Genomic DNA, 57671 nt, shown 5'->3' with positions numbered 1-57671 from the left:
GCACGGCGTGTTCGATGGTGTCCACCCGGTCGAAACCGGCGAGTCGGCGGGTGACGTAGGCGCAGGCGTACTCCTCCCCCTGCGACACCCAGGCCGCCGAACCGCCGGCTCCGCCCATCGCCACCTCGTCGCCGGACAGTTGGAAACCGAGGGACCAGGTCACCTCGTGGCCCAGGAACAGGTCCGTTCCCCGGGCCTGCGGGCTGAGGAGTTCCCGGTGCACCCGCTCCCCCAGCAACCCGGCTACCGGGCCGCCGGGGTCGACAAGTCCGGCGTAGAACTTCCCGATCGCGGACGCCGTGGTGTGCAGGCCGATCGCCGGGAACTCGGCGCGGCGCCAGGCGGGGCCGTTCAGCACCTCGACGTCGACTGCCCCGGTCGGCCGGGTCATCGCCCGGTGTTCCAGGGAGCCGGGCTCCCCGGCCGTCGCCGTGGGCCACCGGGCATCGCCGTACTCGAGGTCCGCGACCCGGGGCAGGTCCTGGGCGGGCACGCCGAAATGGGCGTCGAGACCCAGCGGCCGGGCGATGCGGTCGCGGAACACCTGGCCGAGGGAGGCGGCTCCGGTTCCCCGGAGGACGCCGTCGAGGAGGTGACCGTAGGTCAGGGCGTGTTCGGCGTGGGCGGTTCCGGGGGCGAACTCGGGTTCCGCCCGGGCGAGGGCGGCGCGGAGCTGGTCGTCGGCGAGCAGGGGGAGGTGGGCGGCGGTCTCGGGGAAGGCGGGCAGGCCGCCCTGGTGGGCGAGCAGGTGGCGGAGTGTCGTCCGTTCCTTGCCGGCCTGGCCGTACTCGGGCCACACGTCGGCGACCGGGTCGTCCAGGTCGAGGGCGCCGTCGGCGACGGCGGTCAGGGTGGCGAGGGCGGCGAGGGGTTTGCCGACGGAGTAGGTGTGGACGAGGGTGTCGGCGGTCCACGGGTGGGTGCGGTGCTGGTCCCGCCAGCCTCCCCAGATCTCGACGACGGGCCGTCCCCGGTGCAGGACGGCGACGGCGGCGCCGGTCTCGCGTCCGGTGTGGAGCAGGTCGAGGAAGGCGTCGCGGACGGCGGCGAAGGCGGGGGTGGTGTGGCCGCCGTGGGGCACGGTCATCGGTTCTCCTGGTGGGGGGTGGTGGTGTGCGCTCACCCGGCGGGGTGGGGTGCTCGGGCTCGCGGTGTGACCGGCGGCGTCGGGTTCCCGGTGGTCCGACCGTCCTCGCTACCAGGAGGTGGCGGTGGCGGCTCCGCTGTCCCACCACACCCGGCGGGCGCGCTCGTCGAGTTCGGCGAGTTCGTCTCCGGTGAGCAGCCCGAGGCCGTCCCTCCGGTAGCGGACGCGACCGCCGATGGTGGTCTCGACGACGTCGGCGCCGGTGGCGGCGAAGGCGAGGACGTCACGGGCGGTGGACAGGGGGCCGTCGGTGGCCAGCGGGCGCAGCCCGGGGCGGCGGGCGTCGAGCAGGACGAGGTCGGCGCGGCGGCCCGGTTCGATGGCGCCCCGCGTGTCGGGGGTGTCGAGGACGTCGGCGCCGCCGAGGGTGGCGAGTTCGATCAGCTGGGCGCCGTCGACGGCCTCCGGTCCCCATCGGGCGCGGGTGAGCAGCGCGGTGGCGCGGAGTTCGGCGAGGAGGTCCTCGGAGCCGGCCCAGGCGGAGCCGTCGGTGCCGAGGGCGAGGCGCGCGCCGGCGGCGAGGAGGGCGGGCAGGGGTGGGGTGCCGTCGCCGAGCAGGGCCTCGGAGGAGGGGGTCAGCACGACGGGGACGCGGTGGTCGGCGAGCAGGTCGATGTCGGCGGGTTCGACGGCGGTGCAGTGCACCGCGTAGAGGTGGTCGAGGAGTCCGAGTGCCTGGTAGTAGCGGATCGGGGAGCGGCCGGTGCGGGCCCGCGTCGTCTCGTGGCGGAGCGTGGTCTCGCTGACGTGGGTGTGGACCCGGATGCCGAGGTCGCCGGCGTGGGTGACGAGTTCCCGCAGGTATTCGGGGGTGTGGTCGGGGTCGTTCTCGTTGACGCCGGCGAGCATCGCCGAGCACCCGGTGTCCTGGACCTGGCGGAGGGTGTCACGCCAGGCGGTGCCGCCGGGTTCGGGGTGCAGGGCGACGGTGGCGGGGATCCCGAGGTCGGCGGCGACCTCGGCGGCGACGACGGGGTCGAGGTACTCGTGGAGGCAGAGGGCGGTGGTGCCGGAGCTGATCGCCTCGGTGATGGCCAGTTTCGCGCTGAGCCGCAGGGTTTCCCGGTCGGCGGTCAGCGCGGCGTAGAGGCCGTCGGCGAGGGGGTGGCCGTCCTGGTGGTCGATGGTGGTGGCGGCCAGGGCGGTGCGCAGCAGTGCCGGGGTGGGGTGGAGGTGGCCGTTGACGAGCCCGGGGAGCAGGACGTGGCCGGTGGCGTCGACGTGCTCGGCGGCGGGGTGGGAGGCCGGGGGCCACGTGTCGGGGGCGGAGCCGCCCCCGACGACGGCTCCGGTGGTGGGTCGGACGAAGGCGATGGTGTCGCCGTCGATGCCCACGTCCCCGACGAAGGGGTGGGCGTCGCGGGGTCCGGTCACGACCAGTGCCCCGTGGTAGATGCGGTCGACCATCCGCCTGCCCCTCCGGTGTGTCCCGCCCGGGTCTCCCGACGGCCGGGCCGGCGGAAGTATCGCGGCCGGTCCGGCCGGGGGGCAACCGGGTTTCGTGGTGTTCCGGAATGGTCACCGGGGTCCGGGTGTGGGTATCCGCTCCGGGCGTGGCCGGGTGGGGTGCTGCCGCCCGGCCAGGCCGGAGGGGGGCGAGGGGCCGCTCAGTGCTGGGGTGGGGTGGTGGGGACGTCGCGGAGGTCGGGTCCGGTGTAGTCGGCGAGCAGCGGGCGCGGGATCGGCCCCTTGATCCGGGTGCCCGACCGCCGTTCCTCCCAGGCGTGGGCGAGGATGCCGACCGAGCGGGACAGCACGAACAGGCCACGGCCGAGTTCGGGGGCGAAGCCGAGTTCCGAGTAGATCAGGGCGGTGGCGCCGTCGATGTTCATCGGCACGGGTCGGCGGCGGCCGGTGGCGAGGGCGTCCTCGAGGGCCAGGCCGATGGCCAGGTGGTCGCCGGGGACGACGCCGGCGTCCGCCGCCTCGGTGAGCAGGCCGAGCAGCGGGTCACGGCGCGGGTCCCTGGGGTGGAAGCGGTGGCCGAAGCCGGGGACGTGGCGGCCGCCCTCGCGGTGTTCGGTGACGGCCCTGGCGGCGACGGCGTCGGGGGTCTCACCGGCGGCGACCTCGGTGTGGAGTCGGGCGAGGAGGTCCATGCACTGCTGGCCGGCGCCGCCGTGGACGTCGCCGAGGAGGTTGACGCCGGTGGCGACGGCGTTGTTGAGGCCGACCCCGCAGGTGGCGGCCATCCGCGCCGCGGCGATGGAGGGGGCCTGGGGGCCGTGGTCGACGGCGGAGACCAGGGCGGCCTCCAACAGCCGGCCCTGGCCGGGGGTGGGCAGGTCGCCGCGCAGCATCAGCCAGATGGTGTCGGCGAAGCCCGCACGGCCGATGAGCTGTTCGACGGGGTAGCCGCGCAGGGCGATCTCGCCGGGGTGGATGCGGGCGATGTCGGTGGCCCACCAGCCGGTGACCTTCTCGGTCGGGATCGTCGCCGCCTCCCCGGTGGCGCTCGCCGTGTCGGCTGGCCGGGTGTTCTCGTCGTGCTGGGTCATACCGCCCCTTCCTCGCGCAGTGCGCGGATCTCCTCGTCGGTGTAGCCGAGTTCCCGCAGCAGCGGGGTGGTGTGTTCGCCGAGCACCGGGGGTGGGGCGCTGGGGGTGCTGGCGTGGCCGTCGACGCGGACGCCGTTACCGAGCACGCGCACCGTCCGGTCCGGGTCGGCCGGGTGGGGCAGGTCGTGGAGGAAGCCGCGTTCGGCGATCTGGTCGAGTTCGAGGGCCTGGCGGACGTCGAGGACGCGGGCCGCGGGGACGCCGGCCTCGGCGAGGGCGTTCTCCCAGTGCTCGGCGGGGTGGGAGGCGAGCGCGGCCTCGAGTGCGTCGCGCAGCGCCAGCCGGTGGGTCTTGCGGTCCTCGCGGCGGGCGAAGCGGGGGTCGGTGGCCAGGTCGGGGCGGCCGACGACCCGGCACACGGCCTCGAACTGCTCCTGCTTGTTGGCGGCGATGTTGAGGGCGCCGTGGCCGGTGCGGAAGGTGCCGGAGGGGGCGGCGGTGGCGTTCTCGTTGCCCATGGGCACGGGATCGCGGCCGGCGATGAGGTGGTTGGAGGCGGCCCAGCCCAGGGCGGTGATCGCGCTCTCCAGCATCGAGACGTCGAGGCAGGAGCCGACCCCGGTGCGGGCCACCCGGACGAGGGCGGCGGCGACGGCCATGGCGGCGGCCAGACCGCCGAGGGTGTCGCCCACGGGGTAGCCGGCGCGCAGCGGGGCGGTGTCCTCGGTTCCGGTGACCGCCATCATCCCGGACAGGCCCTGGATGATCTGGTCGTAGGCGGGCCGGTCGCGCAGGGGGCCGCTCTGCCCGAAGCCGGAGATGGCGCAGTAGACGAGGCGCGGGTTGATCTCCTGGAGGCGTTCCCAGGGGAAGCCGAGGCGGGCGAGGACTCCGGGGCGGAAGTTCTCCACGAGGACGTCGGCCTGGGCCACCAGGCGGGTGAAGACCTCCCGGCCGGCCTCGGACTTGAGGTTGACGGTGACCGAGCGTTTGCCGCCGTTCTGGGCGAGGAAGGACGCGCCGAGCAGGTCCCGGTTCAGGTCGGGGTCGGCGCCCAGCTGTCGGGCGAGGTCGCCGCTGCCGGGCACCTCGACCTTGATGACGTCCGCGCCGAACAGGCCGAGCTGGTAGCTGGCGTAGGGCCCGGCCAGGACGTTGCTGAGATCCAGCACCCGGACGCCGCTGAGCAGACCCTCGCCGTCGGTCGCCGCCGTGGGCATTCCTGACCTCCCTCGTCGTCGCGCCGTCCCCGACGCACCAGGTGAACCGTAGAGCGGTCTCACCGTACCACTCAGCGGTACACCTCCAGCAGACCACGGCCGGAGCTGGTCAGCGGTCGGCGCGGGTGGCGGCGGGAGGGCGCGCCGCTCCCGGGCCCGGGATGGGCGGGGCCGGCACGAGGAGGTCGGGACGCCGGCGCGGGACGTCGCACCGGGCACCTGCCGAAGGGACGTCCCGGGGGCGGCCCGACCCCGGAACGCGAACGTCGCGGTGCCCCCGGGGTTCCCGGGGACACCGCGACGACGGCACCACGTGGCCGACCGGAGGCCGGCACCAGGTCAGATGTCCTGCCGCACCCTCCGGCGGATCTTGTTGACCACCATGAACAGCACGGCCAGCGCCAGGATCACGTACAGCGTCACCGCGATGCCGCTGTCGAAGAGGATGCCCACGTCCCCCTCGCTGACGGCCAGTGCCCGGCGCAGCTCGGTCTCGGCCAGCGGCCCGAGGATCACCGCGATGAGCACCGGCGCCAGCGGTAGCCCGTACCGGCGCATCATGAACCCGAGCAGGCCGATGAGCAGCAACAACACCAGGTCGGCTGTCGAGGAGCTGGTGGCGTAGACCCCGAGGCCGCAGAACACCGAGATCCCGGCGTAGAGGTAGTGCTTGGGGATCATCAGCAGCTTCGCCCACAACGGCGCGAAGGGCAGGTTGAGGATCAGCAGCACCACCATGCCGATGAAGAGGCTGGCCAGCAGCGTCCAGACCAGTTCGGCGTTGCGCTCGAACAGCAGCGGACCGGGCTGCATGCCGTACTGCTGGAACGCGGCCAGCATGATCGCCGCCGTGGCCGAGGTCGGCAGGCCCAGGGCGAGCAGGGCGCCCATCGCGCTGCCCGCGGTCGCGTTGCCGGCCGCCTCCGGTGCGGCGACGCCCTGGATGGCGCCCTTGCCGAACATCGGGTTCTTCCGGCGGCGGTCCAACCGGCGTTCGGTGCCGTAGGCCATGAACGTCGGGATCTCCGACCCGCCGACGGGGATGACCCCGAACGGGACGCCGAAGCCGGCGCCGCGCAGCCACGCCGGCCACGCCTTGCGGACGTCGGACCTGCTCAGCCAGGGCCGCCCGGTGAACGGGGTGGTGGTGCGCCCCTTGTCCCGGTGGATGCGGGAGGCCACGAAGAGCACCTCGCCGAGCGCCAGCAGGCCGACGGTGATGACCACGATGGCCACGCCGTCGAACAGCTGGGGCATGCCGAGGGTGAACCGGGACGCGCCCGAGGGGCCGTCGATGCCGACCATCGCCAGGGCCAGACCGATGACCAGGGCCGCCAGGCCCTTGATCACCGATTCGGCCACCACCGTCGCGGTGGCGACGAAGGCGAACACCGCCAGCGCGAAGTACTCGGCCGGACCGAACAGGCTGGCCAGCTCGGCCAGGTGGGGGGCGAAGAACACCACCAGGGTGGTGGCGATCATGCCGCCGGTGAACGCGCCGATCGCCGAGGTGGCCAGGGCCTGCGGTGCCCGCCCGGCCTTGGCCATCCGGTGGCCCTCGAAGGTGGTGGCGATCGCCGAGCTGTTGCCCGGGGTGTTGAGCAGGATGCCGGTGGTGGAGTCACCGAACAGACCGCCGTAGTAGACACCGGCGAACATGATGAACGCGCCGATGGGGTCGAGGCTGAAGGTGACGGGCAGCAGCAGGGCCACCGCCATCGCCGAGCCGAGACCGGGCAGGACACCGACGGCGGTGCCGAGCACCGCGCCCACCACGACCCACAGCAGGTTGATCGGGCTGACCGCGCCGGCGAAACCCTCGAAGAGGTTATTCAAGGCTTCCATCAGAACACCCCACCCAGGATTCCGGCGGGCAGGTTGAGCCCGAGGCCGGCCGAGAAGGCCAGCTGGATCACGGAGGAGACCACCAGCGCCACGCTGGCGTCGAACAGCGGGCGCTTGCCGTGCAGGGCGTAGGTGACGCCCCAGAACAGCAGTGCTCCCGAGATCAGCCAGCCCACCGGCACCAGCAGGACGGTGAAGGCCACGAAGGAGGCGACCACGATGCCGACCGTCCGCCAGTCGGTGTGGGTGCGGTACCGCTCGACGGCCGGTCGCTCACCGGCGCCACCAGCGGACGCCGGGGTCTCCTCGCCGGATGCCTCGGCCCCTTCCCCGGCGCCCTCCTCCTCGGCGGCGCCGTCGGTCTCCTCGGCGGCGGTTTCCTCCTGGGGGACGGAGGGGTGGCGGATGACCTGCACGGCCAGCAGGACCGCGAGCAGGTAGGTCAGCACCGTGACGATGGTCGGGAAGAACTGCGGTCCCGGTGAGCTGACGTTGGGCGGCACCTCCATGGTGAGGGTGCCGTAGGTGAGGAAGATCGCCAGCCCCAGCAGGAAGGCGGCGACGACGAGCCCACTCCGCCCGGTCCAGAACGATCTGTGTTCCGTCCCGGCACCCGAGGAGGACTCCACGGTGCTGCTCACAGTCCCAGCTCCTCAATGACCTGTCGAATACGTGCGATGTCCTGGTCGAGGAACTCCTCGAACTCCTCGCCGACCATGAAGGTGTCCGCCCAGCGGTTGCGGTCCAGGGCGTCGGCCCACTCCTCGGTCTCGACCATCTCGGTGATGATGGCCTCCATTTCGGCCCTGGCCTCGTCGGTCAGTCCGGGCGGGGCCATCACGCCGCGCCAGTTGGGCAGCTCGACGTCCACGCCCTGCTCGATGAAGGTGGGGATCTCGATGCCTTCGACCGGCTCGGCGGCCGAGACCCCGAGCGCGCGCAGGCGACCGGCCTCGATCTGGTCGGAGAAGTCGTTGTAGCCGCTGACCCCCACGGCGACGGTGTGGGACAGCAGCGCGGTCATCACCTCGCCGCCACCGGCATAGGAGATGTAGTTGAGCGAGCCCGGGTCGACGCCGCCCTCCTGGGCGAGCAGGCCGGCGAGCAGGTGGTCGGTGCCGCCGAGGGAACCGCCGCCGATCGCGGTGCCGTGCGGGTTGCTCCGCCAGTCCGCCAGGAAGTCGTCCAGGGTCTGGTAGGGCGAGTCGGCGGGGACGACGACCACGACGTAGTCGTCGGCGAGCCGGGCGATGGGGGTGACGTCGTCCAGGCCGTGCTCGGAGCCGTTGACCTCGACGGCGCCGAGCATGACGGTGCCGGTGACCATCAGCGTGGTCTCGTCGCCGCCGCGGCCCACGGTCTGGCTCAGGCCGATGGTGCCGCCGGCTCCGGGGACGTTGACGACCTGGGCGTTGTTGACGATTCCCGAGGACCGCAGGGCCTGCTGGGACTCGCGGGCGGCGAGGTCCCAGCCGCCGCCGGGGGCGGCGGGGGCCATCAGGGTCAGCTTGTTTCTGGCGCTGGCACCGGCCGCGCTGTTCCCGGCGTCTATCCCGGCCAGCACGACGAGCGCGGCAACGACAACACCGTAGATGCCGGTGACAAGCGGTCGCTTGGGCCGCATGTCGAACTCCTTCCTGATGCCTGAACCGAGTCGCACCGGCCGTCGCCGACCCCGGCGAAACGGGGGACGACACAGGCCCGAGTAGGTCCGCCTGGCGATTCGGTCGTGCCACCATAAGGGCTGCCCTATGAGTTGGGCTACAGTCCCGGCATCTTCGCAGGAGCAACGCGTCCTACCTGGGCCGCTGACCTGCGGCTGTGGACATGGGATGCTTTCGCGCATCACGGGCGAAGCAGAGGGAAACGGTCAAACCGAACCGCTCTGCGGATCAGCTCCTAGTTGAAGAGGTGGACTGAATGCCGATTGTCGTGGGATACCGGGACAACCCCGAGGGCCGCGCGGCCATCAGCCGCGCCGTCGAGGAGGCGACCCTGCGCGGGCAGTCACTGGTGGTGCTGCACACCGAGCACGAGGAGAGCGGGGAGGACCACGGCGCGACCGACGCCGAGGTCGTCGCGCTGCGCGCGCGGTTGGACGAGACCGGGCTGGAGTACGAGGTGCGCACCGAGGGCAGGGACAGGGACGTCGCCGGCGCCCTCATCGACCTCGCCGTCGAGCGGGACGCCGCGCTCGTGGTGATCGGCATCCGCAAGCGCAGCCTGGTGGGCAAGTTCCTGCTGGGCAGCACCGCGCAGCGGGTGCTGCTGGACGCGCCCATGCCCGTGCTGGCGGTCAAGAGCGACGAGCGGGACTGAACCCCCATCGCCTCCCGGGTGGCCCCGTCACGTGACGGGACCACCCGGGCCGGGCTCGTCGGGGAGGGCCACCGGGCCGCGGCGCGCGGCGGCGCGCCGGTGTCTGGCATTCCATGGGGACGCGGGGCGGCCACCCGCGCCCTGGCCGTCCGCGACCTCGCCACCAGCGGCGACCGGCCCGGCACGCCGGCCGGCGGGTCGAGGACCTCCAGCGAGCGGCTGAGTGGACCACTGGCTCGATCCAGCCATCCGGTTGAACCGCACAGCGGACTACTTGTTCCGCTCTGAGGTCGCATGAGAACCTGGGTGGCGTCCTTCCCCGCCCGGCCCACGAGGAGAGCCGCCATGACCGAGACCGGCGCCCCACCCGGCGTCACCGAGTCCTCCGGCACGACCCGAAGCACCTCGGACGAGGAGGGCGGCGGCGGCCGCATCCGCAGCGTCGCCCGCGCGGTCGAGGTGCTGGCCAGGTTCGACGAGGACACGCTGAGCTGGACGGTGAGCGACCTCGCCCGGGCCACCGGCCTGCCCAAGACCACTCTGGTCCGCATGGTCGACACCCTGGAGCAGACCGGGATGCTGTGGCTGCGCCCGGACGGCCAGATCACCGTCGGCGCCGGCCTCCTCCGCTGGGCACGACTGGCCCGGGCCGCCTGGGAACTCCCCGAACCGGTCATGCAGGCCATGCGCCGGCTCGCCGACGAGTGCGGCGAGACCACCAGCTTCTACGTCCGGCAGGGACCGCACCGGATGTGCGTGGCCCAGCAGGAGGGCCCGCAGACCCTGCGGCAGGTGGTCCGCATCGGCGACCGCCTCCCGCTGTGGGCGGGAGCCTCCAGCAAGGTGCTGCTCACCGGGGCGCCGGACGAGGTCGTCGAGGCCGCCGCCGTCAACTCGCCCTACGGACCCGGCTACATCGCGCAACTGCGCGAACAGGTCGAACAGACCCGGGCCAACGGCTACGCCGTCACCCACGGCGAACGGGAGAACGGCGTCTCCGGCATCGCCGCGCCCATCCTCGGCGGCGAGGGCCACCTCATCGCCGCCCTCGCGCTCGGCGGCCCCACCACCCGGTTCACCCCGGAACGGGTCTCCCGACTCGTCACGGCGGTGACCGCCGCCGCCCACTGGATCTCCGGGCTCCGACTCGCCGCGACCTTCCCACCCCCGGAGGACGGCTGACCCGCCCCCGCCCGTCCCTGACGGCGCCCCCCGCCGAACCACCCGCTCGTCGAAAGGCACTCCATGAGCCTGCTGCCCGTCACCGCCCCCGCCGAGGCACCCACCCCCACCATCCCGGAGGTGGACGCCGACCTGCTCGCCGCGCTCGCCGAGGTACCGGCGGCCAACCTCGGCGACGCGATGGGGCGCTTCAACGTCCTCGACTCGCGGATCCAGGCCATCTGGCCGGGCGCGAGGCTGGCGGGCCGGGCCAGGACGGTGTGGACGCGGGCCGGCGACAACCTCTTCGTGCACCAGGCCATCGAACGCGCCGAACCCGGTGACGTCCTCGTCGTCAACGGTTTCGCCGACGAGTCCCGCGCGCTGATCGGCGAACTGATCGGGGTAAAGGCCAAGGCCCGGGGCATCGCCGGTTTCGTCCTCGACGGGGCCGCCCGCGACGCCGCCGACCTCGCGGCCCTGGGCATGCCCGTCTTCGCCAGGGCCCTCACCCCGGCCGGCCCCTACAAGGACGGCCCCGGCGTCCTGGACACCACCATCGCCGTCGGCGGGATCGCGGTCACGCCGGGCGACATCATCGTCGGTGACTCCGACGGGGTCGTCGTCGTCCCGCTCAGCGAGGCCGCCGGGGTACTCGACGGCGCGAGGGCCCTCCAGGAACGGGAGGCCGTCAAACGCGCCGCCAACCGCCAGGTGCCCGCCGGGGACCCGAGGTGACCGGCCCGTCGACCCCGGTCGTCTACGTCCCCCGGCCGGTGCACCCCGACGCGCTGGAACTCCTCGCCGGGCACGGCCGGGTCGTCCCCGGCTACGGAGACGGAGCGGTGCCCTTCGAGCAGGTCGCCGACACCGTCGAAGCCGTCCTGCTCCGCACCGCCGAGCTCCGCGCGCCCAGCATCGACCGGGCACCCCGCCTGCGGGTCATCTCTCGGCACGGCGTGGGGGTGGACACCGTGGACGTCGCGGCCGCCACCGCCCGGGGCATCCCGGTGTGCGTGACCCCGGCCGCGAACACCCTGGCCGTCGCCGAACACGCGGTGGCCCTGCTGCTCTCGGCGAGCCGGCTGGTGGCCCTGGCCGACCGGGGCGTCCGCCGGGGAGACCACGACCTGCGGCGCTCCCTCGTCGGGACCCAGCTCACCGGCAAGCGGTTGGGTCTGATCGGGTTCGGCCGCATCGGCGCCGAGGTGGCCCGCATCGCCCGGGCCGGGTTCCGGATGGAGATCGTCGCCCACGACCCCTTCCTCCCCGACGAGGAGGTGCGGGCCCGGGGCGGGTCACCGGTGGGCTTGGACGAGCTGCTGTCCACCTCCTCGGCGGTGAGCCTGCACCTGCCCAGGACCGACCGGACCGCCGGGCTGCTCGGTGCCCGGGAGCTGGGCCTGCTGCGCGCGGACGCGGTGCTGGTCAACACCGCCAGGGGCGGCATCGTCGACGAGGCCGCCCTCGTCGACGCGCTGCGGTCGGGGCGGCTGGCCGGCGCGGGCCTCGACGTCGTGGACACCGAACCGCTGCCGGCGGGGCACCCGTTGACCGAACTGGACAACGTCGTGCTCACCCCGCACGTCGGCGGCCAGACCAGGGAGTCGATGCGGCAGGTGGCGATGGACGCCGCGCGGGCCGTGGTGGACGTGTTCGAGGGCCGTCAACCCGCCCACGCCGTCAACCCCGAGGTGTTCTCCGCGTAGTCCCCGACCGCCGCCGCTCCCGCCCGGGGTGGCGGTGGCGGGACCGGCCGGGGTGGGCCGGCGGGCGCCGGGTCGCGCGCGACACGACCCGGCGTCCGCCCTCCGACGGCGTTCCTCCAGGTCAGGTCCCGGTGCGGGGCGCGTGCAGGCTGGCCGTCGCGGGCCCGAGCCGGTCCGAGGCGGACTGGCCCTGGTGCCAGTGCGGGTAGATCAGCCAGGGAGCGCTGACCTCGTCCAACGTCGCCCGTTCCTCGGCGGTGATGGTGAGGTCGGCGGCCGCGAGGTTGTCCACCAGCTGCTCGTCGCGGCGGGCACCGACGATCACCGAGGTGACCCCGGGCCGGCCCAGCAGCCAGGCCAACGCGACCTGGGCGGCGGACACGCCGTGCCCGTCGGCGATCTCCACCAGGGTCTCGACCGTGTCGTAGAGCTTGTCGACGTCCCGCACCGGCGGTTCGCTCCACTCGGTGAGGTGCCGGGAGCCCTCCGGCGCCGGCTGGTTCCGCCGGTACTTGCCGGAGAGCAGGCCGCCGGCGAGGGGGCTCCACACGAGGATGCCCAGGCCCTGGTCCAGCGACAGCGGCACCAGCTCGTACTCGGCGTCGCGGGACTCCAGCGAGTAGTAGATCTGCTGTGCGACGAACCGCTGGTAGCCGTGCTGGTCGGCGGTGGCCAGCGCCTTCATCAGCTGCCAGCCCGAGTAGTTCGAGGCAGCCAGGTAGCGGACCTTCCCGGACCGGACGAGGGTGTCGAGGGCCTCCAACGTCTCCTCCAGCGGGGTCTCCCCGTCCCACTCGTGCACGTGGTAGACGTCGATGTGGTCGGTGCGCAGCCGCCGCAGGCTGGCCTCGACCTGCCGCAGGATGTGGTAGCGGGACAGGCCGCCGTCGTTGGGGCCGTCGCCGGTGACCAGGCGGACCTTGGTGGACAGCAGCAGCCGGTCCCGGCGGCCCTCCACCACCTCGCCGACGATCTCCTCGGACAACCCGTCGGAGTAGATGTCGGCGGTGTCGAAGAGGTTGATGCCGGCGTCGAGGCAGAGGTCGACCTGCCGCCGGGCCCCCGCCACGTCGGTGTCGCCGAGCGAGCTGAACCCGCCGCGTCCTCCGAAGGTCATGGTGCCCATCGTCAGCGTCGACACCCGAAGGCCGGACCGACCAAGTTGCCGGTACTCCATGCCGCAGCCCCTCTCACTGCTCGCGTCCGTCGTCTGGGGGTGGTTGCCCGGTCCCCGGTGGGCGTGCGCCCCGGGCCCCGAGTTGATCTCCACCCTGGGGGAGGCGGGAGTGGAGGGCAACAGGAAAAATCGGCGAGCCGGGGACGGACGTCCACCGGGGTGTGCTGACGGCGGGGTCGTGGCGGGCCGGTCCTCGGGCTGGCTCACCTCCGCCGCGCCCCACGAGGTCGGACGACACCGACCTGCGAGGAGAGCTCCTGGGGGCCGCGGTCCGATCCTGCTCGGTCGCACCTCGACGGCCCCGTGCTGCTCACCCGACCGCTCGGGCACTCCGCCAAGCCGCTGACCGCGCGGCACACCGGCACGCCGGGACGCCGGGACGTCCACCCCGGCACGACCAGCCCGGACCAGCGGGGGCGCTGGGGCCGGCGACGAGCCGAGGTCCCGGCCGACTGCCCGTCGAGGACGGACGGCGCGAGTTCGCCCGCCCCCGAGCACCGCCCGCGACGGTTCCGCCGGGCGCGCCGCTGGCGAGGCCGGGCGCGGTCGGCACGAGCCTCGCTCGGACAGCGCGCCGGGCGGCGAGCCTTGACCTCAACCAAGGTTCACGACGCAGGGTCGCTCCGTCCACAACGGGAGGAGAACAACGTGGCCACCGGCAGCGACCGCATCCTGACCGCCCTGGTCAGGGACTACGAGCACGCCTTCAACACGAACGACGCCAGGTTCATGAACGACCTGTTCGCCGACGACCCCGTCTTCGTGACCTTCGGCGGCACCCTCGTCGACGGCAAGGAGGAGCTCTACCGCGCCCAGGCCGCCGTCCTCGCCCCGGGTGGCGTCCTCGAACACACCAGCGTGAGCTACACGGTCGAGCGCATCACCCGCCTCGACACTGGCGTGGCGGTCATCCACGCCCGCCAGCGGACGCGGCACTCCGGCACCACCGACGAGCGGGCGGGCAAGCACCCCATGGAGTCGGTCCTCATGCTCGTCGCCCAGCTCGACGACCGTGGATGGCGGATCAGGATCGGGCAGAACACCCCCGTGACCTGACAGCGGAGTCCACGCCGCCGCGCGGACCGCCCACCGGGCGCCGGGTCGAGGTCGGGCTCGTGATCACCGGGGCAGGAGCGGCGGGGACGGGCGGGAATGGGGCTGGTCGCGGCCCGTCGGCCGAGTGTCGGGTCCTCCGGGCCGCGTGGGGAGGCGCGCACCCCCGGAACACGGCGGAGGGCGCCGGCTCCGTCCCGCGACGGACCCGACGCCCTCCGACCACCGAGGACCGGCGACGGACCTCGGGTGGGAGTGGAACTCAGTCCTCGATCAGCAGCTCTTGCCCACCGAAGACCAGCCGCCAGTCCACCGAGTGGAACTCGTCGGAGTCGACGACCTCCCGCTCGGCCACCCAGTCGATCAGCAGCTGGCGGATCTCCGCCAGCTCGTCATAGACCACGGGGGCCTCGGTGACGTGCGGGAAGTTCCCGCCGCCGGACTGGCGGTAGTTGTTCAGCGCCAGCACGAACTCCTGGTCGTCGGCCACCGCGACCCCGTCATAGGCGAGGTCGACCACCCGCTGCCCCACCGGCTGCCCCAGGTCGAGGTCGTAGGTGAGGGCGGCGTCCAGTCCACCGACGATGTCGTACAGGTAGTCGGGGGTGCCGTAGGGCGCGGTGGCGGTGGGGGCGTTGGTCACGTCGTCGGCGGCGTGCGGGCCGGGGCCGTCCACCGACTGGTAGTACTCGGCCGACTTCTCCAGGAAGTCACGCAGCTGCGAACCGGTGAGCACGATCCCCAGCAGGGTGTTGTCGAACCCGTACAGGGAGGCGACATCGCGGACGGTGACCTCACCCTCGGGGATCACCGCGTCCCGGTTGAACGGGGCGGCGGCGGCCAGCACCGGCAGGTCGGCGTGCTCGGTGCCAGCCAACGCCCCCGCCACCGTCTCGGCCTGCACCTGGTTGATCAGGTCGACGGCCGCGCTGTCCTCGTACCGGGAGGTCGCCGCGGACATGGCGCGGGCGTTGTGACCCACCGTGCTGTTCACGTAGGCGCGGGCCGCCTCGTGCTGCTCGGCGACGAGGTCGACGATCGCCGGGTCCTCCGGCACCGTCGCCGAGTCGAGTACGTGGGAACCCAGGCCGGTCACTGTCCACCGGCCCCGCTCCATCCGCAGGTCGATGTCCATCACGGACAGGCGCTGCCCCCACTGCTTGGGCTGGGTGATCAGCACCTCCTGGCCGGTCTCCTCGTTGGTGACGAACCGTTCGGGCACCTCCTGGTGGGAGTGCCCGGCCAGGATCGCGTCGATCCCGGGCACCTGCTCGGCCAGCATGCCGCTGGCGTTCTCGGGGAACGGCAGGGCGTCACCGTAGGAGGACGAGGGGTCGATCCCCGAGTGGGACAACGCGATGACGACGTCCGCGCCGGCCGCCCGCATCTCGGGCACGTAGGTGCGGGCCCGTTCCACGATCCCGTCGAACTCGAGGTGCCCCTCGACGTGGGCCCGGTCCCAGATCGCCGAGCCCGGGGTGGTCAGCCCGAGGAAGCCCACGCGGATCGCCCGTCCCCGGTCGGGGCGGACCGTCTCGATCGTGTAAGGCCGGTAGGCCGGTTCTCCCGTCCCCGCGTCCAGCACGTTCGCACCGAGCAGCGGGAAGTCGGCCTGCTCCTCGAAGACGTCCAACACGTCCAGGCCGTAGTTGAACTCGTGGTTGCCGAGGGCGCTGGCGTCGTAGTCCAGGGCGTTCATCGCCGCCGCCATCGGATGCGTCTCCCCCGACTCGGTGATCGGGTCGACGACGGCGTGGTAGTAGGCCAGCGGGGTGCCCTGGATGGTGTCCCCCGCGTCGACCAACATCGTGCGGTGCGCGCCCCGGTCCTCCCGGACCTGGTTGACCAGCGTGGACACCTTCGCCAGGCCCACGTGGTCGCCCGAGGAGTCCGCGTACTCGGCGTCGGCGAAGTAGTCCCAGTTGAGCACGTTGCCGTGCAGGTCGGAGGTGCCCATCACGGTGAGCGTGAACTCGGGAACGCCCCGCCCGCGCACGTCGGCGCCGGCCGGCCCGGCCAGGGCGGGCAGCGCGACGGCCGCGCCGGCGAGGGCGACACCGAGTCTGGTGGCGGTTCGTCCCCGCCCCGGCAGCCGGCCGGAGCCGGTCGTTGGTCTGCTGTGCACCAGGTCCTCCGTAGAAGCATCGGTCGTCCGCCGCCCCACCGGCCCGGCTTGTCCGTCTCGTCGGGAGCGGGCGGCGTCGACCAGCACCCTACGTAAGAGGTGTCGTGGTCACACCGCATCGTCGGCGAAGTCTCGTGGTCCACCCGGTGACGGGCACCGGGCGTGCCCGGCCCGACACGGGACGGCCCGGCCCCGGGGGTCCGTGCGGGTCACGCGGCACGGAGACCACCGCACCCCGCCCAGGTCCCCGCGCCTCACGGGGCGTCGACCGGATGTCGCGCGGCGGCACGTCGAGCGGGCGCCAGGCCCACCGCGAGGCCCGCCGCGATGAGGCCCATGCCCAGCCACGCCCCCGCCGAGGGCAGCGGCGCCCCGAACGCGAACCCGCACAGCGCGGTGCTCGGCGCGGCGATCCCCGCCGTGAGCCCGGCGACGCCGGCCCCGACCCGTCGGACGCAGGTGAACCAGAGCACGAACGCCACGGCCGTGCCGAGCAGGCCGAGGTACCCCACCGCGAGGAGCACGGCGGGGTCGGCGAACCCGGCCGGGTCCGGGCGTTCGACGACGACCGAGAGCACCAGGAAGGAGGCGGCGGCGACACCGCAGGTCGCCGCCGAGTAGCTCCAAGCGCCCAGGCGTCCCACGACACGGGCCCCGAACAGCGTGAACGCGGCCTCGCACACGGGGAGGGACGCGGCGAGCAGGACCCCGGGGATGTCGGCGCGACTCCACCCGGCGACCGCGACGGCGCCCACGCTGACCACGACCGCGCCGGCCACCAACCGCGCCGGGGGTCGCCCACCCCTGGCCAGCGGACCGGCCACGGCGAGCACGATCGGCACGCAGGCGACGGCGGCACCGAACACACCCGGTTCGGTGTGCCGGGTGCCCAGCACCACCGCCAGGTTGAACAGGACCAGCCCGGACAGGGCTCCCGCCACCACCCACACCAGTTCGCGGCCCCGGGGCGGTACGAGCCGGACCCGCAGGCAACGGGCGACCGCCACGATCCCGAGGGCCGCGACGGCGTACCGGGCGGACTGCACCGCGAACGACGGCAGGTGGTGTGTCGCGCCGATGACAGCGACGGTGCTGCCCAGCAACACCATGCCGCCCAGCCCCGGCAGCACACCACGCCACGACGGGCCCCGCGGAACGTCCTCATTCGTCATGCGCCCAGCCTGGGCGTCAGTCGGACCGTTCCACAGTGCCACGAACGGCTCGGTAGATTGGTCCAATGACGGGTGGCTCGGACTTCCTCCAGCTCGACGGAAGCCGGGTCCGCCGGGGCGAACGCACCACCTGGCTCGCCGCCAGGCTGCGGGCCGCGATCGCCGACGGCACGCTGCCGTTGGGGGCCCGGTTACCGGCGACCAGGGTGCTCGCCGTCGAGCTGGGATTCTCCCGGGGCACCGTGTCCGAGGCATACCGCCGGCTGGCCGACGAGGGTCTGATCGAGGCCCGCGCCGGGGCGGGCAGCACGGTGGCCGCCCGGCCCGGTGGTCCACCGCCGGCCGCCGCTGGCCGTGCCGGTTCGTCCCGTGCCATCACCACGCCCACCGGGTCCCCCGTCGAAACGGGCGGCGGCCCCGGCAAGCCCTCCGTCATCGACCTGGCCGCCGGACTCCCCGACCTCGCCTCGTTCCCCCGCGCCGCCTGGCTCCGCGCCGAACGGTCGGTGCTCGCCACCGCCTCGGCCCGGCAGCTCGGCTACGGCCCCCCGCAGGGGGTGCCGGAACTGCGGGAACAGCTGGCCGCGTGGCTGGGCCGGTCGCGGGGCGTGGTCGCCGCCCCGGACCGCATCGTGGTCACCTCGGGTGTGTCCGGGGCGCTCAGCCTGCTGGCCCAGGTCCTGCGGGATCGCGGTGTGGACGCGGTCGCGCTGGAGGACCCGGGCGCGGAGGGCAACCGGACGGTGTTGGGGCAGTGGCTGCCCAGGCTGCCACCCGTCGCGGTCGACGAGCACGGGCTGGACACCGCCGCCCTGGCCCGGTCGGGGGCGGGCGCGGTGCTGGTGACCCCCGCCCACCAGTACCCGACGGGGGTGGTGCTCTCCCCGGCACGCCGGCGTTCCCTGCTGGCGTGGGCGGCCTCGCGGGACGGGCTGGTGATCGAGGACGACTACGACGCCGAGTACCGCTACGACCGGGCCCCGGTCCGCGCGGTCCAGCCGCTGTCCCCCCAGACCGTCGCCTACACGGCGAGCGTGTCCAAGACCCTGGCGCCGGGTCTGCGGCTGGGGTGGCTCGTGCCCCCCGACCACCTGCGCGAACCGCTGGTCAGGCTCCGCTGGGCCAGCGACCTGGGTTCGCCGGTCCTCCCCCAGCTGACCCTGGCGCGGCTGCTCGCCGAGGGGGTCCTCGAACGGCACCTGCGGGCGATGCGGGCCCGGCACCGGGCGCGCCGTGACGCGGTGGTCGCGGCGCTGCGCCGGTGGTTGCCGGACTGCCCGGTGCTCGGGGTCGCGGCGGGGCTGCACGTGCTGGTCCTGCTCCCGACCGGCCAGGACGACGCGGAGATCGCCGGCCGCGCCCGGGCGCACGGCGTCCTGGTGCGGCCGTTGAGCCGGCACCGGGTCGCGCCGGGGCGGCCGGGGCTGGTGGTCAACTACGCGGGTCACCACCCGGAACGTTTGGACGCCGCGGTCGGGGTGCTGGCCCGGGTGATCGACCGGAGCCGGCGGCGCCCGGCGGGCCCGAGGATCGCCGTGCGCCGCCCTCCCCCGCCCTGAGCAGCGAGGACACCGCAGGCCGCCCGCGCCCGGAACAACGGGAGCGGCGGTCCCGCCCGAGTTCGCGCTGTCAAGTTCCAGCTGGGTGCGACGGCCTCGGGTCACTCGCACCGGTCACGGTGGTGTCGCGGGGGCTGCTCGGCCATCAGGGTGTCCTGCCCTGCTCCCTACCTCCGGCGCGCGGACCCGTCCGTTCGGGACTGCCGCACGGCGGTGCGGAGCTCCGCCGCCAGATAACCCCGCACCTGCCGTACGCCGCCCTTCGGGTCCGCAACCCGGTCGCGGACCGGGCGGCAGCCGAGTTCGGCCAGGGTTCGCGCGAACCGCTTCGGGTCGACATCACCCAGGGCTGCCACGAGTTCGGCGGTCGGGACGAACTCCCGCCCTCCCTCACCGAGCTCGTCGCCCAGGTGGGCTACCACTGAGGCGAGCGGCTCGGGCAGTCCTTCCGGAGTCCACTCGCCCACCCGGGCGGGTTTCCTGGCTTCCGGGACCGCCGCCTCGGCGCACGCGGCGGACAGCGGGGGATCGGGGTCGTGGCCGGCCGCGTACCCCGTGAGTCGGCCCGCGTGACCGCGAAGTTGCCTTCCCCGCGCGCAGATCGTTCGCCAGTCCTCGTTGGGCAGGTAGTAGGTCCGCACCGTCAGGGCCAGCACCTCGCCGCCCTGGCTGACCTCGCCGTCCGGTCGGAGGATGCCCACGCCCTTGTGCGCTGCGAGCAGTCGACTGCTGTCGTAGCCCCGGGTGTTCATCTGCTCGCCCAGAACCATGTTGGAGTCCCGCCAGTCCATGACTCGCAGTGCGAACCGGGAGCCGAGGACGGCGCGTAGTCCCGAGGGGATGGTCCTGGAGTCGGGCCGCTGCGTGGCCAGGATGAGCACGATCCCAGCTGCGGGTCCTTTCTTGGCCAGCCAGGTGAGCAGTTCTCCCACGTATTCCCCGGTGGTCAGCTTCCTGCCCTCCACCGTGATCGACGTCCGGTTCTCCAGAGGCACCTGTACCTCGTCGACCACCAGCACCGTGACCGGCATGTTCAGTGCGTCATCGCGGGAGATCGCCGGGGTGAGCTTGGATTCCGGGCAGGTCGTGTCGTCGAGTGTCCGCATCCGCCGGTAGCGGCCCTGGACCTCGCTGATCAGTTCGATGAGCCAGCCGAGCAACGCGAAGACGTCGTCGGTGTCGTCACCGGCGAGGAACCGGTGCGCGACCTGGCCGGCCGCGTCCCAGTCCTTCCCCGCCTTGAAGTCGGCGACGTAGAGGCGGGCGTGCGGATCGAGGACCGCGCCGGCGACGGCGAGCCGGGCGGCGAAGGTCTTGCCCTGGCGCGGGATCGCTCCGATCAGCAGGGACGTCCACACCAACGGTAGATCCACGCGGCTGCCCTGGGGGTCCCGGCCGAAGGGCACCGGTCGCCACACGTCCCACTGTTCCGCGTCGACCAGGGGCGTGCGGGTCGGTGGTGTGGAGTAGGGGTCCCGGTCGGCCACCCACAGCGCCACGCGCCCGGCATGCCCTCCGCGCCCTCGGACGCGGTTCACGATCAGCTGGACCTCGTCGACCGCGAGCGCCGAGGCCAGTGCCTCCCGGTTCTTCACCACGTCGGCGGCTTTGCGGGTCGCGGGTAGGTCCACGGTGATGGTCCAGCCCTCACCGGCTCGGGTCGCTCGTTCGACCAGGCGAAGGGTCTCGTCATTGCCGAGCAGTTTGGCGTCGCGGAACGCGTCCACCAGCACCTGCGGGTCCAAGCTCCACCGCAGGATCCGGGGGCCGGCCAGAACCGTCCTCCTACCGGGCAGTCCCCCGCCACGCCGACCCAACGCCGCCAGTGCGACGGCCCCGACGGCGCCCACGCACCACGGCCCGGACGGCCCGTGGACCGCGTGGAGGACGGCGAGCGCCAACCCAGCCCCGGCGATGACGCCGAGGGTCACCTTCCACCGGAAGAAACTCAGGGCGCGGATCTCGGTGAACTTGTCGGCGAACTTCCCGGCGTCCCGTGCCGCGTCGGCGTAGTCCCGCACCCGCACCCACCGGCGCCACGACCGGTAGGCGGTGACCAGGCCGCGCAGTACCGCGCCGAGGAAACGGGCCGGGGACCGGAGGATCTCGGCGGTCCCGTCGCGCAGGAGTCGCCGTGCCCGCGTGGTTGGCCTCAGCGGGAGTGGGACCACCGCTGATCGCGACCACCACTTGGTCAGTCGTGCTCCAAGTCCCTCGGGCGTCATCCGCTGGCTCATGATCCGTTCCGTCCCCGCCTTTCTCCACTCGGGATCACCAGGAGAGCCCTGGTCAGGGTGTGGGCGGTGATCAGGGCGGGGAGTAGCAGCGTGGCGAGCTGGCCCCAGGGGTTGGCGACGTGGGTGAGCAGGAGCCACTGCGCGGTGGTGATGAGGACGGCGTTGGTCAGCACTCGGCTCGTGACCGACACGACACGGGTCTCGGTCCGGTTCGCGGCGGTGCGCCGTCCCCGGCGAGCTCCCGCCCGCCACACCAGGACGAGGACGAGGAGGACGAGCGCGCCGCCGAGGACGACGGAGGAAGGGGCGCCGTTGGGGGTCATCGTCGTTCTCCCTGGCTGTCGTCGGGGTCCTGCGTCGACCACGCCCGGTGCAGGTGGCGGATGTCGTCCTCGGTGAGCCCGCCCCACACCCCGACCACGTCGGGGCCGGCGGAGCGGAGTTCGAGTTCCAGGCACGGGTCAGCGACGGGGCAGCCCGCGCACAGGTGGGCCGCGTGGTCCCGTTCGGTGAGACCGTGCGGTGGCTCCGCGGGGCTGCCCTGGGCACAGGCGCCGTCGCGGCGGACGAGCTCGGCGAGCAGGTTGGTGGGGACCCGGCGCAACCGGGTCAGCCGGCGGGAGGTCGCCGCGAGGTCCGGTGTGGGCTCGGTGCTCATCGGGCACCACCACCCGTCCGGCGAGTGGACAGCAGGCCGCGGAGCTCGGCGGTGGTGACGGCCGGGTGGGTGCGGCGCAGCAGGACGCGGATCACGCCAGGTCGCACCGCCCGGCGGACGGTTCTTTCCGGGACTCCGAGAATCCAGGCGGCCTGGCGCGGGGAATGGAATTCGGGACGTGCGAAGTCAGGGCGGGATGGGGGCATGGCGGTGGTCCCTTCACAACAGAATTGTCGATTTCAGCAGCATGTTGCTGAAATCAGCGCACCAATGGACGGGGTGAGCGACGCGGGGCCATGAACCGCGATCAGGTCCCGCGACTAATGCGCTCAGCGGCTACTGTCTGCGCCGAGGCGGAGCGCGGAGGTATGCGTGTCGGACGACTGGGCAGCGGTCGCCAGAGTCATCAACGAGCGGGTGAACCAACTCGGGTGGCGACAGCGGGAACTCGCGGAACGGTCGCAGGTCTCGCAGGCGATCGTGCGGGAGATCCAGCACCACACCGTGGAACGCCGGCGGAGCGCGCGCACGCTCGAAGCCCTCTCCACCACCCTGGGACTGCACCCGCAGCACCTCCAGGCCGTGTTGGAGGGCAGCACTCCCCCCGAGCCAGGCGAGGCGGTACCGATGCCCGCCGAGGAGGACCGGCTCGCGGCCCGACTGGCCGCCGTGGAGGAACGACTCGTCGACATCACCGAACGGCTGGACGCCATCAGCGCGGACCTCGCCGACGTCGCTCACCACGTCCGTGCCCGGCAGTGAGGCGAGGACCAGTCCGGTGTGGTGCGTGGCGTCGCGCATACCCAGAATTCAAGGCCCACCAGCGCGGGCATCCCATGAACCGGAACTGCGGAACCACTGCGGAAACACCGCACATGACCTGTTCCCGATGACTCCCGAGAACTCGGCGGAGAATTCATGAACCCGGTGACCGGTTGGACGGGGAGGACGGCCTGTGCGCTTCAATCAGCCCTGCGCCTGAGTCAGGAATCCTTCGCCGCACGGCTGGGAGTCGCACCCCGCACCGTCGCCGGATGGCACCAGAAACCGAACCTGCGGCCGAAATCGGAAATGCAACAACTGCTGGACACCGCACTGGAGCAGGCGACGCCAGCCGAGCGCGAACGTTTCCGAACCCTTACCGCGCCCGAGCCCGCTGCCCCGCCCGCGCGCCCGGTCAGCGCGCGGGCCGAACGGCGACTCGGCGATGACCCGCACATCGCGGCGGCCCTGGAGTGGATCGACCACCACGCGGCCTGGCCCGCCGGCACCGCCCGCCACGCCGTCACCGGAGCCCTCGCGGACCTGGACGCGCAGGAGTTACGGGATCGCGGGAGCAGGCGCGGCCGGATCACCCAGGCGGACATGGCCGACGCGCTCGCCCGCTACTACGACCCGCGACCCGGCTACGGCCGCTACGCCGCGCGGGTGGGGGCGACCACCGCTCACACGAGCGTGCTCACCAGCGCCGACTGGCTCGACCTCGCCTGCCCCCTCACCGCCCGCCATGACCAGCTCCGCGCCACCGGGGGAAGACCCGACCCCACCCCCGTCCTCACCGAACAGACCATCGACCCCGCCGTGCGCAGGCTCGCCGAGGTCATCGCCATGGACACCCGCCTCACCAACAACCCGCTGTACCGCCTGCTCAGCATCGACGTGGAACCCGGCCGGATCGGCGGCGACGTGGGAATCACGCACTTCGTCGAGTACGCGCTCACGATGGACCTGCTGGAGGGCGAGCTGACCGACGCTCTCACCGCGGGCACCCCGATCCAGCCCGGTTCGCTTCCCCTGCGGGAGCACTACCTCCCCGATTCCGCCGCTGTCCTCGCCGTCGGCGACCGGCTGTGCGCGGGAGGCGCGCTCGCGCTGCTGGCCATCGCGAGACCAGCGGACATCCTCCGAGGCGAGGCCGACTACCTCCTCCTCGTTCAGGAACGGTCCGGCAACGTCCTCAACGCCGCGCGCCGTCTCGCGGTCATCCCCAAGGGCTTCCACGAACCGTTGACCGACGTGCGCTCGGACGCCCGGGTCGGTGCCACCCTCCTCCGTGAGTTGGAGGAGGAGCTGTTCGGCCGCGAGGACATCGACAACACCATCACCGAGGTCCGCAGCGCCGATCCGATGCACCCGAGTCGGTTGTCCGAGCCGATGCGGTGGCTGACCGAGCGGCCGGGGCGGTTGCGGGTGGAGTGCACCGGGTTCGGGTTGAACCTGGTGTCGGGAAACTACGAGTTCGCCAGCCTGATCGTGATCGAGGACGAGGAGTTCTGGCCCCGATTCGGAGGCCAGGTCGAAGCCAACTGGGAGTCATCCAGCCTGCGCAGGTACTCCACTCTGGACGAGGACCTGGTGACCGAACTCGTCACCGACACGGCATGGAGCAACGAGGGGCTGTTCGCTATGCTCCAGGGCCTTCGCCGGCTCGCCGACCTGGACGGACAGCGCGTCACACTGCCAATCATCGGATGGGAGATCGCTCAGTGAACCGCACGTGGTCCACCGGGAACGCCGCCGAGGACGGTTCCGCCAACCGGGGGTGGCTGGTCGGGCACTTCATCGACCCCGCGCAGGGCGTCCGGCACGACGCCGACGTCGAGGTGAAGTGGGCCTCGCACCCTGCCGGTGACGCACGCCCGGAGTGGACCAAGGACGATGCCCGCACCACGCTGGTGATCCTCATCGAGGGGCGGTTCCGGGTGGACCTCACCGAGGGCAGCGCCGTCCTCGACCGGCAGGGCGACTACGTCATGTGGGGCGCCGGTGTCGACCACTCCTGGGAAGCGCTCGCCGACTCGGTGGTGATGACCGTGCGATGGCCCTCCGCCACCTGACACCTCGTCAGGACAGGGACCAGGCGAGCTCGGGAACGTCGACGCGGTCGCCGCCGATCTCGCCCAGGCGCCGCAGCCCCTGGGTGAAGGCGAACAGGCCCTCGTTGCTCCACGACTCGTCCTGGGCGAGTTCGGCCAGGATCTCCCGGTCGCGTGCGGAGTACTGGAGCAGCCCGGCTGCCTCCCAGTTGGCCCGCACATCCCCGCCGAAGCGGTGCCAGAACTCCTCGTCCTCGATCACGATCAGGCTGGCGAACTCGTAGTTTCCCGACACCAGGTTCAACCCGAACCCGGTGCACTCCACCCGCAACCGCCCCGGCCGCTCGATCAGCCACCGCATCGGCTCGGACAACCGACTCGGGTGCATCGGATCGGCGGCGCGTTGCGGGCTGACAGTGACGTCCACGTCCGCCCGGCCGAACAGCTCCTCCTCCAACTCGCGGAGCAGGGTCGCGCCGATGCGGGCGTCCGCTCGGTAGTCGGTCAGCGGGGCGTGGAAGCCCTTGGGGATCACCGAGAGCCGGCCTGCCGCGTTGACGACCTGGGCCGATCGCCGTTGCACCAGGAGGACGTAGTCGCCGGTGTCCCGGTAGGCGTCGGCCGGGCGATGGCGCACAGCGCGAGCGGCCCACCCGCGCACAACCGTCCCGCCACGTCCAGCACGGAGGCCATGTCCGGCAGTAACGCGCTGCGCAGCGGGAGGTTCGTCGGGGCGAGGTCCGCGCCGCTGGCCAGGGCGCGGGTGAGCTCGCCTTCCAGCAGGTCCATGGTCAGCGCGTACTCGGTGAAGGGCAGCAGCTCCACCTGGCCCGCGAGACGGGACGTGCTGACGTCGGCGTCGGTGAGCCGGTAGATCGGCAGGTCCGTCATCCGAACCCCGGTCGCGGTGGCTTCCGCCAGCCGCCGGACGGCGGCGTGCTCATCCAGCGGCCTCGCCCCGCCCCGGCGGGCGGTCGCCAGCCGCACCCGGTCGCGATCGGGTGAGAACGGACATGACAGGTCCAGCCACTCAGGACGGGACACCACGCTCGTCCCGAGCCTCGCCCCGTCCACGCGCACGCCGTACAGGCCAGCGGTGTCCTCGGCGGACGTCGGGTAGTACCGGGCCAGCGCCCCCGCGATCACCGACCGGTCGGGTGTGGGAACCGAACGAGCCGGGACAGCATGGGACCGGTCCTGACCTGCACCGACCGCGCTGTCCCTACTCGTTCCGGGACACCACCCGGCACGCTCGTCCAGCCAGTCACACGCCGAGTCGAGGGACCCCGGTTCCTCCGTCGGGGCGGACGGGTCGACCGTGGCCGTCGTGGCGGGCGGCCCAGCCGGTTCGGCCCGCCACCGCCCGGCCTGCCTCTGGAAACCCGCGCGCTCGGTCGCCCGCTGTTCGCTCGCGTGGCGCAGGGCGGCCGCTCGGAACTGGAGGAACGCCTCCAGGAGGAGGCCGTCAGCCCTCACCGCGCGGTCCGCCGCCCGCCACACCCGCTCGTCCGCCCCGACCCGGCCCTTCTCCAGGTGCGCGATCGTGGTGCGGTCGCAGAACACCTGCCGCGCGACCTCGGCCTGGGTCAGGCCTGCGAGCTTGCGGGCGGTCGACAGCTTCTCGCCGAGTTCTCGCCGCAGGGCCTGGATTTCTTCGGCTTCTCGCGCCATGACCTTCCGCCTCCTGGTGCAGAGCACGACACCGGGCACTCAGGGTAGCCGGGCGAACGCGCGGGGAAGACTGCCCGCCGCCTCGGTTCCCACAGGGCGTCCTGGTTGCTGGCGAGCGAACGGCCCCGGTGCGGTCGTTCGCACCGAGGCCGTCGCTGGCAGAGATACGCCCGAGACGATGCGTTCGTGAGGCGGAACGCGGACCAAACTCGTCTCAGGCGCCAAGACCTGCCATCGCATCACCCCGCTCTCGCACGCCAGTTGCTCGACCCGGTCAGCCCACCGGCATCCCGGGAGTCCACAGCGCCCCCGCCCGACGCGTTGCCAGCCTCGGCGCGTGCGGGCTGTCCGGCGCGGGCAGGGACAGCAATTCGGCCACGACGGCGAGAAAACCGCCCTCCACGCTCCACACCACGTCGGACGGCACCGGCTCCAGGGAGGCGCGCATGCGCGCGGCCAGGCAGTCGTCCGGGCCGCTGATGTGGAGGTAGTCGGTGTGCGTTCCGCGTCGCCGTTCCCCGAACAGGGTCCGGGGAACGTAGTGATCCCCCGGCGCCAACCGGAACGCGAATCCTTGTCGCATCAAGGTGTTCAGCGCGGCGTCAACCTGTGCTGTCATGCCCGTCCCCGATCCCCATGCCGGCGGCGACGAACCCGGAGTCGCCCCCCTCGGTACCGAACCCCCACCACGTCCCGAACCCGCTGGTTCCGAGTGACGAGCCACCCCGCGATCAGCAGTTCGGCGAGAACCGCTCCACGAAGCACAGCCCACACGGCTTCGTAGCCCGACATCCGCCACCTCCGCACCAGTAAGTGGATGCCGGCGGCCGGTCCCCCGAGGAGGAAGCTCCGCCCGTGCGCGGACGAGGACCGACCACCAGCCGACCCACGTCCAGGCCTCCTACGTGCTCTGGAAGTGGGTCCCACGACGCGAGTTCGCGTCACCAGCACTGAACAACGTGAGGACGGATGTGAGCACGTGAGTGAGTAGCGGAATCACAAATGACTCCCGCCCCGGCGAACGCTTGGCACCACGCATGACCACCAGCCTGCTGCGCTGAGCGCGACTTCCCTCAGGGCGGGCATACGGAGCCCTGCTCTGACACTGTTCCTGCCGTCGTCCTCGCTGCTCACGTGGAGAGTTGGCGCATGGAGACATCGCCCGGATCCGATGCGACTGGATGATCTTGGGCGTTCGCTGGTCGTGACTCTCGCCGCTCCCGAGTACTCGGAGGGGACTTCCTACCCTGATCCTTGGCCTCGACGAAACCCGGCCCGCGAGGATGCGAGGGGAGCGGGACCCGTGACATCCTCCGCATTCGTTCCGGCACACCCCACGGTCCGGTCTGGCAGCCCGAAGGTGCCGCGGTGACAGCTTCGAGCCGCGAATCGGAGATCCTCCGTGGGAGAACACCCCACTCCGGCAGTCACCCGGCGGCGGGGCAGTGCTTCGACACGCCCCCGCGAACCCGGGTGGCCGGGCGACGCCACCCTTCCCCGACTGACGCTCACAAGGCCGATTCGGGCCCGGGACCGTCGGCGGTCGCCCTCCGCTCTTGTGCGGGTACCCAACGCGACCTTTACTTGCCCTACGCCGACGGCCGACGTGCTCCCGCTCCGCGCGGGGCGGGAGCACCACCAGCGGCCGCACCGAGAGCGAGGAGGACGGATGCCGACCGTGCGCCGAACCTTGGCCGCCATCACGGGAACCCTCATGCTGGGCACCTTCGGGGTACTGCCCACCGCGACGGCGGCGCCACCGCCGTCCACGGCGGACACCGCCCGGGACGCGCCTCGGCAGGAGCCGGCCGAGCGGTGCAGCACGCGTCCCCAGGACAACCCGGTCGACGCGTTCACCGACTACGAGGAGCTGCTGGTCGAACTCGACCGGATCGAGGCGGAGAGCCGGGGACGCGTCCAGGTCGACCAGATCGGCACCTCCAACCGTGGTCGTCTCATCCAGGCCGCGCGGGTCGGTGACGGTGACACGGTGGTGCTGCTGACCAGCGAGATCCACGGGAACGAGAAGACGGGCACCGACGCGATCCTGTGGCTGTTGGACCACCTGGGCCGGTCCAACTCCCGCTTCGCCCAGGAGGTCCGCTCGGAGCTCACGGTGGTCGCCGTGCCGAAGATGAACCCGGACGCGGCGGAGCTGAACCGGCGGGGCAACGACATGACCTGGGACGAGGTCGTGGACCTGCACCCGCAGCTGGCCGGGGCCGAGCCGGCGTGGAACTACATCACCAACGTCCGGCAGGGCCACGACTACGGGCCGCGTCCCGGGTTCGACATCAACCGGGACTACAACCCGGACCTGTCCTACGTGCCCGACGCCGCCGACCTCCCCGGGAACTCGGCGCGGCCCGGCTGGTTCCTGAGCCCGGAGACGCAGGCGGTGCGGGACCTCTACGTGGACCTCACGGAGGAGTTCGGCACGGTCGACACCTACGTGGACATCCACCACCAGGGCCCCTGCTACGTCATGCCGGGCACCGACGACTACGTGACGTTGAGCCTGTCGGGCAAGTTCGTCGCTGACCCGAACACCGAGGAGGGCGCCCGGTACGCCGAGTACGCCGACCGGTACGACCTCGACTACGCCAAGCAGCTGAACGTGGCCGCCTACGACGCGTTGCGGGACGCCTCGGCGCACCGGCCGGAGTTCGCCCACGTCTCCCTCTACCCCCAGGACGTGGACCTGCCTGGTACGGGTCTGGGTTCGTTCGCCCTCAACGGCAGCGGATCGGTGTTGTTCGAGGTGCGGGGGCAGAGCCAGGACCTCGGCGAGCGGCACCGCGTGATGCTCACGCAGGCGGTGTACGTCGGGGTGGAGGGCATCCTGCGGGGCGTGGCCAGCGGCCAGGTGCGGGATCTGGACCCGGCCGACTACGACGCGATCCCGCCCCGGGGTCCGGTGGTGACCACGGACCAGTCGCGCACGCTGGCGGACCCGCTGCTCGACGTGTTGGAGCGGTGATCGGGACGCGACGGGTGGGTTGACCGCTCGCGAGGGGAGCCCCTGACCGCTGGGTCGGGGGCTCCCGGTCGTCGTGGCGTACGGGCGACGCCGCCGGCCCCTCGGGTCGGTGTCGGGGGTGCCCTGGCTCGCTGGGTGCGGCGGGTCAGGAGGTGGGATCGGGGTTCTGGTGGTGTTCGCCGGTGACGGGGTCCTGCCGCAGGCCGAGCCGGAGGTGTTCGATGTGGTAGACGGCCTCGTCGAGGAGCATGGCGACGTGGCTGTCGTAGAGGCTGTAGACGATGCTGCGGCCGTGGCGTGTGCCGGTGACGAGCCCGAGGTTGCGCAGTAGCCGGAGTTGGTGGGAGACCGCCGAGGTCTCCATGCCGACGGCCTCGGCGAGTTCGGCCACCGGGCAGGGGCTCTCCCGCAGCCGGGTGAGGATGAGCAGCCGGCTCGGGGTGGCCAGCGCCTGGAGGGTGGTGGCCACCGTCGCCGCGTCCTCGGGGGTGAGCCGGGCGGGCGGGGGGTGGTCGGGTCGGCGGTGGCCCATGACGAGATCCTAGAGCACCACATACTTGAAGAACTGTTCATATGTTCTAGTGTTGGTGATGGATGTCGGGAGGCCGTGATGGGGATGTCGTCGTTGTTCGCGAACCGGGACTACCGCCACCTGTTCGGCGCGCAGGTGACCGCGCTGCTCGGGACGGGGCTGGCCACGGTGGCGCTGGCCCTGTTGGCCTACGACCTCGCCGGCCCGCGCGCCGGCGCCGTCCTGGGCACGGCGCTGGCGATCAAGATGGTCGCCTATGTGACGGTGTCCTCGCTCGCCGGCGCCTACGCCGACCGGGTTCCTCGGCGCGCGATGCTGGTGGGGCTGGACCTGGTGCGGGCGGCGGTGGTGGTGGCGTTGCCGTTCGTCACCGAGGTCTGGCACGTGTACGTGCTGATCGCGGTGTTGCAGTCGGCGTCGGCGGCGTTCACGCCGACGTTCCAGTCGGCGTTGCCGGACATCCTGCCCGACGAGGGCGACTACACGCGGGCCTTGTCGGCCTCGCAGCTGGCGTCGAGCCTGGAGACGCTGCTGAGCCCGGTGGTGGCCGCGCTCGTGTTGACCGTCGTGGACTTCCCGTGGTTGTTCGCGGGCACCGCCGCCGGGTTCCTGGCCTCGGCGGCCCTGGTGGTCTCGGCGCGGGTTCCCCGGGCGCGGCCGAGTGGTCGGGTGCGGTTCGTCGAGCGGCTGGGGGCGGGGACGCGGATCTTCCTGGCGACGCCCCGACTGCGGGGGGTGTTGGGCCTGGATCTGGCGGTGGCCGGGGCGGGCGCGGTGGTCATGGTGAACACGGTCAACTACGCGCGGGACGAGTTGGGCCGGTCGGAGACGGAGGTGGCGGTTCTCCTGGCCGCCAACGGGGTGGGGACGATCCTGGTGGCGTTGGCGCTGCCCCGGGTGTTGGAGCGGGTCGCGGAGCGCGGGGTGATGCTGGCGGGCGCGGGGACGCTGTGCGCGGGTGTGGTCGGGGCTGTCGGTTTGTCGCTGGTGGACTCCGGTGCCTGGCGGTGGCCGGTGGCCCTGGGGGTGTGGGCGGTGCTCGGCGCGGGGGCTGGGCTGGTGTTGACGCCGGTGGGGCGGGTGTTGCGGCGGTCGTCGGGGCCCGGGGACCGGCCGGCGCTGTTCGCGGCGCAGTTCTCGCTGTCGCACGCCTGTTGGCTGCTGAGCTACCCGGTGGCGGGCTGGGTGGTCACCGCCGCCGGGTTCACCACGGGGTGGGTGCTGCTCGCCGCGCTCGCGGTCGCCGGAGCGGTGACCGCCGTGGTGGTGTGGCCGGAGGAACGACCGTCGGCCGTTCCGCCGGCGCCGATGCGGCGGAACGGTGGCGCGCGTCTCGGCGCCCCCGGGCGGTCGGGCGAGGACGCGGCCGGCTCCCCCACCGGGCGGTGAGGGACCCGGGCGCTGGAGGACGCCGTGCGGTCCCAGCTCCGCGTGCACGGCACGCCCCCGGCGCCCTAGCCCTGAAGGCCCACGACGAGCAGGCCGGCGAGGTTGATGAGGTTGTGCAGCACGATCGCCGGCAGGAGGCTGCCGGTCCGCTCCCGCACCCAGACGAAGAAGATCCCGGCGACCAGGGTGCTGAGCACGTATCCGAGTTGGACGGTGAGGCCGTCGACCGGGTCCACGACGAGGCCGTGCCCGAGGGCGAACAGCAGGCTGGTGATGAGCATGGCCCAGGTGGCGCTGATGCCGGCGATCCGGCGGCGGGCGGGCAACGCCTGGAGCACCAGGGAGAACAGGATCCCCCGGAAGAGGAACTCCTCCCACAGGCCGGGCATGACGGCGCTGTTGACGAAGGCCTCGGCGGTGGGTTCCGCGGACGGACCCATCCCGCCGACGGCGTACTGCACCACCAGGGCGCCGAGCGCGCCCCCCGCGACCAGGGTCCACGACCCGGGTTTGGGCCGGGTCAGGCCCACCCCCTCCGGGGTGAGGCGGGGCCAGGCCAGGAGGAGACCGGCGGCGAAGGCCAGGGCCAGCAGTTGGCCCTGCCAATTGCGGTCGAGGGACTCGAAGGGGCCGACGCGGGGCAGTGTCGTGAGGACGAGCACCGCGCCGTGCGCGCCGGCGACCGCCAGCAGGAGCCGTGCCGGGCTCGCGGGGTCCCGGTGGTCCTCGGGGCGGTCGGCCACCGGGGCGGGGGCACCGGCGGGGACGACGGCCGCCCGCCGGAGGGTGAGCCAGACGCCGGGGCCGCAGAGCAGGGCCACGACGAGCAGGTGCAGTGCCCAGGTGAGCAGGGCGGCGGTCAGGGTGGTCAACGGGGGTCCTCGGTTCGGTGGGGCGCCGGGGCGGGCGCGGTCGCGCGACGGAAGGTCTCGGCGAGTTCGGTGGCGTAGTGGGCCGGGTCGATGTCGGGTTCGCGGGCGAGGACGGCGGGGACGGCTTCGAGCGCGGCGAGCAGGGTGGCGGCCATCAGCGTCGGGGTGAAGGCCCCGTACTCGCCGGCGGCCTGGCCGTCGGCCAGTAGCCGCTCGAGGTCGGCGCGGCCCTGGTCGGGCCCGGCGTCGGCGGGTGCCATGCCGGCGGCCCGCAGCTCGGCGAGCGCGGTGAGGTCGCGGAGGTGGCCGGCGGCGTAGTGGACGTTGTGGGTGATCAGCGCGGCCAGGGCCTCGGGGTAGGAGGCAGGGTTGGGCGTGGCGTCGCGGAGGCCGCGCCGCAGGTCGTCCACGACGCTGCTGGCCGCCTCGCGCATGAGGTCCGCGCGGTCGGCGAAGTGGTAGGAGATCAGCGAGGGGCTGATCGAGGCCCGGCGGGCGATGCGCGCGTAGGAGGCGCGGCCGTACCCGACCTCGCTGATGGTGTCGACGGCGGCGCGCACGATCTGTTCGCGGCGGGCCCGTTCGATGAACGACCTGCCCTGTTCGCTCGTCCCGTTTTTTGAATGCGCCACCAGTTTATTGTTCACCTGTTCAGGGCGTGGGGTCAAGGCACGTCGCCCGCCCACGGCCACCGGTCCCCGCCTCGCCCTCGGCCGGCGGCCCGACGTCCCCCGGGCCGGGGAGCACGCCGGGCCGGGTCACCTTCCTGACAGCGCCCAGGTCCGGTTGCTGACCGTCGACGCCCTGTTCCCGGGTCGTTCGGCGCGCGAAGCTTGTCCCTGTCACCGAGAGCGGAGACGGCCCCACCGGAAGAGGACGGGACCGCCGCGACGGGCCGGAACGCGAACCGGCGAGGTGACGGACCACCACGACGCGAAGGGAGGAGGGCGACATGCCAGCGGATCTGTCATTCACGTTCGCGAACGACGATTTCTACGAGCCGCTTGCCGAGGCCCCGCCCGGCACCCGCTACACGCCCACTCGGATGCCCCCCGGCTGGGACCGTGCCGACCAGGACGTGTGGACCCACTGGAGTCCGCCGCAGGCGCCGCCCCCGCCCGACCACGGTTGGAAGGTGCACGTCTCCAGCACCCCGGGCAACGCCCGGGCCGTCCTGGACGTCGTCGCTGCCGCCTGCGTGGACCTGGGTATCCCCTTCAAACACCTGGCCGGCCGCACCTACTTCCTGCTCCTGCACGGCAAGCACGCCTCCCGGCCGCAGAGCGGCAAGTTCTGCGCCCTCTACCCGGCCGACCCCCGCCAGGCCCACGAGGTCCTGCGTCGCCTGGAACACGACCTCGCCGGGGTGCCCGGCCCCTACGTGCTCACCGACCGCAGGTTCGGCTCCTCCCGGTGCGTCTCCTACCGCTACGGCGCCTTCCGCTCCCGCTACCGGCTGGAGGCCGACGGCACCCGCACCCCGGTGATGGCCGCCGCCGACGGGGACGAGATCCCCGACGACCGCCGCCCCGAGTTCCACCTCCCCGCCGGCGTCGCGGACCCCTTCGTCGAGGCCGAACCCGACCTGTCCGACGGTCCGGTCGCCTTCCACGGCTACACCTTCGACGCCGTGCTCCAGCACAGCAACGCCGGCGGCGCCTACCGGGCCACCGACGCCACCGGCCGGCAGGTCTTCCTCAAGGAGGCCCGGTCCCACGTCGCCCACTCCGGCCGCGACGTCGACGCCCACGCCCGGCTCACCGCCGAGTACCTGGTGCTGCGGGCCCTGCACGCCGGGGCACCCGGACTGGCACCGGAACCCGTGGAACGGTTCGACCACTGGGAGCACGCCTACCTGGCGACCGAACTGGTCCCCGGCCGGCCCCTGAGCAGGTGGCTGATGGCGAACAACCCCGCCATCCGCGTCGACCAGCCCGCCGAGGCCTTCACCGACTACTACCGCAGGTGCGGGTTGATCCTGGACCAGTTGCGCGACCAGCTCGACCGCCTCCACGAACTCGGCTACGTGTTCGTCGACGTCAGCCCGCGCAACGTGCTGGTCGACGACGAGGACCGCGTCCGGCTGGTCGACTTCGAGTCGACGCAGCGCCGGGACGCCACCATCCAGCCCCTGGCCACCCCCGGATTCGTCCCGCCGGAAGCCCTGAGCCCCGACGGCCGGGCCACGCTCGACCCGGTGCGCTACGACGACTACGGGTTGGCCGCGATCGCGCGGATGATGCTGGTCCCGACCATCCAGGTCGCCGAACGCAGCCCCTCGGCCGTGGACCACGTGACGGCCGCGCTGGAGGAACGCGCCCCGCTGCCGGCGACCCTCTGGGCGCGGGCGGACCGGTTCCGGGGCGTGCCCGCTCCGGGGCCGGCGCTGCCCTCCCCCGAGGCGGTGGCCGCCGAGCCCCACGAGTGGCTGAGCTGGCTACGGGACCACACCGCCAGCGCACTGCTCGCCCTCGCCGAACCCGACCACCCGCGCCGGGTCTTCCCGACCATCCCCGACGGGCACCGGAGCAACACCCGGTGCGTGGCCTACGGCAGCGCCGGCGTCCTGCACGCCCTGCGGATGGCCGGACACCCGCCGGCGCCGGCGCTGGTCACCCGACTTCGCGACGAGTCGCTGGCCGGGTGGCGCGACATCCCCCCTGGCCTGTTGTTCGGCAGCGCCGGCATCGCCTGGGTGCTCGCCCAGGAGGGCGAGTGGGATGCCGCCGAACGCCTCCTCCGCCACGCCGGCCGGCACCCGCTGGTGACCCGCTCGGCCACCCTGGGCGGCGGATCCGCCGGCCTGGCACTGGCCGAACTGTCCCTGTACTGCCGCACGGGCGAGGAGTCGGCCCTGGACCGCGCCCGAGCCCTGCTGGAGACGCTGCCCACCGGCGAGGGCCTGACGCCCCTACTGGGCGGCGACGACCGCTCCGGACTGGCCCAGGGCCGGCCCGGCGTGGCGTTGGCCCTGTACTACCTGGGTCGGCTGACCGGGGACGACGCGCCCCTGGAACGCGGGCTCGACCTGCTCCGCGCCGAACTCGTCCACGCCCAGCCGTGGGAGACCGGGGCGCTCGGGTTCCGGGTCTCGGCCAGGGACCGGCGCACCATGCCCTACCTGTACGCGGGCAGCGCCGGCTACGTCCACGTGCTCGCCCGGTACCTCGCCTGGCGGCCGGACCCGCACCTGGCGGACGTGCTCGACCGGTGCGTGCGGGGCCTGCGCGTGCGGTTCACCATCGGCGGCGGGCTGTTCACCGGCCAGGCGGGGATGGGCTTCGTGCTCGGTGAGACGGCACGACTGCTGGGGGCCCCGGCGTCCACCGAGGACGCCGTTGCCTCCGGGCGGGCCCTGTTCCACCACGCCGTCCCCCACGCCACGGGCGTGCGGTGGCCCGGCCTGCACGGCAACCGGTTGAGCGCCGAGCTGTGGAGCGGCGCGGCCGGTGTCCTGCTCGCCCTGCACCAGCTGGTCGACCCGGCGCCCGACCGCCTGTTCACCCTCGACCTGCCGGTGGCCGATCGGACCGGCCAGCCCGCCACGACCCGAACCGGGACGGCGCCGGCCCCGGTCTGACCGGCCCTGTCGGCCGTCGGACTCCGCGCCGCCCCGCCACCACCGACTTCCCTCCCACGACCGGTGGGAGGGGTGGAAGAAGAAGGAGAACCACCATGAACGACGCCCTGCGCCTCCAGGTCCAGCCCGACGCCGAGAACGACGTCGAGGACGACGCCCCCATCAGCACCACCAGCCTCGCCATCTGCGACATCGGGGAACAGATCTCCTGACCCCGAACCGGAACCGCGTCCGACCCCGGTACCACGTCCGACCCCGGTACCACGTCCGGACCCGCAACCGGCTCCAGACCGGGGAACGCGCAGCGCACCACCACTGATCCCGCGAACCCCAGCACCACGCCGCACCACACACACCACACACGAAGGAGAACCACCATGAACGACGCCCTCCGTCTCCAGGTCCAGCCCGACGCCGAGAACGACGTCGAGGACGACGCCCCCATCAGCACCACCAGCCTCGCCATCTGCGACATCAAGGAGATCTCCTGACCGGAACCGGTTCCGGTCAGCGCCGCCACCGCATGGCCCCGTGGTGGCGGCGCCCCGGCCCCGCCGGGGACGACCACGTCCGCCGGTCCCCCACGAACCAGCCGCCCGCGACGCGGGAGGCGAGATCCGCTGGCCGGTCGGGCACGGCGGCCCGGGCCGCCGTGCCTGGCGGCGGATCCGACCCGGGGTGCCGGGCCCAGCGCCGAGAGGCGGCCACGAACACCCGCCCCCGGCCCACCCCTCCCGTTCCCCTTCCCGTCCTTCCCCTTCCCGCGAGGAGTTCCCGCCATGAGCGAAGCGCTCGCCCTGGCCGGCATGGAGTTCGGCGACGACATCGACGACGACGCCCCGATCAGCGTGCTGTCGGTGTCCTACTGCGACGACGCCTTCTTCGGCTGATCCCCGGCCGGACCCGACCCCAGGAGCCGCCATGACCACGTCCCGTCCGGGCGTCCCGTCGCGGCCACGCCGCGACCACCTCCCGCAGCGGCGTGCCGCCGACATTCGCGGCCGCGACCACCGCCGGGTCCCCGCCGGGGCCGGCCCCCGCGATGTGGCAGCCGGGCGAGCGGTCCGCCCCAGCCCGCCGCGTCACTGCCGGTGGCGGCCCTCCCCGTGCCCCACGGCCTCCCGGTTCGGCGACGCGCCCCCCACGACCGGATGCCGCTCCACCCGGCGCAGCGGCCCGCGCTGTCCCCGCACCGCGCGGGGGTGCCGGCGATGACGGCCCGCACCGTCGCCGACCGCGACTTCCGGTTGTTCCTGGTGGGTCAACTCGCCTCGGTGTTCGGCGGCACCCTGACCACGACCGCGATCTCGGTGATCGCGGTGACCGGCCTCGGCGCCGGCCCTCGGGACGTCTCCCTGGTGGTGGCCGCCGGCATGCTGCCGGCGCTGCTGTTCGGACCGGTCTGCGGTGTCCTGCTCGACCGGGTCCGGCGCCCCAGGAGGGCGTTGATCGTCGCCGACCTGGGCGCGGCGGCGATGGTGGGGGCCTGCGCGGTCGCCGGTCTGACCGGGACGCTGAACCTCGGCTGGCTGGTGGCGCTCAACGTGGTGCTCGGCGTGGTCCACCTGACGGTGAACGGGCTCTACTTCTCCCATCTGCACTCGCTCGGGGTGTCGGACGTCGGTCGGGCCCGGGGCCGCCTCCAGTCCTCCGAGATGCTGGCCAGCTCCGTGGCGGGTTCCCTCGCCGGCCCGGTGGCCGCCGGGCTCGGGGCGGCGGTGCTGTTCGTCGGGGACGCCCTCGCCTACCTGTTCAGCGCCTACTGCCTGGTCCGGTTGCGTTCCCCCGACCACCGACCACCGTCCGGCCAGGCCAGGAAGAAGTTGACGGAGGAACTGGCGGACGGGCTGCGGGCGCTGCGGGGCAACCGGCTGCTGCTCGGCTACGCGGGGTTCCTCGTGCTCAGCGGGGTCGCCGCCAGCGGCATCGCCACCCAACGGGCGGTGTTCCTGCTGGACACGGTCGCGCTGCCGGTCGCCCTGTACACGCTGCCCACCGTGCTCGCCACCCTCCTGGGCGCCGGTGGCGCACTGCTCGCCCCCCGGCTGCTCGCCCGGGGGCACACCCCGCGCCGGCTCCTGCTGGTGGGACTGTCCGCCGCGGCGGTCGCCGGCGCGGTGCTGCCGCTGGCCGGTGGCCCGCTGGGGTGGGTCGTGACGGTGTCGGCGTTGAGCATCGCGCTCCCCCTGTTCTTCGGGGGGCTCGCGAACATCGCGCTGGTGACGGTGATCGCCGACGACGTGGGGGACTCCTACTTCGCCAGGATCACCACCCTGCTCGGCTCGGTGGGGACGCTGGCGAACACGGCTGGCGCGCTGCTGGGAGGGGTGTTGGGGGAGGCGCTGGGCACCCGGGGCGGGATCTGGACGTGCGTCGGGGTGAACCTGGTGGCCGTCGCGGTGCTGTTGGCGGTGGCCGGCCGGCGCCCCGCCCGCTCCGCCACCGACCCGGTCGCGGCGGACGCCGACCACGCGCGGGCGGCCCCCGGACCCTCCCGGGAGGACACCACCGCCCCGCCCGGCGTCGGGCCCGACGTCGAGGCGCCCCGGTCGGACGCGGCGCAGCCACCGCCACGGACCCTCACGGGAGGGAGGACACGATGAGCCCGGTCTACCCCGAGTGCCCCCGGACCGAGCGGATCGAGCTGGTGCACGGCCTGCGGGTCGACGATCCCTACCGGTGGTTGGAGGACCCGCTGTGCCCCGCGGCCCGCGACTGGGTCGCCGCCCAACAGGCGCTCGCCGAGGTCCACCTCAACGGCCTGCCCGGCCAGTCCGGTATCCGGCGGCTGCTGCGCGGCCTGGTCACCGGGCCGACGGCGTCCCCGGTGAAACCGGCCGGGGCCCGCCGGTTCCGGGTGGGTCGGTCCTCCGCGTTGCGGCGGTGGACCCTCCAGGTCGCCGACGAACCGGACGCGCCGTGGCGGGCGGTGGTGGACACCGCCCAGTTGGGCGGGGACGGGGTGACGGTGCGGCGTTGGCAGCCCTCCCCCGCCGGCCGCTACCTGGCCGTGCAGACCACGGTGGACGGCGCCGAGGACATCACCCCGCTGAACGTGGTCGACGTGGCGGCGCGGCGGGTGGTGGAGACCTCGCCGTTGACCCGCTACTCCTCGGTGTGCTGGCTGGCCGACGAACGGTCCTACTACTACGCCCGCCGACACCTGGACCGCCCGGGCAGCGGGGTCTACCTGCACCGGGTCGGGCACCCGTGGATCACCGACCAGCTGGTGACCGGCGACGACGAGCCCGTCACCCGCTACCACCTGGCCCTGTGGCACGACCGGTGGCTGGTGGTGTGCCGCCGGCACGGCACCAGCCGGGACACCACCCTGCTGGTCGCCGACCGGCACGCCGACGGCGAGGTCCGGGGGCTGGAGCTCACCGGCACCTCGGTGGGCGGGGTCCTGGTCGACCACGGAGGACGGCTGTTCGCGGTGACCACCGAGGGCGCGCGTTTCGGCCGGCTCGTCGCGGCCGACCCCGACGCGGACGGCGCCTGGCGGTCCTGGCGCACCGTGCTGCCCGAGCAGCCACCGTCCGTGCTGACCTCGGTGAGCCTGGCCGGTGTCGAGGGCGCCGAACGCCTGGTGGCGTCGCGCACCCTCGACGGCTACAGCTCGCTGACCGTGCACGACGCCACCGACGGCCGGCTGTTGACCGACGTGCGGTTGCCCGGACCGGGCACCGTGTCGGCGGTCAACCCCACCGACCACCCGTTCGTCCTCGCCGTCAGCTACACCGACTGGGTGACACCGTTGTCGGTGTGGCGGGTCGACGTCCGCACCGGGGACATGACGCCGACCGAGGCGGTGACCCGCCGCGACGAGGTGGAGGTGCTGCGCACCAGCTACCCCTCCGACGACGGCACCGAGGTGCCGATGACGATCCTGGCGCTGCGCCAGCGCGGCGGCCGTCGGCCACGGCCGACCGTGCTCACCTGCTACGGGGGCTTCGGGATCACCTTCCGCCCCGGGTTCCAACCCGACGCGCTCACCTGGGTGCTGGCCGGCGGGGTGATGGCCATCGCCGGGGTGCGTGGCGGCGGGGAACGCGGCCGCCAGTGGCACCTGGACGGCGCCGGACCGCACAAACCCAACGCGGTGCGCGACCTGCACGCGGCCGGCGACCACCTGGTGCGCCGCCGGTGGACGCGGCGGCCGCAGCTGGCGCTGCTGGGCGGCAGCAACGGCGGGCTGGTGGTCACCGCGGCGACCGTGCAACGGCCCAAGGCCTACGCGGCGGTGTCCAGCGCCGGCGCCCCCCTGGACATGATCCGCTACGAACGGTGGGGGCTGGGCCGCGCGTGGCGCGCGGAGTACGGGGACGTCAGGGACCTCGCCGCGTTGGCGACCCTGCTCAGCTACTCGCCGTACCACAACGTGCGTCCCCAGCGCGGCAGGTTGCCGGCGATGCTGTTCACCACCGGGGAGAACGACACCCGGGTGGACCCGGCGCACTCGCGGAAGATGGTGGCCGCGCTGCAACACCGCACGAGCGGCGGGCCCGTGCTGCTGCGGGTCACCCCCGGCACCGGGCACGTCGGCGGGGGCCGCGAGTCGGAGGCCCTGGCCACGGCGATGCTGGCGTTCCTGGCCTGGCACACCGGGCTGAGGTTCGACGACGACGGCTGACCGGGCCGGCACGCGTCCGCGACGGCGCGCGCCAACCGGACCGGGCACTCCCGGGCCGGCGAGGACGGGCGAGACGGGGGCGAGGACCGTGGGCGGGACCGGGTGGGAGCACCGGCGGCGCGGCGGGGGCTCGGGCCGGGGATTCCCCGAGCGGCCGTGTCGGCCCGACACCGGGCCCGTCCGGGCCCGCTGGGCCGGCGGATCGGCGGTCCCGAGTCCCCGGGCGGCGGGCGGGCCGACGTGCGTCGCCGGCGGCGGCCGCCGAGGTCCCCTCGCGGCCCCACCGCGCGGCGGTCACCCCGACCGGGGCGGTCGTCCGACCATGACCTCGGGACGACCGCGGCCAACGCCGCGCCGGAGGCCGCCTGGCCCGGGCGGGCACCACCACCCCACGGCTCCGGAATCCCCCGGCGGTGGAGGGCGGGCCGGGGCGACGTCGAACGCCGCGACCGCCGGAGCATCCCCGGCCGCCGGAGCATCCCCGGCCGACGGGCCATCCCCGGCCGGCGGGGCCCGACCGGGCACCGGGCCGGCCGGGACCGCCACCGAGGGGGCCGGGCGGCGTGGGGCTCCCCCGCCCCGACCGTCGCCGCGTTGGGCCGGGCACCGCCCGCCGGTCCCCGGTCCGGCCCGCTCCCACCCGTTGGCCCGCCGCCCGCGGCGCGGTGGCCCGCCGGACGCCTCAGCGGTGCTCGGCGGCCAGCTCCACCAGTCCCGCCCGGTCGGCCCGGCCCGTCTTGGTGATCAGGCTGGCCACGTGCTTCTCCACGGTGCGCGGCGAGATGTGCAGGCGGGTCGCGATGGCCTTGTTGCCCAGTCGGTGCACGAGCAGTTCCAGCACCTCGAACTCGCGGGAGGTGACACCGAGTTCCCGCAGTCCCACCGGGACCCGGTCGGTGCCGGCCCTGCGTTGCCGCACCGGCGCTCCCACCTGCCGCAGCAGCGCCCGGCAGGCGCTCGCCGGGGCGGCCACGCCCCGCTGGTGGAAGTACTCCTCGGCCTGCCGCAACCAGCCCGCCGGCTCACCCCACCCACCCCCGTGGGCGGCCTCGGCGACCAGCCGCAACCCCAGCGCCCGGCCGAGGGGGTAGGGCTCCGCCGCGTCCAGGGCGCGGCGGGCGGCGTCCTCGGCCCGGCCCGCGTCCCCGTCCCGCCCGTGCAGCACCGCCGTCGCCAACAGCACGAACTGCCGGTTCCACCGCATCCCGCCCGCCGGGGCGGCGGTCACCTCGGCGTGCTCGGCCCAGCCGGCGTCCCCGGCCACCACCCGCAGCAGCAGGTGCAGGCCGTGCCGCCCGGCGAGGAAGAAGGTGGTGGGGTTCTCCGCCTGCGCCGCGAGGACGGCGGCGAACTCGGCGCCGGCCGCCGCGTGGTCCTCCTCCAGCAGCGCGCACACCGCCCTGGCCAGTCCCAGGGCCAGCGGCTGCTCCTGCGAACCGGGGCCGCCGTGCCGGGCGAACTCCGCCAGTTCGCGGTCCATGCCCGGCCGGTCGGCCCGGTGCGCGGCCAGGACAGCCCTGGCCATGAGCACGTAACGGACGACCGCCGTCAGGTGCAGCCGGGTGGCGTCGGCGAGCACCGCGTCCAACCGGTGCGCCGCGACCTCGTGGTCGCCCCGCAGGACGGTGTCCAGGGCGAGGATCGCGTCCACGTTCACCGCCAGCGGCAACGCGCCCACCCGCAGCGCCTCCACCCGGGCGTGGGCCAGGACGCTGGTGTCCCCCTCGGCGAGCCAGGCGTTCCCGGCCAGGCCCATCAACGCGTAGATCCGCCAGATCGGCAGCCGGTGCTCCTCGGCCACCCGGCGGGCGCGGTCGAAGTGCCGCCACGCCTCGTCCAGGTCCCGTTCCCTGGCGACGGTGCCGATGGTGCGCCACGCCTGGCAGGCGATGACCGGCAGCGGAACCCGGTCGGTGGCCGCCACCGCCCGCCGGGCCAGCTCCTCGGCCTCCCGGGTCCGGTGCCGTCCGGGCGCGTTCAACGCCAGCGACGCGGCCACCGCGTCAACGGGGGCGGTGTGCTCGGGGGCCGCGTGCTCACCCAGGAGCCGGCGGGCCTCCCGCACCTGGGCGATCCCGTCCTCCCAGCGGCCGGCGATCTGGGTGACCCAGGCGAGGCGGACGTGCAGGGCGGCGCGGCGGGTCCGGTCGGCGGCGGTGCCGTGGTCGTCGAGGGTCCCGGCGAGCTCGAAGGCCCGTTCCAGGTTCCCCGCCTCGGCCAGCGCGTAGAGCAGGGCCTCCACCACCTCCGCCCGGCTGGTGGGGTCCCCGTGGTCGGACAGCAGCCGTTCGGCCTGCTCCAGCAGGGTGATCGCGGACTGCGCGGCCCCGTCGGCCAGGGCACGCCGGCCGGCCTCCAGGTAGTGCCCCGCCGCCACCGAGGTCTCCCCGGCGGCACGGCGCAGCACCGCGGTGAGCTGGCACCACTCGCCCGGCAGGTCCGGGTGCAGGGCGGTGACCACGTCGGCCGCCCTGGCGCTGAGGGCGGCCCGGTCGGTCGGGGTCAGCCGGGCCAGCAACGCCTCCGCCGTCAACGGGTGTTGGAAGGCGTACCAGTCGGGGCCCCGGTCGTCGGAGGCGACGAGTTGCGCGGCCACCGCCGACTGGAGGTGGCCCAGCAGCGTGTGGTCATCCATCCCGGTGACGCGTTGCACGATGGACAGCGGGAACCGGCGGCCGAGGACGGCGGCGGCGGAGAGCAGCGCCTCCCCCTTGGGGCCGAGCCGGTCGGCGCGTTGGGTGATGCTGCGCACCAGGGTGTCCGGCACCTCGGTGCGCAGGGCCCGCACCAGCTGCCAGCCCCCGGCGCCCGGCACCAGCCGGCCCGCGCTGACCATGCCCCGCAGCAGTTCCTCGACGACCAGCGGATTGCCGGCGCTGTCCTCCCACAGCCGGTCGGTGACCTCGGTCGGCACCCGCTCCGGGTCGCTGTCCAGGCAGGACGCCGCGAACACCCGTACCTGCGCCGCGCCGAGCCGTTCCAGGTGCAACGCCCGGCCGGTGTCCCGGCGGGTGGCCGAGTCCGCCAGGTCCAGCGCCGCCCCGGGTTCGGAGCGGACGGTGGCCAGGAGCACGCCGGGCTGGAGGTCGAGGTTGTCGCACAGGTACTCCACGACCGCGAGGGTCTCCAGGTCGGCGTCGTGCAGGTCGTCGAGGACCAGCAGGCAACCCCGCTCACGTCCCACGACACCCATGAGCCGCAGCAGCGCCTCGGCCAACACCACGAACGAGGCGTCCCGTTGGGTGTCACCGTGATCCCAGTCGGGCACCAGCCGCCCCAGGACGGGCCGGTAGGGGCCGAGATCGGCTTCGATGGCGGACGCCCCGCCCCGCACGAGGGAGAGCAACGCCTCGGCCAACGGACGGAACGGAACCGAGGGCCCGAACGATCCCGCCCGGCCGCGCAGCACGACCATGCCGGCCTCGTAGGCGGTACCGACCGCCTCGGCGGCGATCCGGGACTTGCCGATCCCGGGTTCGCCGACGACGAAGAGCGCGGAGCCACGGCCCTTCCTGGCGTTGGCCAGGGCGGCACCGAGCTCCGCCAGCTCCGTGTCCCGTCCGATGAGGAGTGGCGCACGGATCCGCATACCGGGACTCTAACGACCCGGTACACGCAGCGACCGCTCGTTCACGGATTCGCAACGTCGTCGACCCGGCGACGCGGTAGGGCTCAGAGCTGCGTTCCCGGGGCGCTGACGGTGGTCAGCGGCGGCAACCCGGAGGTGACGATCGCGCTGAGGGTGAGACCGGCGAGGACGCTGACCCGCGCCCCGACCGACAGGCGGGCAGGCGTGCGGGCCTCGCCGATCGGGTGGTCGTCCACGTTGGCGTGGGCCGGCGCCACGGGCGGCGCGTCGTGGTCGGTGCCGGCGGGGGCGGTGGTGGGGCGGTGGTCGGCGGTCATGGCGTTCTCCTCGTGGTGTCGGCGGGTGCCTCGTCGGACGGGAGGTTCCCGGGAATCGGGGGGTGGTGGGTGTGGGTCGCGGGTGGTGCGGTGTCCGACTCCGGGGTGCTCCCTCCCGGGAACCGGACGTCGGGGTCGGGGCGCCGGTCAGGGACCGTCCCGCTGGGGCCGCCCCCGCGCCCGCCGCTCCACCACCTCCGGGGCGGGCCCCGGTGGGACACCGGTGGTGCCGGTACCCCACCTGGCGGTGGTCGGCGGCCGGGGTCCCGGGTGCAGGGCGAGCACGGAGGGCACCGCGTCGGGCAGGGCGAGCCGCAGCAGCCCGTACCCGATGCCGGCCAACCCGGTCAGCAACCCCGGGGTGGTCAGGCCGGACGGGGTGCCGCACCGAGGACCGGTCCGTTCCAGGGCGCCCAACACCCGGGCCTGTCCGCGTTCGGCGGCGCCCAGCAGGTCGGGGCGACGGCGGGTGAGGGCGGTCAACGCCTCCACCACGCCCAGTTCTCCGTGGCAGGGGGTCAGGTCGGCGCGGGCCTCCCGCACGGTCAGCGCCTCCAGCGCCGCGTCCGGCAGCGGGTCGGCCCCACCCGACGCCCCGGGCGGGCCGCTGCCCGCGCCCGCCCACGCCAGGGCCGGACCGGCGATACCGTGGCACCACGCGGAACCCCCGCGTGCCAGCAGCTCCCGGGTGGCCGCAGCCAGCAGCGCGGCACCGGAGGTCGTCAGCGACGGCCGCTCGGGCAGCACGGCGCCGGCCCGCAGCAGAGCCCACCCGACACCGGCCGTGCCGTGCGGGAACGACGGATCGCCGCCGCCCCCCGACGGCCCACCGCCCAGGCCCCCGTCCCCGGCGACGTGGCGGTGCAGCCGGTCCGCCAGCGGCGCGAGCACCTCGGCGGCCTCCGGGGATCCCGTCTCCTCGTGCACCGAGGCCAGCACCGCCACCGCCCCGGCCCAGCCGGTCGCCAGACCCACCCCGTGCTCGGGGGCCTCCCCCTCGGGCCGGGCCGAGGCGGTGCGGCCGAGCAGCGGCAGCGACCGGTCCAGCCAGGCGCGGGGCTCCGGGTCGTCGAGCAGGGTGGACAGCCGCGCCAGGGCGTAGCTGATGCCGGCGAGGCCCTGGAACGCCCCCACGCCCACGGTCGTCGCCAGGGCCGGTTCGGCGTGGAACGCCGCCAGCAGCGCCGGCAGCGGGCGCACCGCGCGACGGGCCAGCCCGGTGTACCGGGGTATCCCGGTGAGCGCGCCGAGCTGGGCGAGGAACACCGCGACCCCGCAGTACCCGTCACCCAGGCCGGCGCCCATCGGCAGCACCGCCCAGTAGCGGTCGTCCACCGGTTGCAGCCCGAGCCAGTTGGCCCGCCGCTCGTCGTGCTCGGCGGTGGCGACCAGTGAGTCGCCGATCGCGCATGCCGCGGTGAGCAGGCGGTCCACGTCGGGGACCACCAGGGCGGTGGCGCCGGCGGGGACGGCCCGCGCGTGGTGGGACACCGCCGGGGTCCGGGTGTCCAACGCGGCCCGGATCAACCACTCCTGGTCGCGCCGGTCCACCTCGTCGAGCGCGCGCACCTTGCCGAGGACGGCGTCCAGGCCGGCGACCGGCAGCCGGTCGGGCACCACCCGGCCGGAGCCGGTGTGGACGTCCCGGCTGTCGGGGGTGGTGGTGAACAGCGGAACATCGCCCCGCCACAGCTCCGCCACCTCGCAGGGCACCAGGTCCCGCAGTTCCGGGCTCTGGGACAGCACAGCGAAGGCCCGGTCCCGGTCGGCTCCGGAGCGCACCGCGTCCGGGTGGGTCGATTCGGCCAGCAACGTCGCGTAGACGCTGGTGTCGCGGAACACCACCCGCTGCTCGGTCCCGGCGCAGTCCCGCAACGGCCCGCCGTCGGCCAGCAGCTCGGCCCGGTGCGTGAGAACGGCCTCGTAGGTCGCGCGGAACCCGCCGACCAGACCGTCGACGTGGGCGGCCGGTTCGACGTCCGGCGCCCCGGGCAGACCCGGCCGGTTGCTGGCGGCCTCCACGGTGCCCGGGACGCGCTCCAACCGCATCGTGTCCCGCCCGGTGTCGACCCACCGCACCCCGTCGTCGGGGTGCCGCGCGCCCGAGTCGCCCCCCAGCCCCGACAGGTCCACCGCGCCCTCCGGCCCCAGCAGCATCCTCGGGAGCAGCGCGGTGCGGTGCACCGAGGCGAGCAGCGCCGTCAACGCCGGATCACCCCCGGTGGTGGTGCCGGGTGGGAACGCCGGGTGGAACAGGGTCTCCACGTCCACGACCACCGGGTGCTCGCCGTGCGCCACCAGGTTCTCGTAGTGGACGTCGGTGCCGTCCACCAGGTACAGCAGGGCCAGCAGGGCGCCCTGCCGGCGGTAGAAGCGGTCCACCCCGGTCAGCTCGGCGCACGGCAGGTGCTCGACGAACTCGGCCCACCCGTAGCCCCGGCCGGCCAGCTGCCGCACCGCCCGCAACCCCAGGTCCGGGACCCGGGCGTCCACCCAGTCGACCAGGCGGGTGAAGCGGAGGGACAGGTCGACGGGGCGCGGCTTGTGGACGATCCGCCGGCCGTCCGCGAAGTGGAGCACGGCCACGGTCCGCCCGCCCCGATGCCGGTCACCCATCCCCGGCGTGACCCGCACCAGCGGACCGGGATCGGTGCCCCCCAACAGGGTGGCGACGATCGCCGCCCGGTCCCGCAGGTAGCGGCCCACCAGTTCGGCCGCCGACTGGGCGTCCTGGGTGATGGTCTGGGCCAGCAGCCGGGCCAGCACCGGGTACCGCCGGACGAACCCGGTCAGGCCGGCCCTGGTCGCCGTGGCGGCGAGGAACCCGGCGAACCGGGACTCGGAGGTCGCTCCCGGCAAGGCGCCCCGGACGCGGTCGTGGTGCAGGTCCAGGACGAGGGCGCGGGCCGAGGTGCGGACCAGCCGGGAGCGGGTGGCCGCCAGCAGCCCGGCGCGAACGGTGTCGGCATCGACCAGCGCGGGGTGGGACGACGCGGGCAGTGCGGCGTTCAGGTGGTCGGCGGCCACCGCCAGGAACGGCTCCAGGGCGGGCGCCAGGCACAGCACGTCGCCCGGCGTGGTCGCGGCGCCGTCCCCCCGCGACGCCGCGACCTCCCCCCGAGCCCGGACCGCCCTGTCGGGAGTCCGGGACACCTCCGACCCGCCGGCACCCGGTGAGGCCCCGCCGACCGGAGTGGCCTCGTCGGACGACGCCGCCAGCACCCGTTCCACGACCTCCGCCCACTCGGGTCGCTCCCCGGGGACCTGGGCGACCGGTTCGGGGCCGCCGCCCTCCGGCGGCCGGGTCGCGGCACGCTCGGCGGCGGAGAGCGCACCGGCCCACCACCGCGAATCGAGCGGCTCCTCGGCCGGGCTGAGTGTCGGTGAGGCGGTCACGGGATCACCGTGCCACGCACCCACCACCACCGGCATGGGTGAGAACCCCCCATATTCCCGGCACACCCCCCGTTGTCCCGCCGGCAGGCGTGCCGGGACGGCGGGTTCGCGCGCGGCACCCGGGGCGGTGGGCGGGGGACACGGCCACACCCCCATGCGACGAACCGGGCGTTCGGGAGTGACCCCACCGACCGGAGACCACACCGGACCACGCCTGCCGCACCGCCACCCAGCGGACACCCACCCGCTCCCCCACCCGACCGCCCCGGGCTCGGAAATCCGGGTAGCCGCCACCCATGTGGGTGAGCACGGGCGGCCTCCACACTGAGCACGGCCCGCGACAGGAGGGAGAGGTCGTGACCGTCACCGCGCACCACCCCGACACCGCCCCGGAGCGGAGCGACTGATGGCCCTGCGGGATCTCGGTTTCACCGCCGAACAGGAACGCGTCTACCGCGCGCTGCTGGCCGATCCGGACAGCGACCTGGCCGGGCTCGCCCGCACCGGCACGCCGGGGACCGTCCGCGCCGCCCTGGCCGGCCTCGTCGAACTCGGCGTCGCCCGCTTCCGCGCCGACCGCCCCTCCGGGGTGGAACTGCCGCGCCCCTCGGTCGCCCTCGGCGACCTCATCGAACGCACCGAGGACGAACTCCTGCGCCGACACCGCCGGGTCGGCGACACCAGGAGCGAGGTGCCGGCACTGGCCGAACAACACGCCGGCACCACCGCCGGGCCACTCACCGGCCAGGGCGTGGAACGACTCACCGACGTCGACCAGGTACGGGAACGCCTCGCCGAACTGTCCTTCTTCACCAGGACCAGCGTCTACTCCGTGCACCCCTCGGCGCGCCCCAGCCCGGAGTCGGTGGCCGCCGCCCGCCCGCTGGACGTGCGCAGCCAGCGACGGGGCGTGGAGATGCGGGTCATCCACGAGGCCAGCGTCGTCACCGACCACCGCGTCCGCGACCACCTGCGGGAGGCCGCCGCCTCCGGGGCGCGGATCCGGCTGTCCGACCTGCCCGTCGAGCGGATGATCATCATGGACGAGGAGGTCGTGGTCGTCCCCTCCGATCCGAGCGACACCCGGCGGGGCGCGTTGGTGGTGCGGCAGGCCGGCCTGGTGCGCGGGTTCCTGCACCTGTTCCACCGCATCTGGGCGGAGGCCGCCGACCTCACGACCAGCGACGACCCGCCAGCCGACCTGACCGAGGAGGACCGCCAGCTCCTGGCGCTGCTGGCCGAGGGCCGCACCGACGAGACCGCCGCCCGCGCGGTGGGCGTGTCCGTCCGGCACCTGCGGCGCCGCATCGCCCGCCTGATGCACCGGCTCCAGGCGGCGAGCCGTTTCGAGGCCGGGGTGGCCGCCGCCCGCCGGGGCTGGCTGTGACCGTGGCCCGCCGGACGCCGCGCCGCCCGGGGATCCGCCCGGTCCGCCGCCGGTGCCGCTCGACGGGGCGGGGCACCGGTCACCGCGCCGCCGTCCCGGCGCTCACCCCGAGCCGGTGCCGCCGAACCCCAGCCGGTCCGGTGCGAACACCGACCACGACCACCACGAGAACGCAGGACGAAGGGATGACCAGCATGCCCGCGACCAGGACAACCCGGCCCAGGGCCGCCCGCGCGGGTGGGCCCGAAGGCGGCACCCGCCCGCACGGTGGGCGGCTGCTCCCGCCCGCCGACGGCGCCGCGCCGCCGGCTCCGGACCGGACCCAGCCGGCGCATGACCACGGCCCGTTGCCCCTCGGCGTCTTCGGCTGGGACTGAGGCACTTCGCGGCGGTCTCGGTGTCGGGTGGGCGCCGACGGCCCCGGCACACACGGCGCCCACTCCCGGGCCGCGCCCCGACCTCCCGCCGTTCCGGATCCGGAGTCCGGGCTCCGGGCTCCGGGCTCCGGGCTCCGGGCTCCGGCTTCGGGGCTCGGGGGAGGCGGGGACGAGGTGGCGCGTCGCCGTCAGTTCTCCGGTGGACGCACCGCACGGCGGAGGATCTTGCCCGTCAACCCCTTCGGCAGCTCCGGCACGAACCACAGATGACGGGGGTACTTGTAGGTGGCGACGCGTTCCCGCAGGAACTCACGCAGCTCGTCCTCGGTCACCGTCGCCCCCGGCTTCCGGGCGACGGCCGCGCCGACCTCCTCACCCAGCTCCGGGTGCGGCACACCGACGACCGCGACCTCCAGCACGTCCGGGTGCTCGTAGCAGGCCTCCTCCACCTCGCGCGGGTACACGTTGTACCCGCCGCGCAGGATCAGGTCCTTCTTGCGGTCGACGATGTGGAAGAAGCCGTCCTCGTCCCGGCGCGCGAGGTCACCGGTGCGCAGCCACCCGTCGGGCATCGCCGCCTCGGTGGCCTCCGGGCGCCGCCAGTAACCCCGCATCACGTTGGGCCCCTGGATGACGATCTCCCCGACCTCCCCGTCGGGCAGCTCCACCCCGAGGTCGTCCACCACCCGCATCCGCACCCCCCGCACCGGGGTTCCGATGGACCCGGCCTTGCGGGGCCGATCGGGGTGGTTGAACGAGGCGACCGGGGAGGTCTCGCTCAGGCCGTAGCCCTCCAGGATCTGGCAGCCGAACGCGTCCTCGAAGGCGGAGAGCAGCTCCAACGGCATGGCCGCGCCGCCCGAGATGCAGGTGCGCAGACTGGACACGTCCACCCCACTCCGGTCCGGGTGGTTGAGCATCGCCCCGTACATGGTGGGCACGCCCTGGAACACCGTGACCCGGTCCCGTTCGACGACCTCCAACGCCCGCCCCGGGTCGAACCGGGGGATCAGCGTCAGGCTCGCGCCCGTCCGCACGGCCGCGAGCAGGCCACAGGTGAGCCCGAAGGAGTGAAACAGGGGAAGGCACCCCATGATCACGTCCTCCTCGGTGCACTCCAGGACGGTGGCGGCCGTCAGCTCCGCGTTGCCCCGCAGGTTGTCGTGGGTCAGTTCGGCGCCCTTGGGTTCCCCAGTGGTGCCCGAGGTGTAGAGGATCAGCGCGGTGGCCGTGGCGTCGATGGTGCCGGCCCGCTCCACGAGCTCCGCCACCTCCCCTTCTGGCGTGGGAGCCAGCAGGCCGGGAGTGTCGGCGAGTTCGGCCACGGTGAGGGCCGGCACCCCGACCTCACCGGCGGCGGGCGTCACCTGGTCCATCGCGGGCCCGTCCGACACCACCAGCGAGGCCTCCGCGTCGGACAGCCGGTAGCGGATCTCCCGGGACCGGAGCAGCGGCGCCATCGGCACCGCGACGCCCCCGGCGAGCAGCACGCCGAAGAACACCACGGGGAACGCCGGAACGTTCGGGAGCACGAGCCCCACCCGGTCGCCCGGCCGCACGTCCCGAGCCGCCAGGGACAAGGCCACGTCCGAGGCGCGGTGCAGGAGATCCCGGTAGGTCAGGACCTCCCCGTCGAGCCGCACGGCCGGCCGGTCCGGGTGTCGGGTCGCCGTCTCCGCCAGCATCGTCGCCAGGTTCGTCATCGGCTCGGCTCCTTCGCCTCGGACCGTCTCCTCCCAGCACGCTGACACTTCCGAGTGAGGGTTGGCAACCTGAACGGGCGCCGTGCCCGAGGGTTCGGACCAGCCGGGGCCGCGCCGCCGGCGCGGGGCCGGAGGTTCCCGGGCGCGGTCGGGCGGGCCGGGTCCGCCCGGCGGGGCTGGGTCGCGTTCGGCGGGGTTGGGTCGCGTTCGGCGGGGCTGGGTCGCCGGGCCAGGCGGGAAGCGTGGCCCTCACCCACGACGCCCTCGGTCAGGCGGACCACCACCGCACCCACCCTCCGTGGTGCTCAGCGGGTTCAGCCAGGACCACCCGGTCCGCCCGCGTCCACCTGCTCCCAGAACCGGGCCCGGAGCCGGAACCGCACGCTGTCGGCGAGGTCGTCGATCCCCAACGCGTCGGACATGTCCAACAGCAACGCCCGGTCGACCTCCTTCGGGATGGACGGCCGGCTCGCCGCCAGCTCCGACCCCCGCCCGGCGTCGTCACCGTCCCACCAGGCCCGCAGCACCTTGTTCACGACCTGGTCGATCCGCTCCGCCATCTCCTCGTCAGCCCACAACCCCGGTGCCACCGTGGTGTCGGCGTCCGTGCTGCTGGAACAGACGAGGCGCACGTCGCTGCGACCACCGTTCTGCGCACGCGCCGCCGGGGAGACCGGCCGGGCGGCGGGCACGGCGGCGGGCGGCCGGGCGGCGAACACGGCGGGCGACGGCACCGGGGGCCGACTCGCCGGAGCCTGCGGGACCGGCTTCGGCCGGGCGGACCGGGGGAGGATCGTGCTGTCGATCACCGCCGAGCTGATCAGGTCCAACCCGTCCGCCGCGCTCTGGAGGTGGCGACTGACACCGTGGGGCTTGTCGTCCCTGTTCGGCACGGCCAACACCGTGACCCGAACCCCGTGCGCCTGCGCCTCCTCGACGGCCTCGGTCAGGTCGTCGTCGCCGGAGACGAGGTAGATGGCGTCGACGGCGGCCTTGCGGGCGTGGGCCACCAGGTCGAGGCCGATCCGCAGGTCCACCCCCTTCTGCTCCCCGTCGAACCCGATGCGGCCCAGGCGGAGCTTGACGTGGGGCAGCAGCCCGATCTTCTCCTGCCGTGGGTCGGGCACCTTGTGACGGGCGGCGTCGTACCAGTGCACCCGCAACAGCGGGAGCCCGGAGTGCTTGGTGGCGTGCGCGATGAGCGCCTCCACCAGCCGTTCGTGATCAGCCTCGATGCTCCCCAGCAGGGACGTACCGGTGATGCGTGTCGCCGACGCCGCCAGCAGGTAACCGGCGTCGACGTACACCGCGCACTGTGACCGCACTACGGACCTCCCGTTCGCACCGGATGTTCCCCCCAGCATCCCCGAAGATGCGCAGAACCAGGCTCCACAGCGGACGGAACCTGGACGGTCGCGGGCGTAGTTGCCGCCGTCGCCCCGAGGTGCCATGCGCCGGCCTGGAACGGACGCCTACGACGCGACGCACCGGGCTATCGTGCCCGCCACCACGGGACGGAGCGGTCCGAAGAGCACGGCGACCGCATCCCCCGACGGTGCCCGAGCCGGGCGCGCCGAGGGGAGCACCCGCCTCCTCGGTGGCCAACGGATCACCTATTCGCGGGAACCGGCCCCGCACCGCTGATGGTTGGGACATGCTGGGCCACAGCAGGGCTGCCGTCACCGTGGAGCTTCGCCGCACGGTGGTCAGCCCTCGTGCCCAGTACCGGGTCGTCGGCCGGTCCGTCACCGTAGGCGGACAACGCGGCAGGCCGGTGGACAGCCAGCCAGACGAGTACGGGCACGATGGTTCCCCCTGGCCGAGCCGGCACGAGCGAACAGGAGATCGGATGGACTTCGTGGACACGCACCGTGGACAGGCACGGCTCTCCCTCGGTGACGCCGTCAACACGGGACTCCCCAACGAGGAGCGCCTGGAGCGGGCCCACGTGGGCATCGGCTACGCGATCCTGGCGCTGGCGGATGCGATCGATCCGGACCCCTGTGGACATCAGGGCGCCCACCGCTTCCGCTGCGCCCGCCCCTCCGGACACGCGGGATTCCACCGCACTCGGATCGAAGGTTCCGACCACGTCTGGTAGGCAGAGTCCCACCAGCCCTGGCTGACGGTTCGAGCGACAAAAGCTTGTACACGCAACCCAACAAAGGATCACATTCAACTATCCATCAGATGAACCGCTCTTTTGAGTGAATCAGAAAATTTGACATGAGAGCAATACGCACATAACGGCTGGTTACAGCACTACTAGCTGCAACCAACCGCCACACATGCTTCACGCCTGCCTGTACGGTGATGCCCATGTGGCCTTCACAGTGAAGACCACATGGGCTTCGTGAACCGAGCAGGCACCCACCACCTCGGTCCACCAGGCCCCACCCTTACGGGAGGAGGCTACTTCATGAGACAACAACACGAGGATAACAGCCATCCGTCTGAATGGCTGACGATGACCCAGCTCGCCATTGAACTGAACCAACGCTTCCGAACACTCGGGCTCCGATCGGCGTCGCAGCTCACCCTCCGTCACCGAATGTCCCTGGCCGGCATCTTGACAGAGGCCGGGCGGCCACGTACAGGGCGGGCCGACAAGGGGTACTTTTGGTACCACCCACCCACGCATAGGCTGTACACACGGCGCTTCGCCGTAGAACCCATAGGTCGCCAGCTACTGCGGTGGGAGACGGAACCTCCGACGCCGGCCGGTAGCTCTCCTCACGACCATTCGGTACGCCTGCTCCGCCCAAGGCAGTTGCCGCTGCCCTTCTCGGACAGCGAGGACGGCGACCGCCTAGCCGCCTGATCCGACCCGCTGCGAGAGTAGCTCCCGCACTTCCGTGCGGGAGCTACTCTCGCCTCCCGGCCGATCTCGCTCAAGCCGCTCCACCCCCACTCGCGCGGGGCATACATGAGCTTGCTTTCCCACGACGCCCACGTGGTCGGCTCACCCCCACTCGCGCGGGGCTTACTGATCGCCTGGCACCAGCGGAGACTACTCAAGCGGCTCACCCCCGCTCGCGCGGGGCTTTCGACGACCCCGAGGTCGCGCAGTGGATGCTTCGGAAACACGTCGCTGGTGGCGAGGATGAGGCCCGCCAGGTCCGACTCCGGCCCGCGTCCGGACACCACCCGTTCGCCGCTGCCCTCGGGTCCGCCCAGGATGATCCCGGTCGTCTGCCCGCCCTGCGATCGCTGTGGCAACTGGTCTCGGGCCCAGGCCACCCAGGCGGCGCCTGTCCCCGGGGCCGCTTCCCACGGGGTGTTCGACGGGTGCGGCAGCGGACGGCCCCGGGGTGGTTCGTCGGCCGGGGCGGGGTCGTGGGTGCCGTGCACCACCCCGTCAGCTGGGCCAGGGGCCTGGTCAGATCCCGAAGCCGCCCTGAAACGTGGCCATCAGCCGCACCAACTGCTCGCGCAACTGCTGCTGCTGGTTCGCGGCCATCGTGATCGACTGGCGGATCTGCTCCAGCTGCGCCAGGACCTCGGCGTGCCGGGCGGTGCCGTTGAACACCGCCAGGTGCCCGGCGACCTCGTCCATCCGGCCCTGTTCCTGACTGAGCCCGTAGGGCTCCAGCAGGGTGGTCGCGGCCTGTAAGCCTCCGATGATCTGCTGCATGTCCACGGCGGTTCTCCTGTTCAGGTGAGGGTGTCGACGGCGGCGGCGGAGGCGGCCTGGCCGATCAGCTCCCCGGCCCGCTGCGGGTGGGTGAGCGTCAGACCACGGTCGTGGGGTGGGCGCCAGAGCACGGGAAGCACCCACGTCAGCGGCGGGGCACCGGCGGAGGTCAGGGTGAGGACCTTCCCGCCCAGTCCGGACAAGCTCGTCACCATCAAGGACGCCACGATCCCGAGGCCGGTGGTGATGGCCGTGGCCACCGCGTCGGCGTCGGGCACCAGGAGCGCCCCGGCCACCCGCCGGGCCTGCACGCACGGCAGACCGACCGGTTCGGCGGGGGCGTGTTCGGGACGCAACACCACGCCGAGCCGGCTCGCCTCCACCCGCAGCGGCACCGGCCGGTACTGGGCCGGCCACCACACCACCACCTCGCCCACCGCGTTCCCGGGCATGACGACGTCGGGTGGTGGGCCGCTCATCGAAGGCCCCCACCGAGGAAGGGGCGCACCCGGCGGGCTCGACGGGGCAGCACGTACCGGCGGATGCGGGAGGCGGGCCGCGCGTCCACCCGGGGGATCAGCAGAGTGACGACCTCGGCGACCTCAGCGGTGGGGATCACGGTCACCGCCTCGGCTGGCACTGGTCGGCGGCCTGGTCCAGCAGGCGGGCCAGGGACCGCGCCGGGCCAGGGCCCAGCATCAACGGCCAGTACGCGGCGACCTGGGAGGCCGACCGCAGCGTCAGCCTCGCCCCCGAGGCCAGGGCACCCGGCATGGCCGTGGGCGCGACGGACAGCGTTCGGGTCGTGGGTCCGATGTGCGCGGGGACCGCCAGGCGTCGCCGGGTTCGTAGGGCGGCGGCCACCTGCCGCACGCCCGAGGGCAGCACCAGGAACCTGGTTCCGCTGCCGACGAGGGCGACGGCGGAGCGCTCGACGGTGAGGGTGAGGGCGAGCGTGGTGAGCCGGCCGGTCGGGTCGACGGCGGGGACGGTGGCCGACCACTGGCGGCTGGTCCGTCGGGCCGGGGCGGTCACCTCCTCGGCTCCGTCCACAGCGGCAGCACACCGGCGAAAGCGGGGAGGGTGGGGGTGGTGGCGGAAGCGTCGAACGCCACCACCCCCGCCGGCCCGCGCCGGGGCGCATCGGTTGTGCGGGCCGGGTGTTCGGGGACGGCGCCGGGGAACACCGTCCCCTGCCGTCGCCTCCCGCACGGGTCGCGCGGGGCGGGGGGCGACGGTGGGGGTGGTGTGGCGGCGGGCTGCCCTCCCGCCGCCACACCGGACCGGCCCTCAAGGGGAGGTGGGGCCGGCCGTTGGGAGGGGACAGCGTCGGGGGCCGCTGTCCCCGGCCGGGCGCGCCGCGTCGGGGCGGGGAGCGCGTCCGGCCTGTCCTGGGCACACATCGCGAGCAACACCGCCACAGGAATCGCATGGACGGACGGTGGTGGAGTTGGTGCGGGCGACGACGCCGGGTGGCTTCGACGGTCGACGACCCAGGCCACAACCCAGAGCGTGGCTGCCACCAGTCCGCAGATGCCGGCAAGAACCAGTTCGATCACGAGCCGCCTCCCGAGCGTGCCACAAGATTCCTCAGCGTCACTTGTCCATCACCTCCTGTGATGGACAAGTGACGGTAAACCCGCCCGACCCGGCAACGAATTCGGTCGCCGCATTCGGCATGCACTTCATACATAAGTGCTGGTAGCAGCCACGCCGGTAGCGCTATGCTTTCCATTGATCACGGATCGAACAGGCGGTGGGGCATGCACCGATCATGTCGGGAGTGCGGCGCCAGACTGGCGCGGGACAATCGGGCGCGGACCTGCGCGCCATGCAACCGGCGAACACGTCGGACCACGAGTCCACCTACTTACCCTTACGAGTGGTGGGCCGGACATGAACAGATCGTCGCCGCAGTGGTTGAGCGTCACATCGGGCATCTCATCCGGGCGTACCGCCGGGCGCACGACCCGCCAGTACCCCAAGCACGTGTCGCGCAGTGGATCGGCGTCACCCAGGGGCAGCTATCCCGCATCGAGCGAGGCTCCGCCTCCAAGGACCTCGACCGACTCGAACGCTGGGCGTACCAACTGCGGATACCCGAAGCACTGATGTGGTTCAGCTATGCAGACAATGCACTGTCCGTGAGCAAGAACGGACATACCATCAAGCTTGACTCGGAACGAGGCCACGGAGAGGAAGAGGACATGGACAGACGTTCGTTCATCACCGGACTCACCGCCGTCGCGTCCACCGGAGTAGCGTCATCGCCGTGGAGCAGGGTCGCCGAGACAGCAGCTTCCAAGCGACCTGCGGACGCACGGACGATTGACCTGGTTACCAGCCGAACCCGCGACTTCTACCGAACCGAGGAACACACTCCGTCGCGCCAGCTGCTTTCAGGCCTGCAATCCCATCGCAAACTCATATTGACCTTGATCGACAATACAACAAGGGAAGGTGACCGTTCACGGCTGATCAGTACACTCGGAGAGACAGACGCGCTCGCAGGATGGGCATTGTTTGACGTCGGACAGACGGAACGCGCCGTGCGTGCTATTCGCACCGCCCTGAACGCCGCCGACCAGGCTTCAGATGGACCGCTAGCGGCCTGCGCGCTGAACTACTGGTCATACCTAGCCAGCGCACAAGGCGAGAAGCGGTTCGCACTCACACTATTGAGCAGAGCGAGTGACCGAGTCAAGGGCGCCGGAGCGCCCACCACCCATGCATGGGTTGCCGCCCGCACGGCAGAGGAAAGCGCGGCTCTAAATGGCGGCCCAACCGCTATGCGCGCACTCGACCGCGCCTGGACGGCATACGAATACGCTTCGCCACTGAGCGAACGACCGTGGACAGGTTTCTTCACGGAATCCCGCCTGGGCAGCATCGTGATCGCTACGCATAATCAGATT

General features: G+C 73.4%; 46 protein-coding genes (2 of these 46 running past the window's edge). 18 read left to right on the top strand and 28 right to left on the bottom strand.

From position 1 onward, the window contains the following. The 7 genes from ACOJVX_RS09685 to ACOJVX_RS09655 all read right to left on the bottom strand — a co-directional run. On the bottom strand, nt 1-1087 hold the 5' portion of the coding sequence (locus ACOJVX_RS09685; RefSeq protein ID WP_422647441.1) for a serine hydrolase domain-containing protein. Its footprint begins 17 nt before the window's first position; the window shows 1087 of its 1104 coding nt (coding positions 1-1087); the start codon lies at nt 1085-1087; its stop codon lies off the left edge, out of view. Nucleotides 1088-1195: 108 nt separating this feature from the next. Next, nucleotides 1196-2554 (bottom strand): amidohydrolase family protein, encoded by a 1359-nt coding sequence (locus ACOJVX_RS09680; protein ID WP_418155677.1) that lies wholly within the window; start codon nt 2552-2554, stop codon nt 1196-1198. A 200-nt stretch (nt 2555-2754) separates the two neighbouring features. After that, complete coding sequence (locus ACOJVX_RS09675; RefSeq protein WP_422647440.1) at nt 2755-3645, bottom strand: citryl-CoA lyase; 891 nt, start codon at nt 3643-3645, stop codon at nt 2755-2757. Further along, nucleotides 3642-4865 (bottom strand): CaiB/BaiF CoA transferase family protein, encoded by a 1224-nt coding sequence (locus ACOJVX_RS09670; protein WP_026420537.1) that lies wholly within the window; start codon nt 4863-4865, stop codon nt 3642-3644. Before ACOJVX_RS09670 ends, ACOJVX_RS09675 begins: the two co-directional genes overlap by 4 nt. Nucleotides 4866-5204: 339 nt before the next feature. Beyond that, entirely contained in the window at nt 5205-6710 is a 1506-nt protein-coding gene (locus ACOJVX_RS09665; protein ID WP_016700240.1) for a tripartite tricarboxylate transporter permease, read from the bottom strand. Next, complete coding sequence (locus ACOJVX_RS09660) at nt 6710-7351, bottom strand: tripartite tricarboxylate transporter TctB family protein (RefSeq protein ID WP_016700241.1); 642 nt, start codon at nt 7349-7351, stop codon at nt 6710-6712. Before ACOJVX_RS09660 ends, ACOJVX_RS09665 begins: the two co-directional genes overlap by 1 nt. Then, a complete protein-coding gene (locus ACOJVX_RS09655) occupies nt 7348-8334 on the bottom strand; it encodes a Bug family tripartite tricarboxylate transporter substrate binding protein (protein WP_418155680.1) in 987 nt (328 codons plus the stop codon). Before ACOJVX_RS09655 ends, ACOJVX_RS09660 begins: the two co-directional genes overlap by 4 nt. A gap of 296 nt (nt 8335-8630) precedes the next feature. Here ACOJVX_RS09655 and ACOJVX_RS09650 point away from each other — a divergent pair, with 296 nt between their 5' ends. The 4 genes from ACOJVX_RS09650 to ACOJVX_RS09635 all read left to right on the top strand — a co-directional run bounded on the left by ACOJVX_RS09650 (nt 8631) and on the right by ACOJVX_RS09635 (nt 11899). Further along, nucleotides 8631-9029, top strand: coding sequence for a universal stress protein (locus tag ACOJVX_RS09650; RefSeq protein WP_026066259.1), 399 nt, complete (start codon nt 8631-8633; stop codon nt 9027-9029). A 345-nt stretch (nt 9030-9374) separates the two neighbouring features. Continuing rightward, nucleotides 9375-10211 carry an IclR family transcriptional regulator gene (locus ACOJVX_RS09645; RefSeq protein ID WP_016700244.1) on the top strand — a complete coding sequence of 279 codons (837 nt, stop codon included), beginning with the start codon at nt 9375-9377 and terminating at the stop codon, nt 10209-10211. A gap of 63 nt (nt 10212-10274) precedes the next feature. Then, complete coding sequence (locus ACOJVX_RS09640; RefSeq protein WP_418155682.1) at nt 10275-10928, top strand: RraA family protein; 654 nt, start codon at nt 10275-10277, stop codon at nt 10926-10928. Beyond that, nucleotides 10925-11899, top strand: coding sequence for a hydroxyacid dehydrogenase (locus ACOJVX_RS09635; protein WP_422647439.1), 975 nt, complete (start codon nt 10925-10927; stop codon nt 11897-11899). The genes ACOJVX_RS09640 and ACOJVX_RS09635 overlap by 4 nt, the downstream gene beginning before the upstream one ends. A 121-nt stretch (nt 11900-12020) precedes the next feature. Here ACOJVX_RS09635 and ACOJVX_RS09630 read toward each other — a convergent pair whose 3' ends face one another. After that, nucleotides 12021-13196 carry an aldo/keto reductase gene (locus tag ACOJVX_RS09630; protein ID WP_422647438.1) on the bottom strand — a complete coding sequence of 392 codons (1176 nt, stop codon included), beginning with the start codon at nt 13194-13196 and terminating at the stop codon, nt 12021-12023. 528 nt (nt 13197-13724) lie between these two features. Here ACOJVX_RS09630 and ACOJVX_RS09625 point away from each other — a divergent pair. Continuing rightward, nucleotides 13725-14132: an SgcJ/EcaC family oxidoreductase gene (locus ACOJVX_RS09625; protein WP_418155685.1), complete on the top strand. Its 408-nt coding sequence runs from the start codon at nt 13725-13727 to the stop codon at nt 14130-14132. Nucleotides 14133-14391: 259 nt separating this feature from the next. Here the strand turns inward: ACOJVX_RS09625 and ACOJVX_RS09620 are convergent, their stop codons facing one another. Then, nucleotides 14392-16254, bottom strand: coding sequence for a bifunctional metallophosphatase/5'-nucleotidase (locus ACOJVX_RS09620; protein ID WP_422647437.1), 1863 nt, complete (start codon nt 16252-16254; stop codon nt 14392-14394). A 254-nt stretch (nt 16255-16508) separates the two neighbouring features. Then, a complete protein-coding gene (locus tag ACOJVX_RS09615; RefSeq protein ID WP_337662081.1) occupies nt 16509-17426 on the bottom strand; it encodes a DMT family transporter in 918 nt (305 codons plus the stop codon). A 65-nt stretch (nt 17427-17491) separates the two neighbouring features. Between ACOJVX_RS09615 and ACOJVX_RS09610 the strand changes: the two genes are divergently transcribed. After that, the gene (locus ACOJVX_RS09610; RefSeq protein WP_422647436.1) at nt 17492-18985 is read left to right on the top strand and encodes a PLP-dependent aminotransferase family protein; all 1494 of its coding nucleotides are present in this window, start codon (nt 17492-17494) and stop codon (nt 18983-18985) included. Nucleotides 18986-19152: 167 nt separating this feature from the next. On the opposite strand, the gene ACOJVX_RS09605 is transcribed toward ACOJVX_RS09610, so the two are convergent. From ACOJVX_RS09605 to ACOJVX_RS09595, 3 genes are read right to left on the bottom strand one after another with little or no spacing between them, the layout of a single operon-like run. Beyond that, on the bottom strand, nt 19153-21222 hold the full coding sequence (locus ACOJVX_RS09605; protein ID WP_418155019.1) for a cell division protein FtsK: 2070 nt from the start codon (nt 21220-21222) through the stop codon (nt 19153-19155). Next, nucleotides 21219-21545, bottom strand: a complete 327-nt coding sequence (locus tag ACOJVX_RS09600) for a hypothetical protein (protein ID WP_030106451.1) — start codon at nt 21543-21545, stop codon at nt 21219-21221. The genes ACOJVX_RS09605 and ACOJVX_RS09600 overlap by 4 nt, the downstream gene beginning before the upstream one ends. After that, nucleotides 21542-21880 (bottom strand): WhiB family transcriptional regulator, encoded by a 339-nt coding sequence (locus ACOJVX_RS09595; protein ID WP_035275455.1) that lies wholly within the window; start codon nt 21878-21880, stop codon nt 21542-21544. The genes ACOJVX_RS09600 and ACOJVX_RS09595 overlap by 4 nt, the downstream gene beginning before the upstream one ends. 372 nt (nt 21881-22252) lie before the next feature. Between ACOJVX_RS09595 and ACOJVX_RS09590 the strand changes: the two genes are divergently transcribed. The 3 genes from ACOJVX_RS09590 to ACOJVX_RS09580 all read left to right on the top strand — a co-directional run bounded on the left by ACOJVX_RS09590 (nt 22253) and on the right by ACOJVX_RS09580 (nt 24717). Next, entirely contained in the window at nt 22253-22642 is a 390-nt protein-coding gene (locus ACOJVX_RS09590) for a helix-turn-helix domain-containing protein (protein WP_016700344.1), read from the top strand. 309 nt (nt 22643-22951) lie between these two features. Further along, complete coding sequence (locus ACOJVX_RS09585) at nt 22952-24370, top strand: transcriptional regulator (protein ID WP_418155020.1); 1419 nt, start codon at nt 22952-22954, stop codon at nt 24368-24370. Beyond that, nucleotides 24367-24717: a hypothetical protein gene (locus ACOJVX_RS09580; RefSeq protein WP_030106446.1), complete on the top strand. Its 351-nt coding sequence runs from the start codon at nt 24367-24369 to the stop codon at nt 24715-24717. Before ACOJVX_RS09585 ends, ACOJVX_RS09580 begins: the two co-directional genes overlap by 4 nt. A 7-nt stretch (nt 24718-24724) precedes the next feature. On the opposite strand, the gene ACOJVX_RS09575 is transcribed toward ACOJVX_RS09580, so the two are convergent. The 3 genes from ACOJVX_RS09575 to ACOJVX_RS09565 form a co-directional block, all read right to left on the bottom strand. Beyond that, nucleotides 24725-25279: a hypothetical protein gene (locus ACOJVX_RS09575; RefSeq protein WP_418155021.1), complete on the bottom strand. Its 555-nt coding sequence runs from the start codon at nt 25277-25279 to the stop codon at nt 24725-24727. Further along, entirely contained in the window at nt 25228-26367 is a 1140-nt protein-coding gene (locus tag ACOJVX_RS09570; protein WP_418155022.1) for a helix-turn-helix transcriptional regulator, read from the bottom strand. The genes ACOJVX_RS09575 and ACOJVX_RS09570 overlap by 52 nt, the downstream gene beginning before the upstream one ends. 274 nt (nt 26368-26641) lie before the next feature. Further along, complete coding sequence (locus ACOJVX_RS09565) at nt 26642-26986, bottom strand: hypothetical protein (protein ID WP_030106819.1); 345 nt, start codon at nt 26984-26986, stop codon at nt 26642-26644. A 1050-nt stretch (nt 26987-28036) separates the two neighbouring features. Here ACOJVX_RS09565 and ACOJVX_RS09560 point away from each other — a divergent pair. Next, entirely contained in the window at nt 28037-29347 is a 1311-nt protein-coding gene (locus ACOJVX_RS09560) for a M14 family zinc carboxypeptidase (RefSeq protein WP_026420548.1), read from the top strand. A 145-nt stretch (nt 29348-29492) separates the two neighbouring features. Here the strand turns inward: ACOJVX_RS09560 and ACOJVX_RS09555 are convergent, their stop codons facing one another. Beyond that, on the bottom strand, nt 29493-29879 hold the full coding sequence (locus ACOJVX_RS09555; RefSeq protein WP_016699121.1) for an ArsR/SmtB family transcription factor: 387 nt from the start codon (nt 29877-29879) through the stop codon (nt 29493-29495). A gap of 84 nt (nt 29880-29963) precedes the next feature. Here ACOJVX_RS09555 and ACOJVX_RS09550 point away from each other — a divergent pair, with 84 nt between their 5' ends. Then, nucleotides 29964-31268, top strand: coding sequence for an MFS transporter (locus ACOJVX_RS09550; RefSeq protein WP_422647573.1), 1305 nt, complete (start codon nt 29964-29966; stop codon nt 31266-31268). Nucleotides 31269-31333: 65 nt separating this feature from the next. Here ACOJVX_RS09550 and ACOJVX_RS09545 read toward each other — a convergent pair whose 3' ends face one another. Together ACOJVX_RS09545 and ACOJVX_RS09540 are read right to left on the bottom strand one after the other, a co-directional pair. Beyond that, nucleotides 31334-32140 carry a CPBP family intramembrane glutamic endopeptidase gene (locus tag ACOJVX_RS09545; protein ID WP_418155024.1) on the bottom strand — a complete coding sequence of 269 codons (807 nt, stop codon included), beginning with the start codon at nt 32138-32140 and terminating at the stop codon, nt 31334-31336. Further along, entirely contained in the window at nt 32137-32772 is a 636-nt protein-coding gene (locus ACOJVX_RS09540; protein ID WP_418155025.1) for a TetR/AcrR family transcriptional regulator, read from the bottom strand. The genes ACOJVX_RS09545 and ACOJVX_RS09540 overlap by 4 nt, the downstream gene beginning before the upstream one ends. A gap of 320 nt (nt 32773-33092) precedes the next feature. On the opposite strand from ACOJVX_RS09540, the gene lanKC reads away from it, so the two are divergent. The 3 genes from lanKC to ACOJVX_RS09525 all read left to right on the top strand — a co-directional run bounded on the left by lanKC (nt 33093) and on the right by ACOJVX_RS09525 (nt 40353). Beyond that, nucleotides 33093-35720: a class III lanthionine synthetase LanKC gene (lanKC, locus tag ACOJVX_RS09535; RefSeq protein WP_422647435.1), complete on the top strand. Its 2628-nt coding sequence runs from the start codon at nt 33093-33095 to the stop codon at nt 35718-35720. Nucleotides 35721-36931: 1211 nt separating this feature from the next. Beyond that, nucleotides 36932-38323, top strand: a complete 1392-nt coding sequence (locus ACOJVX_RS09530) for an MFS transporter (protein WP_422647434.1) — start codon at nt 36932-36934, stop codon at nt 38321-38323. Beyond that, nucleotides 38320-40353 (top strand): prolyl oligopeptidase family serine peptidase, encoded by a 2034-nt coding sequence (locus ACOJVX_RS09525; RefSeq protein ID WP_422647433.1) that lies wholly within the window; start codon nt 38320-38322, stop codon nt 40351-40353. The genes ACOJVX_RS09530 and ACOJVX_RS09525 overlap by 4 nt, the downstream gene beginning before the upstream one ends. A 682-nt stretch (nt 40354-41035) precedes the next feature. Here the strand turns inward: ACOJVX_RS09525 and ACOJVX_RS09520 are convergent. The 3 genes from ACOJVX_RS09520 to ACOJVX_RS09510 all read right to left on the bottom strand — a co-directional run bounded on the left by ACOJVX_RS09520 (nt 41036) and on the right by ACOJVX_RS09510 (nt 47655). Continuing rightward, on the bottom strand, nt 41036-43942 hold the full coding sequence (locus tag ACOJVX_RS09520; protein WP_422647432.1) for an ATP-binding protein: 2907 nt from the start codon (nt 43940-43942) through the stop codon (nt 41036-41038). 83 nt (nt 43943-44025) lie between these two features. Then, nucleotides 44026-44259, bottom strand: coding sequence for a hypothetical protein (locus ACOJVX_RS09515; protein WP_418155033.1), 234 nt, complete (start codon nt 44257-44259; stop codon nt 44026-44028). A gap of 147 nt (nt 44260-44406) precedes the next feature. Then, on the bottom strand, nt 44407-47655 hold the full coding sequence (locus tag ACOJVX_RS09510; protein ID WP_422647431.1) for a type 2 lanthipeptide synthetase LanM family protein: 3249 nt from the start codon (nt 47653-47655) through the stop codon (nt 44407-44409). A gap of 406 nt (nt 47656-48061) precedes the next feature. On the opposite strand from ACOJVX_RS09510, the gene ACOJVX_RS09505 reads away from it, so the two are divergent. Both ACOJVX_RS09505 and ACOJVX_RS09500 read left to right on the top strand, forming a co-directional pair. Next, entirely contained in the window at nt 48062-49042 is a 981-nt protein-coding gene (locus ACOJVX_RS09505; protein ID WP_051314353.1) for a hypothetical protein, read from the top strand. Between the two features lie 185 nt (nt 49043-49227). Then, complete coding sequence (locus ACOJVX_RS09500) at nt 49228-49419, top strand: hypothetical protein (protein WP_026420555.1); 192 nt, start codon at nt 49228-49230, stop codon at nt 49417-49419. Nucleotides 49420-49607: 188 nt separating this feature from the next. Here ACOJVX_RS09500 and ACOJVX_RS09495 read toward each other — a convergent pair whose 3' ends face one another. Further along, entirely contained in the window at nt 49608-51122 is a 1515-nt protein-coding gene (locus ACOJVX_RS09495; RefSeq protein WP_418155037.1) for a long-chain-fatty-acid--CoA ligase, read from the bottom strand. Nucleotides 51123-51436: 314 nt separating this feature from the next. Further along, complete coding sequence (locus ACOJVX_RS09490) at nt 51437-52447, bottom strand: NYN domain-containing protein (protein ID WP_035293050.1); 1011 nt, start codon at nt 52445-52447, stop codon at nt 51437-51439. Between the two features lie 329 nt (nt 52448-52776). On the opposite strand from ACOJVX_RS09490, the gene ACOJVX_RS09485 reads away from it, so the two are divergent. Further along, nucleotides 52777-53223, top strand: coding sequence for a hypothetical protein (locus ACOJVX_RS09485; RefSeq protein WP_418155038.1), 447 nt, complete (start codon nt 52777-52779; stop codon nt 53221-53223). Nucleotides 53224-54501: 1278 nt separating this feature from the next. On the opposite strand, the gene ACOJVX_RS09480 is transcribed toward ACOJVX_RS09485, so the two are convergent. Genes ACOJVX_RS09480 through ACOJVX_RS09465 form a run of 4 tightly spaced genes read right to left on the bottom strand, consistent with a single transcriptional unit; the run spans nt 54502 to nt 55809 of the window. Beyond that, entirely contained in the window at nt 54502-54762 is a 261-nt protein-coding gene (locus tag ACOJVX_RS09480) for a hypothetical protein (RefSeq protein ID WP_418155039.1), read from the bottom strand. Between the two features lie 14 nt (nt 54763-54776). Continuing rightward, the gene (locus ACOJVX_RS09475; RefSeq protein WP_418155040.1) at nt 54777-55235 is read right to left on the bottom strand and encodes a hypothetical protein; all 459 of its coding nucleotides are present in this window, start codon (nt 55233-55235) and stop codon (nt 54777-54779) included. Next, the gene (locus ACOJVX_RS09470) at nt 55232-55375 is read right to left on the bottom strand and encodes a hypothetical protein (protein ID WP_418155041.1); all 144 of its coding nucleotides are present in this window, start codon (nt 55373-55375) and stop codon (nt 55232-55234) included. The genes ACOJVX_RS09475 and ACOJVX_RS09470 overlap by 4 nt, the downstream gene beginning before the upstream one ends. Before the next feature lie 2 nt (nt 55376-55377). Continuing rightward, nucleotides 55378-55809, bottom strand: a complete 432-nt coding sequence (locus ACOJVX_RS09465; RefSeq protein WP_026419412.1) for a hypothetical protein — start codon at nt 55807-55809, stop codon at nt 55378-55380. Nucleotides 55810-56672: 863 nt separating this feature from the next. Between ACOJVX_RS09465 and ACOJVX_RS09460 the strand changes: the two genes are divergently transcribed. Then, on the top strand, nt 56673-57671 hold the 5' portion of the coding sequence (locus ACOJVX_RS09460) for a helix-turn-helix domain-containing protein (protein WP_418155042.1). The gene runs 258 nt beyond the window's last position; 999 of the gene's 1257 nt are visible here — the first part of the coding sequence; its start codon is at nt 56673-56675; its stop codon lies beyond the right edge, outside the window.

It is taken from the genome of Actinoalloteichus caeruleus (assembly GCF_049311605.1).
Classification (GTDB): domain Bacteria; phylum Actinomycetota; class Actinomycetes; order Mycobacteriales; family Pseudonocardiaceae; genus Actinoalloteichus_B; species Actinoalloteichus_B caeruleus.
This window is presented reverse-complemented; position numbering and strand designations above follow the sequence as displayed.

Coding starts and splice junctions, on each gene's coding strand:
- ACOJVX_RS09680 (WP_418155677.1), bottom strand. CDS start 2,554: ATGGTCGACCGCATCTACCACGGGGCACTGGTCGTGACCGGACCCCGC.
- ACOJVX_RS09675 (WP_422647440.1), bottom strand. CDS start 3,645: ATGACCCAGCACGACGAGAACACCCGGCCAGCCGACACGGCGAGCGCC.
- ACOJVX_RS09670 (WP_026420537.1), bottom strand. CDS start 4,865: ATGCCCACGGCGGCGACCGACGGCGAGGGTCTGCTCAGCGGCGTCCGG.
- ACOJVX_RS09665 (WP_016700240.1), bottom strand. CDS start 6,710: ATGGAAGCCTTGAATAACCTCTTCGAGGGTTTCGCCGGCGCGGTCAGC.
- ACOJVX_RS09655 (WP_418155680.1), bottom strand. CDS start 8,334: ATGCGGCCCAAGCGACCGCTTGTCACCGGCATCTACGGTGTTGTCGTT.
- ACOJVX_RS09650 (WP_026066259.1), top strand. CDS start 8,631: ATGCCGATTGTCGTGGGATACCGGGACAACCCCGAGGGCCGCGCGGCC.
- ACOJVX_RS09645 (WP_016700244.1), top strand. CDS start 9,375: ATGACCGAGACCGGCGCCCCACCCGGCGTCACCGAGTCCTCCGGCACG.
- ACOJVX_RS09640 (WP_418155682.1), top strand. CDS start 10,275: ATGAGCCTGCTGCCCGTCACCGCCCCCGCCGAGGCACCCACCCCCACC.
- ACOJVX_RS09615 (WP_337662081.1), bottom strand. CDS start 17,426: ATGACGAATGAGGACGTTCCGCGGGGCCCGTCGTGGCGTGGTGTGCTG.
- ACOJVX_RS09610 (WP_422647436.1), top strand. CDS start 17,492: ATGACGGGTGGCTCGGACTTCCTCCAGCTCGACGGAAGCCGGGTCCGC.
- ACOJVX_RS09605 (WP_418155019.1), bottom strand. CDS start 21,222: ATGAGCCAGCGGATGACGCCCGAGGGACTTGGAGCACGACTGACCAAG.
- ACOJVX_RS09600 (WP_030106451.1), bottom strand. CDS start 21,545: ATGACCCCCAACGGCGCCCCTTCCTCCGTCGTCCTCGGCGGCGCGCTC.
- ACOJVX_RS09595 (WP_035275455.1), bottom strand. CDS start 21,880: ATGAGCACCGAGCCCACACCGGACCTCGCGGCGACCTCCCGCCGGCTG.
- ACOJVX_RS09585 (WP_418155020.1), top strand. CDS start 22,952: ATGCAACAACTGCTGGACACCGCACTGGAGCAGGCGACGCCAGCCGAG.
- ACOJVX_RS09570 (WP_418155022.1), bottom strand. CDS start 26,367: ATGGCGCGAGAAGCCGAAGAAATCCAGGCCCTGCGGCGAGAACTCGGC.
- ACOJVX_RS09565 (WP_030106819.1), bottom strand. CDS start 26,986: ATGACAGCACAGGTTGACGCCGCGCTGAACACCTTGATGCGACAAGGA.
- ACOJVX_RS09560 (WP_026420548.1), top strand. CDS start 28,037: ATGCCGACCGTGCGCCGAACCTTGGCCGCCATCACGGGAACCCTCATG.
- ACOJVX_RS09555 (WP_016699121.1), bottom strand. CDS start 29,879: ATGGGCCACCGCCGACCCGACCACCCCCCGCCCGCCCGGCTCACCCCC.
- ACOJVX_RS09550 (WP_422647573.1), top strand. CDS start 29,964: ATGTCGTCGTTGTTCGCGAACCGGGACTACCGCCACCTGTTCGGCGCG.
- lanKC (WP_422647435.1), top strand. CDS start 33,093: ATGCCAGCGGATCTGTCATTCACGTTCGCGAACGACGATTTCTACGAG.
- ACOJVX_RS09530 (WP_422647434.1), top strand. CDS start 36,932: ATGACGGCCCGCACCGTCGCCGACCGCGACTTCCGGTTGTTCCTGGTG.
- ACOJVX_RS09525 (WP_422647433.1), top strand. CDS start 38,320: ATGAGCCCGGTCTACCCCGAGTGCCCCCGGACCGAGCGGATCGAGCTG.
- ACOJVX_RS09520 (WP_422647432.1), bottom strand. CDS start 43,942: ATGCGGATCCGTGCGCCACTCCTCATCGGACGGGACACGGAGCTGGCG.
- ACOJVX_RS09515 (WP_418155033.1), bottom strand. CDS start 44,259: ATGACCGCCGACCACCGCCCCACCACCGCCCCCGCCGGCACCGACCAC.
- ACOJVX_RS09505 (WP_051314353.1), top strand. CDS start 48,062: ATGGCCCTGCGGGATCTCGGTTTCACCGCCGAACAGGAACGCGTCTAC.
- ACOJVX_RS09500 (WP_026420555.1), top strand. CDS start 49,228: ATGACCAGCATGCCCGCGACCAGGACAACCCGGCCCAGGGCCGCCCGC.
- ACOJVX_RS09495 (WP_418155037.1), bottom strand. CDS start 51,122: ATGACGAACCTGGCGACGATGCTGGCGGAGACGGCGACCCGACACCCG.
- ACOJVX_RS09485 (WP_418155038.1), top strand. CDS start 52,777: ATGCTGGGCCACAGCAGGGCTGCCGTCACCGTGGAGCTTCGCCGCACG.
- ACOJVX_RS09475 (WP_418155040.1), bottom strand. CDS start 55,235: ATGAGCGGCCCACCACCCGACGTCGTCATGCCCGGGAACGCGGTGGGC.